Origin of the sequence: Aporhodopirellula aestuarii (genome assembly GCF_023701485.1) — a bacterium.
Taxonomy (GTDB): domain Bacteria; phylum Planctomycetota; class Planctomycetia; order Pirellulales; family Pirellulaceae; genus Rhodopirellula; species Rhodopirellula aestuarii.
The window spans coordinates 1-42,526 of sequence record NZ_JAMQBK010000041.1 but is presented as its reverse complement, the minus strand read 5'-3'; the positions used below and the strand labels follow the sequence as shown (position 1 = coordinate 42,526).

Below are 42,526 nucleotides of genomic sequence, written 5' to 3'. Positions count from 1 at the left end.
GGACCGAGGCTTTACGAGTTCCGGCATTCATTTGCTCAGTCGTGCCGGAACTGCGTCGCTTAGGCTCCTTGGTCCGGCCTACGCCGACCCCATCACGATCAGCGGAATTGTCGTTATACCGGATCACTTCTATGCACCTGCTTAGATCGTAATGAGTTGCCATCCGACAGAAGAAACACGATGCGATGCACAGCTACTCTGGTACTCCCATATCTTTTGCTTGGCGGCGTTTTATATGCCGCCACATTCCTGGCCCTCGTTCCGCACTCGCCTACGAACGCTCTGCATGACGTGGTGTTGCACGACTTCTCTCGATACGCTCGAAATTTGAACGCGGTGGCGTTGGGGTTTCCGCTGCTTGGCATGGTGTTGGTTCATTGGGTACCGCAAACAGCCGCACAACGAATGACTGGGATCGCAGTTGGCGCAATACTGCTGTTTTCTCAATGTTTCGCTGGTAGCAGCGGATTTCATCTGATCTCCGCTGGCCAAATCATCGCGACATTGGGCTACGCATGCATCTCGATCTACGCTGCCATTGCTTCTCGGTTCGTGCTCAAGCTTGGCATCCAATTGGACGCTGAAACGACTGTTGAAGCAAATTCGGTAAAGCTCGGCTTTTGGGAGTACGTGACGGCTGTTTGTTTCGTTGTCGCGATGGCGATACTACTGGTTTGGATGGCCGCCTTTTCGGCAGGCGACTACTCCAGCCCATCGCTATTCCGTGTTCTCGGACCGATTTTAACCATCTTGGGCATCCTGTTCGCTTGCCATGCGTTTGCTTTGTCGCAGCACCAACGCATGCCAACAAGAATGCTTTTACTCTCGGCCGGCCTTTTCGTTTTGCTGATCGCGAACGTGACGATTGCGCCCGGGTTCTTGGGGCGATTGTCCTATCCTTATTTTATTGGGAAAGCGTTTGGGCCACTTCCCATCCAAGTTTTCACGCTGCTATCCTTTTTTGGATTGCTGCGTCGTAACTCGTTTTCGTATCATCGATTGATAACGCAACCCCCGATCGCGATACCGCAGAAGGATAGTGCGATGAAACCTCGCGGTTCAACGAATCCGTATGAACCTACATCCTCATCGCTTACGGATTAGTTGATCAACATTCCACAGTGAACGCTGAAAGCATTGAACGCGTGCAGCGAGGTACGAGCGGAGCAGGTATTCAGGGCCTCGGGTCACGAAGAAGGCCTTGGTTCGACAACGTCGGCTCTGAGTCAACTGATCTGCCGGTGATTCGTGCAGACGATGCAGAACTCGGCATGGTGTCAGATGGCTGCGTACTGACAATTCCGGTGTGCCCATTTGGCCACGTTCGTCTTCAGTGTTGCGACATATTGGCGCATGTCGGATGCATTGCTTGGTGTCTCTGCGCATCGATCGTAATTCGTTCGTCGAGCGGCATGGATACTTTCGGGGCGCTTGGCGTGGGGGTATGCTCAGGTATGCCGTAAGCAACCGTTTTTTATCATGGAGCTGAATCATGCAGTGCCCACGCGATGGATCAACGTTAGTCAGTACGAAGTACGAGGGCGAGATCGTCGTCGATCAATGTCCGTCGTGTGGCGGAGTTTGGCTCGACGCCGGTGAGTTGCAAGCGTTGCAGCAATTGGCCGAGCGTGATCACAAGACTTACCTGCGACGTATCGACATCATCGCGCGGGCGTACGAGTTTGCCCGCCAAGAGACTCGCCCCGAAATCACTTGTCCGAAATGCGGCGGACGACTTGAAGCGGGAGAGTACGTTTATTGCTCTCAGATCATGATCGACCGCTGCGTCGACTGCGCGGGCGTTTGGCTCGACAAAGGCGAACTCGCGGCCCTCGAACAGTTCTTTGAAGAGGCGGCGTTGCAGGAGCAGGAAGAGAAAGGTTTGAATCTGCGGCACAGCTTCTTTGCGAGTTTATTTCACCGCGAGTAAGGCAACGAGTCTTCACGCGAAACAAAAAAAGCCGCCCGCTTGAAATCCAAACGGGCGGCCTTTGTTTGTGGATGGTTGTGCGATCGCATCAACGATCACACGGATCGGTCGTTGAACTCTGTGATTGAATCAGATCTCGCGTGCGAACATCGGGTTCCACTGAACCCGGTGGCCGATTTGGCGGTAGCTCGCGTTCGAAGACGAACGGGAATTCCAGCGAGTTTGTTTGTCATCGAGTTCCGGTGTCTCAACGGGGTATCCGTCACGCGGATCGGGCAGCGTTTGTGGGCTGCCGTTTCCATCGAACAATTCTTCGAGTTCGCTCGTGCCACCGTTCGACGAGTTCGGGCTGTCGCTTGACTCTCTTTCGGGGGCATCAATCTCAATCCCGCCCAATCGCGATTGGGGTTCGTATTCATCGTTTTGGGCAGGCGGCTTGAGAACCGATTCACCGTCATCAATGCTTTGTCGATTGCTGCTAACCGAATCGCTCGGCTGGGTCACGATCGATGAGGAGCTTGGGTACTCGGTTGTCGGGTAGGACGTCGACTCGATGATTGGTGAGAATGACGAGTAGCCCGTGCCGATCGCGGGGCTGAATGGGTCAACGTACGACAATGGCAGACGCTGCACGACTTGTCGCGGAACCATTCGCTGGACCGTGTACGGTTCGTATTTCGGCACGGTAACCGGACGCAAAACTTTGCGACGGACTTCTTCTTGTTCGTAGTATTTGACCGTGACGGGTTCTTTGCGTGTTTCATAAATCACGCGTGTGGATTGCACGGGAACCTTGCGAACGCGTTCTTCGGAGACCCAGCGTGTTTGTTCCACGGGGACTTTGCGGGTCAATGTTTCGGTGACCGGACGCTGTACCGTGTAAGGGATTTTGCGAACGGTGGTTTCGGGAACCATGCGGGTGCGTTGGACGGGCACGTTTTGAGTGACCACTTCCGATTGCATCCGTTGCACCTGAACGGGCACGTTTTGCGTGATGACTTCTGATTGCATCCGCGTGACCTGCACCGGGCGTTGGACTTGGTGCGTTTCGGGCACGTACGAGGTTTGAGCGACCTGTTGGTTGATGTAGTTCGGTCGGTAAACCATTTGAGTTTGGGCGACCGGTGGGGTCACGGTTTGAGCGATCGCGGGTGCTCCACGGCGGTAGGCGAGGATGCCCAACGGTCCGGGCACGTAGTAGGCGTTCGGATTCCAAACCAAGGCATTTTGAACCGCGCCGGGGGTGACCGTCGTTTGTGGGACGTACCCGCCGGCGTCGATGGTCTGTTGTTGCATCGTCGTTACGGGGCGGTACGACGTCACGGTTTGCGACTGGTACTGTGTTTCGGTGACCGGACGTTGGACCGTGTACTGTTGCTGGTACATTTGCGTTTCGGTAACCGGACGCTGCACCGTGTACTGTTGTTGGTAGACCTGCGTTTCGGTCACGGGTCGGTAGGTAGTGACCTTTTCTTCCCGTTCAGCGGTCTCGTTGACGTACCGAGTTTGCGTAACGGTTTCGTCGCGATAGGAGGTTTCAGTTACCGGGCGATAGATCGTGTAGCGTTCTTCGCGGTAGCTTGTTTCGGTGACCGGTTTGGCGACTTTGTAAGTGCGTTCTTCGGTTCGCGTCCGGAGTACGGGACGGTAGGAGGTGACCTCTTCTTCGACCATTTGGGTCTCATAGGTCACGCGCATGCGTTCGACGATCTCGGGCTGCATCACCGTTTCGCATTCGAGGCGATAGGCCGGTTGGAAGCAGCACGCGTCTTGGGCGGAACCGGTTTGCGCGTCAGCCAATCCGAACGAGATGGCGACAGCCGCGAGTGTGGAATGGGCGAAGATGGAACCGAGCAAATTTTTTCGCGTGGTATTCATGACAGTCAGTTTCATGGTGTTCCTTGTTGAACCATCGTGGACAGTAACAATCGGACTGGCAGGTCAATCTTTTCCCCGGCAGGCGGCAACTAAGCCGCCCGCACGATTATTAGCTCACGACGAAGCGGAGGGAAATCCCCGAAGGCCGTGAGTGGGAAGAAAATCGTTGTGCTGAGAACGAAAATGTCCACGCTGTACAAGCCTAGGCAAGACTTAAGACAATTGTGGAAAAAACCTTGGAAAAACACCACTTTTGCACGACCCTCGACGGGACATTTTCGCTAAATCGCCTTGCCCGCAGACTCATCGCCACAGGTGTTGCATTTTGGCAACACGGCCTTGTTTACCAGGCCATCGCAGACCGCCTCGGTGAGAGTGTTCGCGAGCGGACCCGTTGGGTGTGAACCGACGGGGCCGACGACCGTCAACGGAATAATCAGAATAATCTGTCCCTGACTGGGCTTCACGTGCGAACCCGATCTGTCTTGCAATCGTCTTGACCGTTGACGATAATGTCGTCACCGGGTCGCGATACGCGTCGCGACAAAACTTTAGCACGTAGCCTCATCCGTTCTGGTTGGCACCTGGATGAGTGTCGCGTCAAACAATGTTTTCTAAAGGAGGTGATCAAGTGGATTATTGCTGTACTAGCCAACGGGGTGGAAACCCTTGACGAAAGTCGGCGGGCTGACGCTTGGGTCGGCCACCCCACTCGCGATCACACTCACTTTTTGAGCTTGTCTCAGTAAATGAGCACAACGCGAGCTTTGCCCACTTGCTGAGATGGTTACCTTGGTCTCAGTAAGTGGGTTTTTTCATGCGCACGTGGCAAAAGCGAGGCGGCTGCGGCGCCCCCGAGGTTCTTCGACCGGGCCGAGGGTGACAGACGGATCGTGAGAGACGCGAAGAAAATGCGGATCAAAACCCGACCAAAAGGGGCCAAACCACAGCCACGGTGACGACCCGATGCCGCTCTGATACGCTCTTGTCCGCATTCGTCGAGCGTTTTTCGGACTCCGCTGCCTCCGAACGCCTTTCCAGTTCGGTGGTGGCCTGCCTGCCGTTTCTCCCTCCGCCCTCACACTTCGCTGCCCGCACTCATGCTTTTTGCCATCGGACAACTCCTCGCTGGTTCTTTGTTGTTGCTCTTTGGCGGCGAGTGGGTCGTTCGCGGTGCCTCCCGTCTCGCCATTTTGGCGAAACTCAGCCCGCTGTTTGTCGGCCTCACTGTCGTGTCGCTGGGAACCAGCGCACCGGAAATGGCTGTCAGTGTGGCGACAGCGATGCAGGGAAAGGCCGACATCACTATCGGCAATGTCGTCGGCAGCAACCTGTTCAACATGCTGATGATCGTGGGGATGAGTGCGATCGTGTCGGCGCTGATCGTCGATAGGCAGATCACGTCCTTCGACGTGCCCGTGATGATCGCTTCTTGTATCGCGATGGGGGCGGTGGGTTACAACGGTAACATCAGCCGCTTGGATGGGATTTTGTTGTTGGTGGGAATGGTGGCTTACTTTGCGATCTCGTTCCAGTTGGGAAAGAGACAGGCACCGGACGAGATCGAGGAGTTTGTGGATGAAGTCGCCGGCGTGCCGTTGGAGGCACCGTCGTTGGCCCGCAAGCTCGGAGCCGTGTTGTTGCAGCTTTTGGTTTTGACGGTCGGCATCGGGGCTTTGATTCTTGGTTGTGATTGGTTCGTTGATGGATCGGTCACGTTTGCCCGTCGATTCGGTTTGTCCGAAGCCGTGATTGGGCTGACGATTGTCTCGGTCGGCACTTCGCTGCCTGAGCTCGTGACGTCCGTCGCCGCGACGCTCAAGGGGGAACGTGGGATTGCGATCGGGAATGCCGTCGGAAGCACGATCCTGAATATCCTTGCGGTGCTCGGCGTGTCGGCGGTCGTTTCTCCGGTCGGTATCAATGTGCTGCAATCGATCGAATTCGTTGACATCCCGATCATGATTGGCGCCGCGGTGCTCAGTTGGGTGTTCCTCCGTTCGCACCGAACCGTTTCACGAACCGAAGGCATCATGATGGTGCTGTTGTATTGCGGTTATGTCGTTTACCTGTTGATCGTCAACGGCGCACTGATCTCGAGCGGGTCACTGCTATCCGGCGGTGCGGCGGGATGAGTGATCTCGGTCGCGAATCTCCGTTGCAAAGCGACGGTGCTCCAAGACGAGAACGACTGCGACACTCCCGGCGAGAATTGATCGAAATGATTTTCGGTCCCGCTGCTCTGGCTGCTTTCGTCGCATCGGGCGTCGGGTGCGATCAACTCGATCGGATGTTTTCGAAGCCGCTGCCGCCTCTCGGCGATTTGTTGTCGCCGAATCATTCGCTCGGTCATCGGCTACGAGAATCACCCGCCACGCGTGCGACTCCAGGCACACCGTCAGAGCATTGTCGGTGTGTGATCGTTGGTGGCGGCGTCGCGGGACTCTCGGCCGCGCGGCACCTGATCCAACGAGGCATCAATGACTTCATCGTTCTTGAGTTGGAAACGTTTCCCGGTGGAACCTCGCGGAGCGGTGAGTACGAAGGCCATCGTTTTCCTTGGGGGGCCCATTATTTACCGGTTCCGTTGCCCGAGAATCGGCCGCTCGTCGAGTTTCTGGTCGAATGTGGCGTGCTCGAACCGACCGGCGGCGATTCGTTTGTCGCTTCCGAAGGTGACCTCTGTCGCGATCCCGAAGAACGCGTTTTCGCGTCCGGGCAGTGGTACGAAGGGCTGTATCCCGCGGCGGTTGCGACGCAAGCCGACCTCCAGGCTCTCGATCGGTTCCGCTCGGAGATGACGCGTCTAGCGAGCTTGCGTGGGAGCGACGGTCGGAGATTGTTTGCCATCCCGAGCGGTGAAAGTTCATCCGACGCATCGGCACGGGAACTGGATCAGATCTCGATGGCGGATTGGCTGCGGCAGAATAAATTTGACTCGCAACCGCTGAGGTGGTTGATCGAATATGCGTGCCGCGATGATTATGGATTGCGAGCCGATCAAACGAGTGCTTGGGCAGGGCTGTTTTACTTTGTCGCCCGCATCGCCGACGCCAGCGGGGAATCGCAGCCCGTGATGACATGGCCGGAGGGCAACGGTTTCTTGGTCGATCAGCTTTGTAAACCGTTGGGCGAACGTCTGCGTCTCGGCAATGCGGTGATGCGGATCTCGCTGGCCGGTCCGACGGCGGATCACACGGGATTGTTGCTCGACGTGATCGATTCCAAAACCGATGCAAGTACGACCATTCAAGCCGATCACGTGATCGTTGCGGTCCCACAATTCATCGCGAAAAGAATATTGGCTCCGGAGTTAATCGAACGGCGAGCGATGGAGAGCGGGCCGAACACGGACGTTTTCTCGTATGGATCGTGGTTGGTCGCCAACGTGCATGTGAGCGATCGGCCGGCGGAGACGGGATTCCCGATGAGTTGGGACAACGTGATCATGTCGTCGGGGTCGCTCGGCTATGTCAATTCGTTGCATCAAACCGGCCGCGATCATGGGCCGACGGTGTTGACGTGGTATCAGGCCTTGCCCGACGACCTTCCTGCGGAAATCCGTGCAAAACTATTAAAGCTCGGTTGGGCGGAAGCCGCCGAGACCGTCATCGCCGATTTGGAGCTGGCCCACCCCGACATCCGCGGCCTGATCACACGGCTCGACGTGATGGTTTGGGGACACGCGATGCCTCAGCCGCGGGTCGGCACTATCTTTCATTCTGCCCGTGGAGCAGCGGCGAAACCGATCGGCAACGTGCATTTCGCTTGCACCGATCTCAGTGGCATGGCGTTGTTCGAAGAAGCGTTCGCTCATGGTCGACGTGCCGCGATGGAGGTCGCCGGAATTAGCGACGAAGGGCGAGGGGCGATTTCGCCCGAAAGGTCGGACGACGTTAACCCGTAACACCAGCGTGGTCTTGGCAAACTAGGGGGACTCCGGTGGGTTGGAAAGGAGTTCTCTCTGTCGCGAGTCATCTTGAGGCCAACCGCTGGGATGCCGAAGTTGATATTGAGCGGCTGGCGGCACGGAGCGATCACGATGTGACTCACACGCATCTCTCGTGTTTGAGGGTGGGAGGCTTTTGGCGGAAGGCTCTCGCGACGGCTTCGAAACTGCTCAATATGAACAAGCCTAGTCGCGAGGTGGTGACGCGAAAAAGTGCTGCAAAACACGTGACAGTTCGGCCACTTACCGTGCTCGACAGTCACACCCGGCGATATATCTGTGCACTTCAAAAGTGTCACTCATGAGTCTCCAGGTGAACGCCGAGAATCATCACGGAAGCATCTCGAAACGACGTGCAAACTTCAGGAAGAGAATTGAAAAGGTCAAGGATGAGACGCCGATTTCGGGTTGATCACAGGCGATCGGAACGCTCCCTGTTCGTAGTTCCGTACTACGCGCTGGTGTTGAGTTGTGGCTTGATCGTCAACGGTGGCGGTTACGTCAACGCTCAATCGATGCCGCAAAGACAACGCACCACAACGGGAAACGCTGTTGCACCGAGTGAAACTCCCGCGTCGGTTTCAGCAACTGCCACCGCCTCAATGCCGCCGGCCAGCGGTCCTGAGTTGATGGCGGTTTTGACGAACGAGATTACCTCGGGGCTGCGTCAGCGGAACCTCGATCGCAACTTTGTTCAATTCCAAAACTACACCGGTTACCAACTCAACCTTTCGACCGGTACGCGGCACGTTAATGAAGTCACGGGGAATTGCCGGCTGTCTTGGTTCGACTACTTGCTTCGCAACCCGCTCAATGCACCCGCCGAGTCAGAGGCGTTTACACGTTATCTATACGAGTCGGTAAGGATGCCGGCCGGTGGCCTTGATCGAACGCTGGCGATCGCGCGTTCGAAAATGGACGTTTCGGTGAAGAAGAGTCTTCCCGTCAAACCACAAGCTGCATCCGATGACCCGCTCGCTTTTGTGAGCGAAGTGCTCGAGCGTGTCCAGCGGAGTCACGCCGAGGCGCTCGCGCCGCTCACGGCCGCGGAACTTAGCAACCTCGATCGCAACATCTATCCGTTGCTCGTGTCGCAGAACGATGTCGGTTACACGCTCGCCAACCGCGGTGCCGGACGACGCATCTGTGACATGCTCGAAAAGATCGATCGGGGCGCGATCCATGACGCCGCCGAGACGATGGTGGTGCTCTCTGAACCGGCGTTCGGAGAACGATTAAAACAAATACCGGAGCAGGGGAACGTTCGTGTTCCTGGCGTGTCCGGTACCGTGCTGCAGAAACTGGTCACCCCAGCGGGCACCATCGTGGTTGGTGGTCGTGGTCCCAATATGTATGACCTCGATGCCATGTCTGATGTTCAGGTCGTCATCGATCTCGGCGGCAACGACGTTTATCGTGAAGGCACCGTATCGCTGGACCGACCCGTGTTGATCACGCTCGACCTCGACGGCAACGACCAATACGTCGGCAGTAAACCGGGCATCCAGGGCGGCGCGATTCTGGGCATCGCGATGCTGGTCGACTTCGCTGGTGACGACCGTTACCACGGGAAAGACATGGCTCAGGCATCCTGCATCGGCGGCGCCGGGATCCTGATTGATCATGCGGGGAACGATCGCTACACCGGTTTTCGTCGTGTTCAAGGCCAAGCGTTCGCGGGGATCGGATTGCTCGTCGATCGTGACGGAGACGATCAGTATCATGGTGCGATGTGGACACAGGGGATGGGATGTCCGCTCGGATTCGGAATGCTTGCGGACTTGCGAGGCAATGATCACTACTACACCGGCGGGTATTTCATCTGCTCCTATGCCGATGACGAAGACAACCCGACACCGGGCTACGAAGGCTGGGGCCAGGGTGTCGGTGCGGGATTGAGGTCGGTCGCCAGTGGCGGGATCGGGGTGATGCTCGAAGGTGACGGGGATGATGTCTATGAATTCGATTATCTGTCGCACGGCGGCGGGTATTGGCTCGGACTCGGTTTCGCACGCGACTTTGGCGGTAACGATCAACGACTCGGGGCGACCGTCAAGAGTTTCACCGGTGGACCCCGTGGCGAACCTTCGTTCCAGCGATTCGGGATGGGGTTCGGATGTCACTACGCCGCCGGCTTCTGTTTCGACGACGAGGGTGACGATACCTACAACGGAACGATCATGGGCATCGGCCATGCCTGGGACGCATCGATCGGTTTGCTAGGCGACTTCGGCGGGAACGATCAATACCGTTCCAATGGTAAAACGACGCAAGGCAACGGATCACAAGCGGGGCTAGGCATCTTGTTCGATTACGGCGGCGACGATCGGTACCGCAACTACAGCCAAGGCTACGCGTCGAGTTCGATCAGTTATCACGAGACGCCTCATTGTGGCGGCAACTTCAGTTTCCTAATCGATCACGGCGGAACCGATGGCTACGGAAGTCGGGTGCGGAACAACAGTGTGAGTCAACGCGGCAGTAGCGGTGGTTTCCTCATCGATCGTTTCAGTCCAGTGGCACCGCCCAAGACTGCAACGACGACGAAGACCCGCACACCAAGCCGTACGGCGACAACGAACAGTCAACCAAGCCGTTCGTCACGACGCTAGCCATCACGAGCCGACAGATGTTATCGAGAAAGGATTCTTTAATCATGCTACGCCCGTGGATGGTTTCAATGTTGTCGCGACTGTTTGTGTGTCTGCTTGGATTCGTGCTGATGGCTGAAACCACCGTGGCGAGTCCGCGCACCGGTTTCTTTGGTGCCATCCTCGGTGAAAACGACGAGGAGGATAAACCCAAGCCGCCGGTGCCACCGATCGGAAAAACGATCCAGCCTTTAGTCGTGGTGCGGCCGCTACCCAAACCGATCGCCGCTCCGAGCGTTCCACCGCTGGTCGAGGTGGACGTGACCACCGATGCTGAGTCGGACGTGGCGGACGATGAGGGAGTTGAAGAAGTTACCACGCAAGAGGAAATCGCTGACGAACCCCAGTCGGGAGATGATCAGGGTGCAGAGGAAGTCGTTGAGGACGAAGCTTCGGCGGAGACCCTTTCGTTTAACGCCCCGGTCATTGATTCGGACCCGACCGATGACTTCGATGTGAGCGAGCTATCCATCGATCAACTGTCGATGAAAATGCTCCCGGACGAAGAAGACTTCGGCGACGAGGGCGTTGACACCTTGACGTTAGAGGGGCCGGATACCGACCTAGCAGCAAATGACGAGCCCGCGAGCATGGAGCCCATCAGCGACGAGTCCGCTGAGGAAGGTCAGGCAAACGAAGCTGAGACATATGAGAACGGCGACGACAGCGAACTTGCTGAAATCGACGACGACTCCATTGCTGACATCGCCGACGCACCCGAGAGGGAGGCGGCCACAGTGGATGTGCAAGGAGAGGCTGTGCCTGAGAAGCAGTGGAGTCGAGAGATGCTGGACCTGCGAAATGCGATCCGCGCGACCTATGCGGTCTATGAACAACCACTCAGCACGCAAGTGATTCCGCCCGGGGGCGTCATCGACGCGTGCATGGCGTTCGGCAGCAAGGCTGAATTGTTGGTGAACTCACGTAGCCGTCAACGAGTCAACGCGATTGGAGCGTTGTGTTGGAACTATCCCTGTGCGGGAAAGACGCTTCTCGTCGCAAACGATGGAAACGTGATGCCGAGAATCGGACACGGTTACCAGTCGAAGCGTGGGGAATTGTTAGCTGCGTTGGCGTTGTCGGCGGTCAGTACCGAAAACGAAATTCGGATCGGTGAAGCTGTCGGTACGGTTGCCGATTTGGTGGAATGGGAACAGACAAGCGTTCGCACGGGAGCGGATCTTTCGCTGACCTTGATCGGTTTGTCGACTTATCTCGGCGCCGATGCCAGTTGGACCAACGCCGCAGGTGAAGAATGGTCGTTGGACCGAATCGCTGGTGAAGAACTCAGCCGAAAGGTCGCCGTGACTGATAGGGCTGCGGTCGATCGTTTAATGGGGCTAACCCGTTACGTCGTCTGGGCGAGGAAGCATGATGTGCCGCGAACGGGACGGCATCTTCAAGTCGAACGATATATCGCACGGTTTCATGATCATGCGCTCCAGTTGCAGGGACGTGATGGTTCATGGGGACCATTGTACTTTGGGTATCGAGGCGGTTCGGTGGATCCCACCAGTCTCACCCATCAACTCCGCGGAACCCCCGAACAAGAGTCGCTGTATTGCACCGGAAACATCCTGCTCTGGCTAACGATGTCGCTTTCACCAGACCAGTTGCAAAGTCCTGAGTTGGTGCGTGCTGTGATTCGTGTTAACAACGGTTTGGCCAGCCAGCGTCAGCGCGCAAACTTGAGCACGTTCAGTCCCTATGAACTCACGCTGACGATGCGAGCGTTGCGAGCGATTGCCGAGTACGATCGACGCGTCTTTGTAGCGGATGAGCTGAGCACGCTTGCACTGAAATAGACCGGCGTTGATGCAAGCTCACCATGCGAAGCGTGGTTTTGAAGTGGCAGCGTTGACGTTTATTGGCTGTTTGCGTCCTCTGGTCGGGACATCGATTTAATTACTGCAGGATTTCAAAAGTAGCGGAACAGCGCGAGCCGTCCGGTAACTCGGGACCGGACGGCCTGCGGGCTGTTGTTTTTGTGAGCCGACGGCGCTAGCCGCGGGCCTAACGGCTACGACGCGCGCATTGGAGGCCCGCAGCTAGCGCTGTCGGCTCACTCATTTTTGCGAAACGCCTAAAACAACAGCCCGCCTGCGCCGTTCCGCTAAAAAAAGCACTAAAACAATCGACGTCCCCTCCAGAGCACCGCGACACAAAGCAGCGATTCGCCGAAGGTCCTGGCGACATGCGTGATCACACCCAACCCTGCAAAGATGCGTCGAGTGCGGGGGTTTGGGTGGGAATCGGCCGCGTTTGCTGAGCGATTCCCGCATGAAGCGGCTAGAAATCCGCGTCTTTTGGGCGGGTTCCCAGACGAAATCGGTTGTCTGCGGCTGCCGTGAGGCCCCTCTTGTGGGCGGGGTGTGTTCTCGTTTATGCGAATTTTGAGCCCCTGAAGCGTCTTAGTGTGAAGTTGATCGCTATAAAAGCGTAAAAATTTCGATATTGCAGATTGTTAACACTTGCCAATCTGTTCAGGTGGCTTTAAGATTGAGCTTACAAGTTATCGGTGGATGCCCACACGGCTGGGCTAATTGATATGTCTCTGAAACTCGTCGCTCTTCTTAATTTTAGGATTCGTAAAATGAAACGTTCGATTCGTCGCGGCTTTACGCTCGTAGAGCTGTTAGTGGTCATCGCGATCATCGGTGTGTTGGTGGGGTTGCTTCTTCCCGCCGTTCAAGCTGCACGTGAGGCCGCCCGCCGCATGAGTTGCAGTAACAACTTCAAGCAAATCGGCTTGGCCCTTCACAACTATCACAGTGCTTACAATCAGCTTCCACGTCACGGTAGCGGTACCGATGACCATGCCGCCTACGGGACCGGCGGAGACTGGTGGAGCCAATCACAAGACGCCACGATGGGCAAGTTGTCCGCTTTGGGTGGCCTGCTTCCGTTCATCGAGCAGCAAGCAATTTGGGAGCAACTCGCCAACCCAAGCATTCAGAACGCAGACGGTACCACACGTCCAACGACTGATCCGTGGCCAGCCATGGGCCCAAGCCCCAATTACTGGGTCAACAACGGTGGCTACGTGCCATGGGTTACCGAAGTCCCAGGTTTCCGCTGCCCGAGCGATCCAGGTAAAGGACTCCCAGCTGCAGGCCGTACGAACTATGCCGTCTGCTTCGGCGATTCAGGCAACTACATGTATCGTGGATACCGTCCACTGCCCAACGGTCGCCACTTGGACAAGCTCACCAGCAGCGAAGCTGAAGAGATCCGGAGTTCAGCACGTGGGGTCTTCATCAATCACTACTCGACGCGTTTTCGTGACATCCTTGATGGTCTGTCGAACACCATCGCGATGGGTGAAATCGCAACGGACTTGGGCGACAAAGACAAGCGAACCATTTCTCAAACGTCCTCAAAGTTTTGGGGTGGTCAGAATATCTCGAATCCTTCGATCTGTGCTGATACAGCCGGTTTGATCGACGCACAACGTCCGCAATTCTGGGCGTCGGCTACCACCGTCTCAACTTCGACCAACGGTCGTGGTTACCACTGGTTTGACCAGTTGACCCCTTACACCGTCATGAACACCATCCTGCCACCCAACCGTGAACTGTGCGGCTTCTCGCACGACTTCTGGTTGACGGTTGCACCGCCATCGAGCCGCCACCAAGGCGGGGTACATGTCTTGATGTCAGACGGTGCGGTTAAGTTCATCACCGACTCCATCGAAGCAGGCGACTCACGAAGCCGAGCACCGGATAATAACTATCGTCCTGGTGACAAGAGTTCTTACGGATTATGGGGTGCTCTGGGAAGCCGTGCTGCCAAGGAAACGATTGACCAAGAGTTTTAGGCGAGCCCCGTAGAGGGTCAGTCGCCAACGCGATAGTGAATTGGTTTCTGACCCTTTGTGACGCGTCCTAACGCAAGTGTTTTGGCCAGGCTGTTGTCTTAGCGTAGAAAGCAGCCTGGCTTTCTTTTGTCGAAGCGGTGACGCGGATGTTTCTCGATTGCATCGCTTCGAAATCTCACAAATTTCCAATGACCTTCTTCTGTTAATCGTAAGTCCCATGAAGTTGATTAAGTTGTTCTTTTTAATGTCCTGTTTGTGTCTTGCTACCGGTTGTGGCGATCCCGCTCCGGAGAACATGCTCGAAGGTGCCGATGAAGCCAAATTGGCCGAGATTCGCGCCGAGCTTGAAGCTCAGCAGGAAGCCAGAGCATCGTCGACCGATCGTCCGCAATCACCGTAGCGTGATTCGCAGCATCGTTGCCATGATGCTCTGTTGGCAGCAGATCACGCGTGAAAAACGCGGGATCGGAGTGTAAACGGGACGCCCACACGAGGCGTCCCCGGCGGTAGTTTGCCCTGGTTTCCGGGCCAGACATTCGCCAGACGGGCAGTTATTGACGAACCAAGAGGTAAGTCTCGCCTGCGACCGTGTCGAACTCAAGGCAACCGTCTTTGATCGGTTTGCTAACAACCGGTTTACCGTTGGTGGTGATGGTGACCTGCGTTCTCGGATTGATCCGACAGCTTTGACCTTTCTTCGATAGAAGTTCGACGCGCGTGATCTCGCCTTGATCCCATTGGAAATCCAGTTCAAACGCACCTCTGGCGCACGCGCCGTTGAATCGTCCCTCGCTCCATTTCTCCGGCAGCGCGGGCAGTAGGTCAATGCAGTCCTCATGCGATTGCATCAACATTTCGGTGATCCCGGCGGCGACACCGAACGTGCCATCGACCTGCAAAGGCGTGTTGCATTTTGCAAATAGCTGGGGGTACGCTTGGTCCTTGATATACCCTTTGAAGATTTTGAGCGCCCGATCACCATCGTAGAGTCTCGCCCAAAGATTCATTTTCCAACCGCGCGAAAATCCGGTTCCTTCATCGCCCCGCTGTTCCAGCACCGCTTTGCAGCCGTCGATCAACTCCGGAGTTCGTTTTGCTGAGATGACGTTGCCCGGGTAGAGCCCGTACATGTGGGAGAAGTGCCGGTGCTTTTCTTCCAGTTGCTCGTAGTCTTCAGCCCATTCCTGCAAACTGCCATCTTTTCCGATTTGCGGAGGCATGATGCGGGCACGGGCGGCGAGAACGGTTTGCGCATAGTCCTGATCACGGCCGAGAACTTCGCTCGCTTTGGCGTAATAGCCAAATAGATCCGTGATGATCTGCAAGTCCATGCTGGCGCCGTAGCAGATCGTTGTGAAGTAATACATTCCGGTGACTTCGTCGTAGAAGTATTCATAGCCCGGGCCTTTAGGTGGATTCTCGGGAGAATTCGAAGGATTGGTGACCAGCCATTTCCCGTCGGGGTGCTCGACCAAAAAATCCATAAAGAAATCCACTGACCCTTTGAGCACCGGATAGATTTCATCCAAGTAATCCTGGTCGAGGGTGTAAAGGTAGTGCTCCCATAAATGGGTCGTCAGCCAGGCACCGCCCACGGTGAAGGTGCCCCAGGTGGGACCATCCATCGGAGCGGCCACTCGCCAGAGGTCGGTGTTCTGGTGAAAGACCCAGCCGTCGGCACCGTAATGTTCGCGAGCAACTTGGCCGCCTTGGTCGGTTAATTCCTTCACCATCGTGATCAGAGGTTCGGCGCACTCCGACAGGTTGCCTGATTCCACCGGCCAGTAATTCATTTCGGTGTTGATATTGGTCGTGTATTTGGAATCCCAGCTTGGGTTCTGACTCTCATTCCAAATGCCCTGCAAATTGGCCGCTTCCGTTCCGGAACGTGACGAGGAGATCAAGAGATAGCGGCCGAAGTGGTAGGCGAGGGCAGCCAAGCTGGGATCGTCCGCTGTTTCGTAAGCCGCCATCCGCTTATCAGTCGGCAAGAACGAGTTGGCCGTTTGAGGCAATGTCAGTTCGACGCGTTGATACAGCGATTGGTAGTCGCGGATGGCTGTGTTGAAGATAACTGCAAAGGTTTTGTCGTGGATACCGCCAAGGTAGTCATTCACTCGGGCGACCTGATCACCGCTGACGTCTTGATAGTCAACGAAATTGGTTGCTGCGGCAAAGTAGAGCGTGACCGCATCGGCCCCCTCCACAAAAAGCTCAGCCCCTTCGACCTTCACCGAACCACCCTCAGGAACCGCCTTGAGTTGGGCACGATACCGCAGTTTGCCTTCAATCCCGAGGTAATCGGCTGACTTGCCGTTGACCATCAATCCATCGTTACCGATCCCATCCATCCGGAAATAGTCGGTCGCATAATTGGAATGGGACGCGTTGCGGACGCCACGCAGTTGTGCCCGAAATGAAACCTGTCCCGGTTGATCCGCCGTCAACCTCACCGCAACGACCTGATCGGGAGCCGACGACAAAACATCACGACGGAATGTCACTCCATGAGCTTTGTATTGCACGCTCGTGGTAGCAGTCTCGAGATCCAGCCATCGTTTGTAGTCGGTTACTTCCTCTTCGTCTTCGAAGAAGATGTGCAGGTTGGCCAGGGACTGATATTTCATCTGCTCAATCGGGTATCCCATCATGTGACGGCCAAACAGCTTATGAGCTTCTAATGGTTTGCCGCTGAAAAGCAGTTGTTGGATTTCCGGCAAGAATTCAGCTCCACCCTTGACGACTGAAGAGTAGGGCCCGCCGGTCCAATAGGTTTCTTCATTGAGTTGAATCCGCTCTTCAGAGTGTTTGCCAAACACCATCGCACCCAACCGTCCGTTCCCAACTGGTAGAGCCTCTTCCCATGCGTTGGCGGGCTGTTGGTACCAGAGCACCGAATCGGTTTTGAATGACTGGGCGTCAATAAGTTCGGAGGTGGAGGCATGTTGTGAATGGGCGGGTGGGCTAAACATGGAAATGCAAACCAGAAGAAGGATGTGTCTCATGTTCATTCTTTCAAAGCGTTTGATCTTAGCGGCAAAAAGGATAGTCTTCGTCTTTGCATCACTGCTCCCTGTTTTCAACGCGTCAAATTGCGGAAAGGGACCGGAGGCAGATAAGCATGTCAACTGACGAGCTGGCGAAGCGGAATCCTGGGATTGGTTAACGGTGATGGTTGAACGTCGGATATGTCCCGCGATTTTGCCAGAGATGTCCAGTGTGGACTACTGGCGAAACAACCGAAGCGGAAGGAACCAATGCGGCACATCGACGCGTGAACCCCCGAGGGGGTTGGGTCGCAGAAGAACGTTTTTGGATGGCCAGCGGTTGTGTTCGGAAGTTGGTGTTTTGGCGGACGCGCCGGGTGAATTATGCACGTTTGTTGCCGAGCGAATTCAGGTCATGTTGGATAGTTGCGTCTGTGTCGGTGAAGTTTCCTCTAACCCGCATTGAGCGTTAACACGAATGTCATAACGCTCTGCTAGAGTCTGGCTCGAATTCAAATTCGATTCACGGTCGCCCTGTTCTGTTTCGGACAAACGGTTCGCGAAGGAACGATTTTGACACGAAGTGGTCGGCCGGTTTTCTCTACTTCGAGATCAAGGAAGTTGACATGCAGCGGTCCGCCCCGACGCCGGTCCGGACTCTCTTAGTGAGCGATGTGCATTTGGGATGCAAGCATTCGCGAGCCGAAGAGTTTCTAGCGTTTCTTCGTGGCTTCCAACCCGAATCGATCTATCTGGTTGGCGACTTCATCGACAGTTGGAAGATCAACGCCGGTTGGCATTGGACGCCGGCGTGTGACGACGTCATCATGCACTTGATCGAGCTAGCGAAAAACGGAACGAAAGTCCATTACGTGTCAGGCAACCACGACGCCTTCCTGCGAAACCCCGCGTTTCAATCGGGGTGTTTGACTCCCGTTCCCCGCTTTGAAGTCGCGAATGAATTTGTCATGGAAACGGTTGATGGGTGGCGGTTTTTGATTACGCACGGCGACATGTTCGATTGTGTCGAAACCAACGCCCAATGGTTGTCTAAGGGATGTTCGGTGTTCTACGACGCCTGTTTGAGTTTCAATCGATGGTGGCATAACGCTTGGATGGCTCAAGACCGCAATCCTTATGGCGGTTGCGCTGTATTGAAAGATCGGATCAAACGATGGATTCGTTTTGTCAGTGGGTTTGAAACCAAGATCATGATGCACGCCCGGCAGAGTGATTGCGATGGCGTGATTTGTGGGCACATCCACACGCCGGATATCGTCTCGGGTGATGCGATGTGGTACTGCAATACAGGCGATTGGGTCGAGAACTGTACCGGATTGATCGAACGTCACGACGGGCAAATGCAATTGGTCCGCCGTTATGACGATGACCTGTTTCTGCGTTTGCCGCGGCGGCGGTCGACGCGGCCTGAAACCGTTGACTCGGTGCGTGATCCGGTTCCTGCAGTCATCAATAATTCCGAGGAATGGGTGGTCACCGCCGCCCCCGGTGAATACGCGGCCTAATGTTTGCCAGGACATGGCTGCAGATCATTCAGCGTGGCCGATTGGGAGGCAATGTTTCTCTCCGCTGCCGAGCGATAGGTATGTGGAATCCAGGATCTTCCGCACTTTCACATGGCGAGCTTCGTTGGAACATGAGTTGCTAGAGACGCCGTTTGGCTCTTTGCACCCCAACGGAGAACACGATGCCGATCCAGATGAAACTTAGCGATGACGTGACAGTCGGTCGACAGCCGAGTGAGAGTGAAATTCAATCCATGGCTGCGGATGGTTTTCAGTCGATCATCAATTTTCGAACCGCGGGAGAAGACGAACAGGACTTGTCACCGGATGCGGAAGGTGAGCAAGTGAAATCTCTCGACATGGAATACTTGCATATTCCCGTTTCACTGGACTCGTTAGATGCTTCCCAGGTGGATGCGTTTCGAGAACAGTACAAAGCGTTGCCGAAGCCTGCTTTTGCGCACTGCAAGAGTGGGAAACGGGCGGGGGCCATGTTGATGATGCACACGGCAGTGGAAAATGGCATGTCGGGTGATCAGGCCCTCAAACAAGCAAGTGAAATGGGTTTTGAGTGCGACGTCCCTGAACTGCAGAACTTCGTCAGGGACTATGTAAATAGTCGTTCGAATCGGACGACATGAGTTGCTCGGCATGACCGCGTGTTCGGTTGTTGTCCGCCCGTGGAAAGATACATGCGTCAAGCGGATGGAAACTCGCGTCAATCGTTGCATTGATCGTTTTCCAACGAAAATGGCTGGGCGATGTCAAACCTGCGCCGATCAAATCGGGACCCACTCAGGGGTGGTTTTCGCGATCAGCAAGGGCCTGAGTCGAGCGGGGGCGTTGGTGGGACAATCGGCACGTGTGCCTTCATCGAACGGACTCGCAGTTTGTACAGCTATGGCATGCCCAATGTGTGCAGATTCATGCCCGGTAGGTGTCAGATCGTGCCGTTGTCGAACCATTTTTTCAACGCGACACCGCATCACCAGAAGGTTGACTAAAGTGGCTCCCAACTTGCGAAGTGGATGGAGTGGAGACACGTAGTCAGCGAGTTTTTATCCGCCATATTCGTGAGGGCCCCGCACATCGCCGTATCTGGACCCGCCGAATTGATGGAAATGAAATTGCCGTACTTCCGCTCTGCACGTTGTCTCCTGCTCGTGCTTGCTCTTTGGAGTGCATCAGCGCTTGCCGAGGCTCAGGACGTGAAACGCCCACAGCCTCCGAGGGTTATTCAGCAAACGTTAACCCCGCACTGGACCAGTGAGGATTCGTTTTGGTTTCGTCGGCAAAACGCGGACGGATCGAACACCGATGTTCGCGTCGATGCGAAGTCGGGAGAGATGACCGAAATCGAACGTGGCAAGACAGGCGAAGCCCGCGAGGCGTCACTGACTGGCGGGCGCACGCCACGCTCAGTCAAATCTTCTGAAACGAACACCGAGATCACGTTCGTTAATCAAACCCAAAAACAATTGCAGTTGTTCTGGGTGGATAGCGGAGGCAAGCGAGTCAAGTACGAATCGATCGCGGCAGGTGAATCGCTCGTGCGTACCACTTACGCGGGACATGTTTGGGAAGTTGTCGACGGCGACAAAACGAAGTACGGCTATGTCGTCGCCGACGTCGATCCGATGCGTTTGGAGGTGAAAAAGCCCGCTCGCGTGACCGAGACGAATTCGAATCGTTCACGCCGAAAACGAGGTGACTCTCGAAAGGACGAAGATTGGGCTGAAGGCGTTGCGTCGCCTGCTGATTCGAAACGGATCGTACGTCTCGACGGCGACCGTCTGCAACTTCGGCGAGAGTCCGAAGTCGAAAACGCAGATGAAAACGACGACGAATCGTCCGCGTGGCAAACGCTGATCGACGATGCGACGTTGGCTGAAAAGCTCGCCGAGGAACCGGTCAGTTCCCCCGTCGAACCGAAACTGGAATCACCGCAGTGGTCACCCGACGGCGAGGTGTTGCTCGTGGAGGCGGTATTCCCTCATGAAACCAAACCGGTCCATCTGATCGAATCGTCCCCGAAATCGGGCGGACGAGCCGAACTCACGTCGCGGCCGTATCTGTTGCCTGGCGACGATGTCGACCAAGTCTGCTACTTGGCGTTTAACGCCCAAACGGGCGAGGAGATCGAATTGAACTTGCCGCTGTTGTCGGCAAGGTTTTGGCAGTTTCGTTGGGCGGGGCCCCACCGGGCGTTGCTCGCCGTGACGCAGCGGGGCCACCAACGATTTCGCCTCTTCGACATCGACGTGTTGGCTGGCACGGTCACCACCGTCATCGACGAGCAGTCCGACACGTTCATTTGGACAACGCACAAAGCCGATCTGCCTCGTTGGACTTATCTGGAGGAATCCAACGAGGTGATTTGGGTCAGCGAAAAGGACGGCTATCAACATTTGTACTTGGTGGATTTGGCAGGCGACAAGCCGATCTCACCGATCACCAAGGGGGATTTCGTCGTGCGAGCGATCGAGAACATTGATCGCGAAAATCGCCTCATCGATATCATCGTCAGCGGCGTGTACCCGGACCAAGATCCCTACCTAAAACATTACGCGCGAGTCGACTTCAGCGGTGAAAATTTCACGTTACTCACCGAAGGCAATGGAAATCACACCGCAACGTTTTCGCCGGACCGATCCAGGTTCGTGGTCACTCATTCGCGGGTCAACTCGTTGCCGGTCCATGAGCTTCGTTCGGCCGATGGCGAACTGATTCAAACGTTGGTCAACGCGGAGATCGCGCCGGCCAGCGCGGAATTGAATTTACCGACGGTGTTTTCCGCGAAAGGTCGCGATGGCGAAACCGATATCTGGGGATTGGCCTGTTTCCCGGAAGACTATGATCCAAACGGGGACAAGAAATATCCTGTCATCGAGTATATCTACGCGGGGCCTCACGATTCACACGTGCCAAAGTCGTTCCGTTCCGCCCCTTGGTTTCATGAATATTTGGATGCCGGTTTTATTGTTGTCCAGATCGATGGGATGGGCACAGCGAACCGCTCAAAAGCTTTCCATGACGTTTGCTGGCACAACCTCAAGGATGCCGGATTTCCAGACCGAATCGCTTGGATGCGGGCACTCGCCAAAGAGCATCCTGCGATGGACCTCGATCGTGTGGGCATCTTTGGGACTTCCGCAGGAGGTCAGAACACAGGTTCTGCGTTGTTGTTCCATGGAGACTTTTATGACGCGGGGGTCGCGGCGTGTGGTTGCCACGACAACCGGATGGACAAAGCCTCGTGGAACGAACAATGGATGGGGTATCCCGTCGGTGACCACTATGCGGCGAACAGCAATATCGAGCACGCCGGTAACCTGCAGGGCGATCTGTTTTTGATCGTGGGTGAATTGGATTCCAACGTGCCACCGGAGTCGACGCTGCGATTTGCTGATGCCTTGATCAAAGCGGACAAAGACTTCGACCTGTTGGTCATTCCCGGGATGGGACATAGCGATGGCGGCGTGTATGGCAAGCGCCGCACGCTCGACTTTTTCATCGAAAAGCTGCGTCCGGGTGATGCCGACGACGACCGTGGGACTGAATCGATCCCGCCGTCCACGATTGAGTTGGGTAGCATCCAGACTCACGCGGCCTGGGAAGACATTCGCAACCACTACACCACCGATCTTGAGACTCTCAAGCGACGATTGCCCATTCGCATCGCGAGCGAGCGTTTGACGCAAACCGCTGCGTTCTTGGATGCGTGGAAGAGTCAGGTGAATGCCGCGTTGAACGTGGACGGTGACGACCAATTAGGTGACGCCGATCGAGTGACCGCTCAGGAGATCGTTGCCACGATCAAAGAGGAAGAGTCGGAATTGAAATCCAGCGTGATCGTATCGGTACAACTCGTTGAGTTGGCTCCGTTTGCCTCAGCGTTGATTGAGCTGACTGATTATTCCCGCCGGGTCAACAAACTCGACGCCGAAGCGATGGCGACGGAAGTGGAGAATCTCAGTGAGATGATTCAAGAATGCCTTGCAGGCGAAGACGCGGAAGCCAAAACGGTTTCGGTGAGCCAACCGGTCCTCGACGCCGTAGGTGACTTGGTCGGAGCGTACCAATCGTGGCAGCAGTTCTACGAGGGCTATCATCCTGAATTCAATTGGTGGGTTCTCGATCTCGCGAATCAAACCGGTGAACAACTTCAGCGATGGCGCAAGCGGCTGAGGCCGGATGCAGAGCTGACCAAGCAGCATGCTGAGCAGGTTTCGAACCGAGAGCTCGGATCGCCTGAGCCGGCATCTGAATTCGTGTTTGGTGAGGCGTACCCGCCGATCGCGGCATGGTCCCGGCGGGAAGCCAATTGGATGCCTGGCATCGTTGATCGGTTCACCCGGAAAAATGGTGGTCGCAAAACGAAAACGGACGCATTACCTCAGTGGAAAGAGGCACTGAACGAGCTAACGCTCGGTGGAAAACTGTTTGGCGAATGGTCGGTCGACGATCAGGTCGACTGGCATGTTTTGATGGCGGAAGTCGAGACCCGCATCGCTCGGAAGGAAATCGAACAATCGGGAGAACAACTTGCTCCTGCCACCTCCTCGGTCGAGAAAGACCTCTCCGGCACGCCGGTAGGCCGCAAACGCATCGAATTGGAATTGCGTCGGGAGTTCATCGATCACACGCCGGAGGAGTTGATCGAGTTGGCCGAACGCGAGTATGCGATCGTCCGATCCGAGATGGTCCGCGTGGCTCAGGACATGGGGCTGGGCGATGACTGGAGAGCCGCTGTGGAACGGATGAAGAACCATCACGTCGCGCCGGGACAGCAGCCAGCGTTGATCGGTACGATGGCGGACGAGTCGGTCGAGTGGCTACGCAAACGTGATTGGATCACGGTTCCACCGTTTGCCGAGTACTGTTGGCGGATGGTCATGATGACGCCTGAACGTCAAAAGGTGAATCCATTTTTCACCGGTGGCGAAGTCATCAGTGTTTCATATCCGACGGCGAGCATGACGCCGAGTGACAAGCGGCAAAGTTTGCGAGGCAACAACATCGGTTTTGCCCGCGCGACGGTGCATCACGAGCTGATCCCCGGCCACCATCTCCAGATGTTCATGACCGACCGCTATCAATCGCATCGGAAGAAAATAGGTACGCCGTTTTGGTTGGAGGGACTCGCGGTTTACTGGGAATTGAAACTCTATGATGACGGTTTCGCTCGCACCCCCGAAGAACGGATGGGGATGCTCGTTTGGCGTGCCCATCGGTGTGCCCGCATCATCTTCTCCCTCAATTTTCACCTCGGTCGGTTCTCACCCGATCAGTGCGTCGATTTTTTGGTCGATAACGTTGGATTCGAACGACGCAATGCGACGGCAGAGGTTCGCCGCAGTATCGGGTCGAGTTATCCGCCGCTGTACCAAGCCGCTTACATGCTCGGCGCGTTGCAGATCCGTCAACTGCATCGAGAAATGGTACTGTCCGGTGAGATGACCGAACGCGAATTTCATGACGCGATCATGGAAGCGGGCATGATGCCGATCGCGATGCTGCGGCAGGTCCTGAAAAACGAACCGTTGCAACGTGACGACCCGCCTCGTTGGCGTTTCAATTGACCGGATAAGTCGCGGTCGTGATCGAAAGTGCGAGGAAGAGTTCGGCGAAAGATAAGCCGGTGCCGAACTCTTCCTCGCGTGCCCTTAGATTTCGCGAGAGAGGCGGGGTTTCCGTGAGGCGAAAGGGCTCTCGCAGTACCTAAGGCTTCCGACTAGGTGTTGACCGGTTCGGTTGTTTGCAGTTCGACGGTCTTTCCCGTTCGGAAAGATTCATCCGCCGCAGCCACGATTTTCATCGAGTTGACCGCATCTTGGAGATGATCCGTCAGGTCGTTGTTTTGTTGGATCGCGTCCAAGAAGAACTGTTGTTCTCGCAAGCACAGTCCATCGTGATCGGGCTCGTCTTCGAGGTGAACCCACTCATCGGCGCGGGCAAATTTGCCTTCGGCGTTGAGCGTGCTGTGGTGTACCCGGATCGATTCGGTCTTGGTGTGAGCATCCACGTTATCGCTTTGCCCGGTCGACGAGGCGTTCTCGGCCACGATCGATGCGGAGCCTTTGGGGCCAACCACATCTTTGACGAAGAACGCGGTTTCACTCATCATCGGGCCCCAGCCGGCTTCGTACCAGCCGACCGAACCGTCTTCAAAGGTGACCTGCAGTTGTCCGTAGTTGACCATGCCGGCGGGCAACTCGTCGGTTAATCGAGCACCGATTCCAGAAACTCGAATGGGACGCGACTTCGTCATTTGGCACATCACGTCAACGTAGTGGACACCACAATCGACGATGGGGGAAACCGTGGACATCAGACGCTTGTGCGTTTCCCACGCCGCTCCCGACGACGATTGGTTGAGGTTCATTCGCATCACCAACGGCTTCCCCAACGTGTGAGCCAGTTCGATAAAGCGGTTCCAACTCGGATGGTGTCGCAAGATGTAACCGACGACCACTTTGCGATTCGTTTGCATCGCTTTGGCGACAATTTCTTCCGCCGCTTCCACGGAGTCGGCGAGTGGCTTTTCGACGAACACGTGACAACCCGCGTCTAAGGCGGTCGTGACGAAGCGGGCATGCGTGTCGGGCCAAGTCGAAACGCACACCGCATCGGGGTGGGTTTCCTGCAGCGCCGTGTCGAAGTCTTGGAAGGTCGGATAGCTTTGGCCCAACTCTTCGTTCAGTTTTTCGCCAGATTCTTTGGATCGCGTGCAGATGCCGACAATCTCGAAACCTTCAAGGGCTTGGTACGCCAACGCGTGGGAACGCCCCATGTTTCCGGCGCCAACGCAGAGAATGCGGACGGGTGCAGATGATTGATCGTTCGCAGTCATTGGGTGGGGGCTCCAGAGCGAGTCCGAGACAGGCATGCCGCGGCATCGTGGTCGAGTAGATATTGTAGGTTTCGGTGGTTTTGCAGAAGCGTGGCCGGAATCGCAGTCGTCATTCGACCTTCGATGGCCTTTTGCACGATGCTCGCTTTATGTTGTCCAAAGGCGAGTAAACGGATTCTTTTGGCTTGTAAAATCGTCTCCACTCCCATTGTGATTGCCAGTAGCGGCACGTTGTCGAGACCGCCAAAATCCGCGGCCGCATCGATGCGGGTCAGAGAGTCTAGTTTAACGAGGCGAGTGGAAGAGTCCCGCGTGGCACCCGGTTCATTAAATCCGATATGGCCGGTGCGTCCAATGCCCAGCAGTTGAAGATCAATCCCGCCATTTTTTAAGATCAGTTCTTCGTAGTCGCGGCAATAGCCGGGGACGGACTCCAGCTCAATGTTGCCTTTGGGGATATGGATGTTGCTACGGAAAATGTCGATGTGGTTGAAGAAGTGTTCGTTCATGAACCGGACATAGCTTTGGGCGGCTTCCGGTTTGATGGGATAGTACTCGTCTAGGTTGAAGGTGATCACATTGTGAAAAGAAAGTCCGTCTTCTCGGTGCATTCTCACCAATTCGCGGTAGACGCGGATGGGGGTGGAACCGGTGGCGAGTCCGAGAACGCATTTCCTGTGTTCTGACGCACGCAAACGAATCAGAGAGGCGATTTCTCGTGCGACTCGTTTGCAGGCGTCCGTCGAGGTTTCGAACCTCAGTATCGACAAACCGGAGTTCGAAATCATCGCATTGTCAGTCGGAGCAGGACTTTCTAGGGTACTTCTCATTAATGGATCGCTTGCAAAGAGGGTGGCGGAGAGTTTGCTTGCCGGTTGGCTGAAAACAGCTCGGACAAAAGATCGTTCGTCGGATGACCATGGCCACGGTGTTGAACGAACGCTTCTTCAGCATGCACGCCGATGTCGCCGCCACGACAATAGTTGTGTTCGCGCATCGCAGTCAGGTATTCATCAATCCCGTTGTGTGATCTCAGCCATTCCAGTTGACTGGCATGGCATGCCAACATCTCGGTCTTCAGGTCGAGTTGGTCGGTGATGTCGACATAGGTCGACGGGGATGTGGGGTGGCCCATCCGGTCGTGTCCGTTGATGGCATCGCAGTAGTACAGGTACGGCACCTGCGATCCGGCGAGCAGCTGTTTTTTCGACGCGTTGGGAGCGGCGTACACGAAGCTCGACGCGCGACCGAGTTGACCCGAAATCTCATGGTCGGCGTGGTAGTCGGACAGCGGCATCGTGATCACCAAACTCGGCGCGATCTCGCGAAACAGGTCAATCGACTTCTGCAGAGACTGAAGGTCATAGACCACCCGGCCATCCGGTTCGTTGAGGGTGTGGTACGTTGCTCCGATCAACTCGGCCGCGTGGGTTCCTTCTGCGGTGCGCGTCCGGGCTGTTTCTTCGGGACCGGCATCCATGGATCCACAATCTCCCGCGGTAACCGTGGCGATGTGGATCTCCCAACCGAATTCCTGCAGCCGAATGAGCGTTCCGGCGCATGTGATCTCGGCGTCGTCTGGGTGAGCCATGAACGCGAGGGCAACTTTTCGGCTGGGGATGGATTCGTGGTTGGACATCGTGGGGACGACTTTCAAATCGTGGGGACGATTTTTAAAAAGAGAATGCGTTACGTCAGGAACCATTCTGCAGGAATTGCTGCTCATTTCTCCACGCACCTTGCCATTTTGTGGTACTCTATTGGCGCATTTGGTGGCGGGAGATCCAGACTATGCGCATGTTTTCACCGATTGATGCCATTTGCGCGCGGTGGAAATTGGAGGCGCGGAGGTTCCTGAGCCGGGCGTTGGTGCAACCCAATCTCGGTTCGCTCGAGAAGAGCGATCCGAACCCATTGAACACCTTCCTATTGCGAGTCGAATGAAAGCCTCTTACGAAAAATTGGTTCCCGAGGACGGGCAATCCTTTCGGTGTTTTGATCGATCGACATTGAAATCACCTGTGAAGTGGCACCGCCATCCCGAAATTGAGTTGACCTACCTTCCTGCCGGCGCGGGATCTCGGGTGGTCGGCGACCACATCGGCAGCTACAGCGATCACGATTTGGTGTTGCTCGGCTCGGAGCTGCCGCATACCTGGGCGTCGGATGACTACCGGGGACAGACCTATGATCTGCACTCAGCGATCGTGCTGCAGTTCCATCCCGAATTCTTGGGTCAGGACTTCTTTCGACTCAACGAGATGGTCGATATTCACGCGTTGTTGCAACGGGCCAGTCGCGGATTGTGGTTTCCGGTTGACGTGGCAAAGCGGATTGGCGAGCAGATGACGGAATTGGTGGATCTGCGTGGTGCGCGTCGCTTGGTTTCTTTGTTGAGCATTTTGGATGAACTGACTTATTGTGACGAATCCGTGCCGCTGGCGTCGCGGCTTTATCGGACGACCAACAACCATGAAGTCGAAACGAGGATTCAAGTCATCTGTGATCACATCACTCATCATCTGACGGACCCGGAATTATCGCATCGTGAATTGGCGACGCTCGCGGATATGAACGCGTCTGCCTTTAGCCGGTTCTTTAAGCAGTCAACAGGACGCACTGTATCGGCTTACATCAACGAACTTCGAATCGGGTTTGCGTGCCGGTTGCTGACCGACACCGACGATTCGATCCTGTCGATCAGTCAACAATCGGGTTATCAGAATTTGTCGAACTTCAACCGTCGGTTTCTGCAACACCGAAAGATGACCCCGCGAGACTATCGCAATCGATTCCGCATCGCGGTGTAAAAAGCGTTCGGCTCATTGCAGTTGTCTGTCTCGATGTCGGACAGTGGCAACGAAGTGGCTCAATCTTAATTTTGAGCGTGCTGAAGAGTGCGATGACCGAGGAGGCCGAGTTGGGAGCAACCGTCCGGCCGAAGTCCAATCGGCTTGCCCGGGATGGCGTCAAAATTTGACGGTGAATTGGGATTCCACTATCCTCGGGCCACCCCACTTCTATGTTGAATGAATCCACATGCAGCCATTATCTTACTCACCTGGCCGGACGGCTGGAGCCCTCGTCGCGATTGTGGCCGGGATTCTGTTCGCGGGAGCACTCTGCGGCCAAGACGCGAAGGTTCCGATTCCACCGGAAGAGGATCGCGTACGCGTCGGCAAGTTGGTGCAAGACATCTACCGAGATGAGTATCGGGCGGCAAAAACGACGCTGCAGCAATCCGAAATTGCACAGAAAATCTTGTCCGCGGGCAGTGAGACCACCGACGACGCGGCGGGCCGATACGTCATGCTGCGACTCGCTCGAGACATCGCGATTCGAGCGGGTGACGCCGACACGGCGACCGAAGCGGTGGATGCGTTGGTGACGTCGTTTCACATCGACGAGTTTCCCCTGCGGGCACAAACGTTGATCGCGGTGACCGGACGTTTGTCGTCGACTCATTACGGGGCGACGAAAGACGCCCTGTTAGAACTCGCCGACATCGCGATCGAGATGGATGACTATGATGCGGCCCAGCAGATCGTTGCCGCAGCCAGTGCTGACGCCAAGCGGGCACGGGATTGGGACAGCAGCAGCAAGGTCGATAAGCTCGCCAATCGGATCGCTGCGATGCAGGCGAAATTCAGAGGCATCGCCGATGAGCTGAAACAATTCCAAGAGGATGCGACCAAACTATCGCCGGAAGCGGCCCTCACGGTGGGCAAGTTTTACGCGTTTTCTAAAAATGAATGGCAGGTTGCCCTGGGACTGTTGGTTGCCGGTAACGACAAGCAGATCGCGGATGCCGCTCGCGCGGAGCGAACACTTCAAAATCAAATTGCCAAGCAGAAAAAGATGGATGACGCGACGTATGAGGCTTGCCTCGACGTCGCGGATCTGTGGTGGCGGTGCGCTGAATCACTCAAAGATTCGGAACAGATCGCCGCGACGCTGCACGCGGGATACTACTACCAGCTCGCACTTCCAGGCATTAAGGGGCTGCAAAACGCGAAAGCCGAATCGCGGATTCGCGATGCAAGGGCTGTCGGAGAAATTGTCTCGCCACTGAAATCAGACGACGATTCGGTAAGGCATACCGATGCCCAGACCGATTTCGAAGTGGTGCCGATGGCGAATCCGCGTGGCACCGTCAATTTGCCGGCCACGTTCGACGACTATGCGATGGGTGGGAACGGACGCTACATCATCTTTCTGCTCGGTTCGATGAAAAAGCTTGCGTTCTTTGATATCGGAAAACGCGATGTGACGCAGTACGTGACGATTGACGACTCCGATGTACGTATCGCGGGTGGCAGCAAGTACTTTTACGTCGCACTTCGCCGCGATAACGTCATTCAACGTTGGAACTACGAAGAGTTCACGAAGGAAGCGACTGCGAAACTCCCGTTCGTGCAACCGGTCGATGTGATCGCGACCGGACATGCCGTTAACGGACCCGTGTTCGCCGGCGCAAAAGATGGTCCAGGGATGTTGTTGAATCCGCAGACGATGCAACCGATCTCCTACATGGTCCGTGATGAAGAGTACCAAAGAGGAGGCGACATTCCCGGTGCAGGACCCGACACCCGCGTCCGCGTGAGTGCCAACGGTCGAGCGTTTAGTTTTTGGGGAACACGCAATTCGCCTGGTGGATTTCGTACGTTGTATTTGGGCGACCGATTCGGCTCGATGTACTATGACCACAAGACGATGGGCTATATCCAGCCGAACCCGGCTGGCGATTTGATGTACACGGCGCTGGGGATCTTCACCACTCAAACGAAAGCGTTCGCTCACAACAACGAACTGGGCGCGAAGAGCTTTTTCGTACCCGCGATCAGTGGCGATTACTGCATCAGCATTCCGCGGGACGACGACAAGGTGCGAAAGAACGTCAAACAAACACAGGTCCACCTGCACGTTGCCGGTAGCACGACGCCTTTGCTGACGTTGCAAGACATTCAGATTCGGCCGGGAGCCTATGGTGATTTCCATGGCCGAGAACTGATGACACTCGATCGTCGTCTGATTTTCGCACCGAAGGCCAATCTGATCGTGACGCTGCCCGATTCAAACAAGTCACTCGAACTGCACCAAGTCGATCTGGAGAAGGAGTTCGACGCGTCTGATGTCAGCTATCTTTACGTTGCGTCTCGACCGCCGACGACATTGAACGCTGGCAATCTCTACCGTTACCAAATCGATGTGCGGTCACGGGCCGGTGACCTGTCGTACGAATTGGCGTCAGGGCCGCAGGGGATGAAGGTTTCGACCAAGGGGCTGATCACCTGGAAATCGTCGCGACGTGTCACTGGATCTCACGACGTATTGGTGACGATCAAAGATGGCGACGGGCAAGAATGCACTCACGCCTTTAAGGTCACAACCGAGTAGTGTGATCCTTTGACCGGTCCGTCGCGAGACGTTTGTTGAGTAGAAGTCGTCTTAGATTGTCGGATTCGAAGCCGACGATTCGGTGTCGGTCCGATCGCGGGGCTGGTCATTCGGATTTATCCGCTCGGCCTGTTGATGGCGGGCGAGTTCGGAAGAGTCTTGCTTGCGAAAGATCTTGCCGATAACGCGACCATGCAGTTTGCAATAGCCAGGGTCGACATAGACGAGGTCATCGTGCAACGCCTCATGTAATTGTGGCAAGCAATAAAACGGGATGCTCGGATAGGCGTGGTGTTCGGAGTGATACGGCAGATTCCACATGAAGAACCGCATCAGCCGATTCGAAATGACCGTGCGGGTGCGGTTGAGAATATTACCCGTCATTTCGCAGCCGGTGTGTTCGCTGGCGAGATACAACGCCAGGAAGGAATGAGCGACGAACAACGAAACCAGTAGGTAGCCCAGTCGCGGCATCCAGTTGACGGCGAGAACAGCACTGCCGACGTACAGCAATAAGACGAGACGTGATTCCCAGACGATTTTTCGACGTGCTCGCGGGCGTACGTGCGGAGCCAATTTTGACCACACCGAATCAGGAACGCCTGCGGCCGGAACGAGGATCATCAGTAATCGCATCACCAACAAGAGCAATCCGGAAGCGAGTGCAAAGTACTCATGCATGCGAACCGGCCAATTGGCAAACGACTCGCCACCGAGAGCGATCTCGGGATCGCGGTTGGGGTCGTGCGTGTGGCGATGATGTTCGAAGTGGAACTCTCGATAGGAGGCCGGCGTCCAGAGCAGGGCAAAACCCGACAGCCATGCGACGGCTTGATTCGCTTTGCGAGAGCGAAATGCGGTCAGATGCGTGCATTCGTGCAGCGGGGCGAACAGCGTCGCTTGGACCAACCCGAGGATCACCGCGGTGAAAACAAAGAACCACGTGTTTTCGAAACGTGCGAACAACAGCACACTGAGCAAAGCGGCGATCAATGAAAACTGCACCGTCAGGCGAACGTAAGCCGGCACGTCGGTTCGTTCCTGCAACCGCTTGAGTGTCTCCCGTGACACGCATTGTCGATCGTCAAAAGATGTCGTTTTCATGATGGAGCGGTGTCAACATTTCGATCAGTAGCGTTTGCGTCCCACAATTGAATTGCGAAAAGATGTTAGGGAACAGCGGGTAATTCGGTTTGGCAGGGTGGTCATGTTCGCCGCGGCCAACAACCAGTTTAGGAAACGCCTGTGCAATAGTAGGTCATGATTTTGAGCGCCCAGACAATTTTGTGCGGTTTCAGCGTTTTTGAACAAACCCGGACCGTGTGTGATGTTGTGTCGTGAGAGTAGAATCTGGCGAGTTGTGGGCGCGTGCTGGTTCGTTATTTGCCTCTGGCTTAGTGTTTTGTGAACTTGAAAGGTGAAGGCGATCAACGAGGAATTTCCTGATCAAGAAGCTGTGAAAAGCAAACGGGCCAAACGCTGGCGATTGGTTTTGTTGTTCGGTGCGGTTGCTGCGATCGTGGCGGGGTTTGGAGGATGGTTGGCGGTTTACTATGTCGGCGCTACGGCGTTGTCGCATGTACCGCTCGAACCGGGCAACGTTGCAGTTCCGACCCTGCGCACGCTGCAGTGGCGTGATCGTTCCGAGACGACCGATCAACTCACTGAATACTGGGCGAAGCGACCGCTGAAGTCGTGGCAGACCGAAGGCAAAATCAACGCTGCACGTGCGCTGTTGGGGCGTTTCCTGCTCCAGAGAGACTTGGATGCCGCCAACGCATATCTGTTGAGTGTCGAACCTTGGGGGGCGGCGGGATCGACATGGTTTCGCCATCCTGAGGGCGACTACGATTTTACGATGGCGGGGCTGACGCCGATCCTGTTTCTCTTTGGGGATCAGCCCGACGTGCTCTATCCGGATACTCGCGAGCATCTGTTGGACGTGCTATTGCCTCTCGAAGGAGGCGAGCCATTGGTGATGGTGCCGCGCACGTTTGGACTGATTCGAGATACCGAAAACCATCTTCTGATGACGGAGGGTTCACGGTATTTGAAGAACCGTTGGATGGCACTGCACGGCAGCACGCGTCCGGAGCATGACAACGTTGCCAACTCGTTGGAGGCATGGTTGTTGAAATTGCTCGATGACTTGCGGTCCGCGGGCGTCTATGAATTCAACTCGATTCCCTATGAAGGTTACACGCTGACGGCGCTGCTGAACTTGGAAGCGTTTGGCTCAGATGCGGTACGAGAATCCGCACGCGATTTGCTCGATCAGTTGAACTGGAATTACGCTTTGGGGAGCTTGCGGTTTCGTCGCTTTCCGCCTTTTCGTCGTCAGCTTGAGCATGCCGACGATGCCGGGCTGAGTAGTGATCGGCATACCGCGTTGATCAAGACGTGGATCAGTTTGTTGCCCGACGGTCCTACTGATTTGAAGATCACCGAGAATCAACACATCGGGATTTGGGGTTGTTGGGCTCCGTATCGATTTCCGGATCAGACGGCGCGCTGGATCATCGAAAAGCCCACAAGCTACTACGTTCAAATCGGGCATGGTCCATCGGGTTCACCGGAAATCTATTCGGGCGGACCCGGGTATTTGTTGACTGCGGGCGGGGTGCATCGTGGAGCCCGTTCGATGTTGGTGGCACGACCGATCACTCTGATTCTTGACGATAAAGCAAAGAACTTGTCTCAGGTGCTGCACCTTTCCGGGCCAGGAACGGACTTTCGCCAGTGGAATTGCACGGGCGTTTGGCGTGACTTTGCCGTCGCCGCCGGGCCTGTCTCAATCCCCAAAGGTTGGAAGCCGGATGCGGCGAGTGAGACGTGGCAGGTGTATCAACGTGGCGAGAGCCTCTGTGTTGCCGTGCATTCGACGAACCAAGTTGGCATCGTCTGTTTGGTGCACGGCGGGGATCCCCAGGCGGCGCTCACGGCCATCGAAACCGCCAATCCCGATGTCGATCGATTGAAAAAGTCGTTTCGACATCCCGGCGGGAATCGGATCGATTACGACACCGGCGCTCCGCAAAGCCGCTGGGTCATTGAACGAGTTGACGGTGAGGCGGTGGACCGTCGGTTCGATTCCTGGCCCCGTCTTCGCGGTGACGTGCCCAGCCAATCCAATGCCGCCCTTCCCAAAGGTCAGGGCGGCTGATTTCTCGGCGGGACGGCGGAGTCGCCCGGCGGTTGGGACGGTTGGCAGAACCTGCTTTCGATCCTGCAAAGCGAAGGCGAGAATCAAAAACTTTCGATGCTGCGGCCGCACGGTGACCCCGATGGGATTCCCCGGTACGCGGTCATTCTGGGCTATCCCGTCTTGGGATCTGGTATTGGTGTGCCGATCAAACGATCGTGCAGCGGGTACTCGGTGCCAAAGATGAGCAACACGCGCGGCAGGGACCGATCTTTGCTTGCGTGTTGAAAATATTGCCCGTGTTCCTCTTTGTATTACCGGGGTTGTTGGCATACGCGCTCTACACCGACGGTCGACTTGATCTTTCAATGATCATCGTCGATGGGGAGGTTCAATCCAAAGGTGTGTATGCAAGCATGATCACCGAATTGTTGCCGCTAGGAATGCGGGGTGTTCCTGTGGCAGCGGTGATGGCGGCGTTGATGAGTACGGCGTCGGGGGCGTTGAATTCGATTTCAACGCTCGTCAGCTATGACTTGGTCAAGCGATTCCATCCCAATGTCAGCGACGAGACCCTCGTCAGGTCAGGCCGAATCGCGGCCGCCATCGCCTTGATGCTCGCCGTCGGACTGGTTCCGGAACTGAATATGTCTGAGAGCATCTACAACTCAATGGCAAGCATCATCTCGCACGGGGCTCCACCGATCACGGCGGTCTTGGTGCTGAGAATCTTTTGGCGAGGTTCTTCTGGTGCCATCCTCGTTTTCAATTGGAAGATGTGGTCTCTGCAAACCGTTTTGACGAATGACTTCCCGGTTTGTGAAGCGTCGTTTTGGTGCTGCGGAATCAGGTGGAAGCGGCGCGTGGATCGGTTTGGCGGATGATTTCGCTGATGCCGGTTTGATTGAATCCCTTGTAGCCTTGGTTGCGTTCGAGTATCTCGAGGTGCGAACCGATACTGCCGTTGGAGCGAAACTTGTCGGCTTGCGACACGGTGATGTTTCCGTCGGCAACGGCGCGTTCGATTCGCGTACTGTCGACCGTCCAACGTTCCCCTTCAGTAAACGCTTGTTTCAAGTATTCAAAGTCGGTGAAGGGCGTCATGGTCTCGATGCCTTCACCGGCGAGTTGCTCTCGCGCGGCATCGAAATCAAATTGGCATTCCAGGTGATGCATCCCCGCCTGCAAGAATGCTTCGCCGTGCAGTTTGCACCACAGTCCCACCGTTCCGAGTTGCTGTTGTGGTGAGAGGCCATCGTGAGCAAAGTCGCCCGTAACCTCCTCGGGTGTGAGGTCGACATCGGCAAAGATAATCACGCCGGTGGCGGATTGTTCCAAGACTTGGGCTCCCCAACCCGCCTCGGCTCCACCATAGAAACGTTCGCGACACACAAATCCCAACGATTCCAAGAAACGGATCAGTGACACAAAATATTCTCGGCTGCTGCGATAGGTGTGATGGTCATGATTGGCCCAACCGAGCCCGAGTCGATCTTGCCTTTGTTTTTGCACACGTGCCGCACGATTGCGACTTTGCCAATACCGACGCTCAGCGGCAAAAAACAAATCGCATGTTCGATCCACACCAAGAGCCTCGATGGACTCGGCGACGAGTCGGCCGGCATGTTCAAACCCCTCCAACGCATCGTCAAAACAGCGTCGCCGCCGGCCGAACGCTTCTTGGTGTTTGAGCACGGATAGGACTTCGTTTGCCGAAACGGCGGGCGCTTCGAATCCTTGATTCCCATGACGCTCGATCACCCACAGCTCACTCAAGGGATGACTCGCTACTTTGGCGAGTCGCACCGCTGCCAACGGATCGCCTTCAATCATCGAGTTGATCTGGTGAGCGATCAAAAAGTCGCAGACGGATTCAACTTTGATGGCCAAGTGATTGATGGTTTTTGTACCCAACCGAATTGCCGGGAACAGACCACCGGTATGTTGCCAGCAAGATTCACCCCCGATAGTTTCGGAAGTAAAGCCTGCGTCGACAAGACGCTGGACCAGTTGCGTGTCGTCGGCAATGCCAATGTTATCCACCCAGTCCAAGAAACGAGTCCCCGTCTCGGCAAGCATTCGGGCAGCCAATTCGGTTGCAAAAGGCATGTTACTGGAGACTCGATCCACTAACTCCGCGACGAGTTGTGCCGCGGTTGCTTCTGTCTGCCAATGGAAGTCGCTGATGTCGGAACGCTTCATGGGATCTATCTCGTTTCCTTGGCCCGGCGATGACTTAACACAACGCAATGACCCGTTTGCGTGCCTTCACGTCGATGTTCCGGTATAATCCGGTGAACAACGTTCGAGAATCAAGCGAGCCATATGACGCTTGCCACCGGCGAACGACACTGGCGTCTTTCAAAGAAATGCCGATGGCGATCGTCGTTCGGATCGCAGTCAAATCCAGACATCGATTTCACGAACGTTCTCATTGAATTATATCCTGCACGTGGATTGCGGGCCAATCGAAACGGGAGCGAATCACATGCATCGGGTGTTGTTACTCGGCGCCGGGAAGATCGGCCGAATGATCGCTCAGCTACTATCAAGCTGTGGTGATTACGAAGTCACGATTGGAGATGCAAGCTCTACGGCACTCGAACGATTTGCTGGCAACCCATCGCTACACACGATGCAGATCGACGCGAGCAATGAAAATGAACTGCGTGCCGCGATGCTCGACCAACACAGCGTTATTTCAGCGTTAAGCTTCCATTTTAATCCCGTTGTCGCAAAGGTCGCTGTCGAGTCAGGCGTCAACTACTTTGATCTCACTGAGGATGTCGAAACCACCCGGCACGTTCAGCGGCTCTCGGAGGAGGTGCAGGCAGATCGAATCGTGATGCCCCAATGTGGGCTAGCACCCGGATTCATTTCGATCGTCGCCAATCAATTGACAAAACAATTCGAGACGGTCGACACCGTACATATGCGAGTGGGTGCGTTGCCGCAGTTTCCGTCCAACGCACTGAAATACAATTTGACTTGGTCGACCGACGGGTTGGTCAATGAGTACTGCAATCCTTGTGAAGCGATCCATGGAACACGGCGAGTGGAAGTCTTGCCTTTGGAGGGACTCGAACACTTCTCCCTCGATGGCGTGCGGTACGAAGCTTTCAATACATCGGGGGGACTCGGCACGTTGTGCGATACACTCGAGGGCCGCGTGAGAGAATTGAATTACAAAACGATTCGTTATATCGGTCATCGCGATCTCGCAGCGTTTCTGATAAACGAACTGCAACTCGGTCACCACCGAGAGACTTTGAAGCAGATTTTGGAACGGGCGATTCCGGTCACCTTTCAAGATGTGGTGGTCATCTTCTGCACCGTGACAGGACAACGAAACCAACAATTGGTGCAGATCAGCGACGCACGAAAGATCTATTCGGAGACGATTAACGATGAAGCCTGGAGTGCAATTCAGCTCACGACCGCATCGAGCGTTTGTGCGGCATTGGATCTTATGGTCGAAGGCAAACTGCCCCGGCAAGGCTTTGTGCGACAAGAACAAATCGACTTGGAAGATTTCAATAAGAATCGGTTTGGCAAACGCTTCGTGACGGATGCCGCAACCCGTTACAGCAAACCGCATACGCATGATAAGGGCAGCGAATGACGCGAGCCTCTCTGATTCAAGCTTTTTATAGACGGTTGTTTCGGCGGTGGACATGAACCGGTATGCGCCGTGGAACGGAACTTCAAATGGGAATTGAATTCAATCTGGCTTCTCTGGGAGGAAGAGACGATGTCAACAATCACACAAACACTCTCGCGACTCGGTGCCACTGAACCGGCAGTGGGCGTGATGACGGGAACGGATTGGCGGGTGGGTCACGGGGAACTTTGCGAGGTGATGTCCCCCATCGATGGCTCGCATTTGGCGTCGATTGCGACGGCGACCGAGGCGGATGTGGAATCGACGGTTGCGGCGGCTCAGGAGGCGTTCCTCATTTGGCGAAGTGTGCCGGCACCGCAGCGCGGTGAGTTTGTACGGAAGATTGGCGAGCGTCTGCGTATGCACAAGTCTGACTTGGCGACGCTAGTGACCTGGGAGGCGGGAAAGATCACACAGGAAGCACTGGGGGAGGTGCAAGAAATGATCGACATTTGTGACTTTGCGGTCGGGCAAAGTCGTCAATTGTATGGTTTGACGATCGCCAGCGAACGTCCGCTCCATCGTCTCGCCGAGCAATATCATCCGCTGGGAGCCATCGGCGTGATCTCCGCGTTCAACTTTCCTGTTGCCGTTTGGGCTTGGAACGCGATGCTGGCGTTTGTCTGTGGTGACCCGGTGATTTGGAAGCCGTCGGAGAAGACTCCGCTTTGTGCGATTGGTTGCCAAGCCATCATCCGTCAGGTACTGGAAGATTCACCTGATGTGCCCAACGCGATTTCGAGCGTTTTGGTCGGTCGGGCTGAAGTTGGACAAGCGATCGCATCCTCGAGCGGTCTACCGCTTGTTTCGGCAACGGGTTCTGTCCCGATGGGGCGTGCGGTGGGAAAAACCGTTGCCGCGCGGCTAGGACGGTCCTTGTTGGAGTTGGGTGGCAACAACGCGATGATCCTCGCGCCATCGGCCGATTTAGAATTAGCACTGCGAGGGATCGTATTCGCGGCGGTGGGTACCTGCGGACAACGCTGCACGACCCTGAGACGTTTGATCGTGCATCAGGAAATCGCGGAGGCATGCCTCGATCGATTAAAGAAGATCTACGCAAATCTGGTGATCGGGCATCCCGAGCAGGATGGGGTTTTGGTTGGACCGCTGATCGACGGTCGAGCATGGGAGGCGATGCAGTCGGCGCTTGCGGCGGCACAGGCTCAGGGCGGACGGGTGACCGGCGGGGAAAAGCTTAATACAGGAGTACCGGAGGGAGGGTACTACGTGCGTCCGGCTATTGTCGAAATCAGTGCCGATGCGGCAATCGTTCACGAGGAAACGTTCGCACCGATTTTGTACGTGATGCGCTACAACTCTTTAGCCGAGGCGATCACAATCCATAACAACGTCCCGCAGGGATTGGCATCGTCGATCTTCACCAATGACGTGTGTGAGGCGGAATGGTTCTGCTCGGCCTCCGGCAGCGACTGTGGAATTGTGAACGTCAATATTGGAACGAGCGGGGCGGAAATCGGTGGCGCCTTTGGCGGCGAGAAAGAGACAGGGGGCGGCCGTGAGTCGGGGTCCGACGCATGGAAAAACTACATGCGACGGACCACCAACACGGTGAACTATTCACACGAGCTGCCACTCGCTCAAGGGATTCAGTTTGACGTGTGACCGGCGAATGCGATTACGGGTTCTTGATCGCATCCACCGTAGCTGAACTCGCCAGAGTTCAGGCGTTTGCGGTTTGTCAAAATGTTCCGGCCTGCTTTCGGGGGGCCCCGCAGTCTGGCGACTTTGGCTACGGGTTTTGGGAACTGGCGGGACTAGCCGGTTGTTCCTAGGCCCGAGGCGACCGCGTTGACGCTCAACAGGAGGCTGGGCAGCAATTGGTCGGCCTGTTGTTGCTCGCCCATTCTGCGGTAGCTTCGCCAGCGTCGTAAAAGCGAGATCTGTTGGCGATGCAGAAGCCGGAGGCCTTCGCCGCGGAGTTGGATCATCCGCTGCACGTTGGGACGTTGCGTCGCCAGCGTGCCGCCGTAGACCTCTTCGACCATCGCGGTGGCGAGTTTCCATTCCGTCTCGATTCGCTCGACAAATCGACTACGTAGTTTCTCGTTCTCGACCAAGTCGCTGTACTCTTTCATCACCTCCATATCGACCGCCGAAACGCTGGTGGCGACGTTGCTGATCAAATAGTGCAGCGGTGCCCAATCACGGAGCGAGGTGATGATGTTCTTGAACGTTTCGGGTTGTTCGGACTTGAGCCGCGAAAGGGCAGTACCGACTCCGTACCATCCCGACAGATAACAACGTGCTTGTCCCCAACTGAAGACCCACGGGATCGCACGCAGGTCGTCGAGCGTCTGTTGTCCGGTGCGGCGGGACGGACGCGAGCCGATGCGACTTTGCTCAATCGCGTCGATCGGGGTGGCGCTGCGAAAGAATTCAACAAATCCGTCGGTGTGCAGCAGGTCGGTGTACGCGTTTCTGGCCCAGGACGCGAGTTCCATCAACGTCGGTTCGAGTGGATGCGGGCCATCGTTTTCGCGTGAATCCATCAACGTTTTGCGGGTGGCGCCGGCCAAGAACAACTCCAGGTTGTAGATCGCGGTCGGTTCATGTGCGTACTTTTGCGCGATCGTTTCGCCTTGCTCGGTCAGCCGAATGTCGCCCGCCAGGGTGCCATCAGGCAGACTCTTGATAAACCGGTGTGTCGGTCCGGCCCCGCGACTGATCGTGCCACCGCGACCGTGGAAAAAGCGGACGCGAACGCCGTGTCGGAGGCCGGTTTGGGTGAGTCGTCGCTGCGCGTGCCGGAGTCCAACGAGGCTCGCCAGAATCCCGCCGTCTTTATTACTGTCGCTGTAACCGATCATGACTTGGCCGACTTTTTGGTCGTCGGGCGAGATCGGATCGGAGTTGTGTTTGGAGTCTTTCGTCGCGGACGTAAGATCCTGTGAGGCACTGCGGCGACGGGCGATCGCGGTCATGCTTCGCTGCGTGATCGGATGACTCAGGAAGGCTTCGTAGATTCCGGGGGATCGTTCGAGGTCATCGATCGTTTCAAAAAGTGGTACTACGGGGAGTGGGCAGATCGGTCCTTCGTCGGTGGGTTGCAACAGGCCGACTTCGCGGGCGAGCAGGTAGACCGCCAGCAAGTCCGATGTGTTGCGTGTCATGCTGACGATCAACGCGCCGAGCCCATCGATGCCGTAGGCTTGCGAATGTTCTTTGACAACCCGCAGAGCACCCAGAACCGCTTCGGCTTCCGCGCCGGCGGCGAAGTCGGGATGGACCATCGGCCGCGAACTGGCGAGTTCGTTTTGCAGGAACTCAATCCGCTTGGCTTCGTCCCATCGCGAGAAGTTCGTGTCCTGGAAGCCCGCCGCCTGCAAGAGCTGTTCGATCGCGATATCGTGCTTGCTGCTGTTTTGACGGATATCCAGGACGGCGAGGTGAAAGCCGAACGTTTGGGTGATTCGCATCAAAGGGGCAACCGCATGCGACGCGGTGTCGGCCATGTCGACGGTCACGAGACTGCGGTGCAATAACCGCAAATCGGCGAGCAACTCGTCGGCATGTTGGTACAGCCAAGATGGTTTTTCGGCGTTGGGATTGGGCGTGGATTCCGTGGTTGGGAGCCGTGCGATCATCAGATTGATGAATTGACGCCACGGCTCGTTCGGGTTGCGGGCGAGGGCACGCCGCCCGGTCGCACCCAGCGTTTCAGCGAGGCTGGCGATGTGGCAGAGGAATTGGTTTGACGGTGGCAACCAGTACGCCGACAGGCTGACCAATCGCGCGAGTTCGACGAGTTCGGAACGCAGCAGCCCGATCGCTTCGGTGCGGAGTTGCGAGAGCGTTTCGGCGGTGACTTGCGGAGTCACCAGCGGATGGCCGTCGCGGTCGCCGCCGACCCAAGTCCCAAACGTCATGCGGGGCAACGCCAGCGGATCGGCGATCGCGGCGGGATCCAAACCGACGTCTTTCCAGGCTTGACGGAGTCGCAAGTCGAGCGGCCGCAGGGCGCGGGGGAAGACGTGCTTGAGGTAGTCCATCAAGTTGCGACGCTCGGATTGCAGGTCCGGTTTGTCCAAATAAATTTCACCGGTTCGCCACAAAATATTGAGAACCGCCTCAATCGCGTTGTCGTTTTCGTCGCGTTTCCAGGGCGGCAAGTCTTCGTTGTGCCGGAGTTGGAAGCGATCAAATAGGCGGCGATGATGGGCCAAGACCGTGGCTCGTTTCGCTTCGGTCGGGTGTGCCGTGAGTACCAGTTCGACACGAATTGAAGGCAGTTGTTGAGCGATCTGGGTGGAAGTCCACCCCTCATCAATGAGCTGATGTAAGCTGTCGCCCCATAAAGCGGGCAAGGGGTCTTCAGGAGTGTCGTTTTCAATGCGATCACGGAAGCGGGCCGCGGAACTTTGTTCGGCCATGCTCAAAAGTTGAAATGCGATCGAATACGCTTGCGTCAACTGCACGCTATCGGTCGGCGCAGCCTGATCGGAGAACGTTTTTCCTGGAATTGGCAGCAGATCCGCGAGTTCACCGTCGCCGCCACGGCGGAGAACTGTTGCAAGCGAATCGAGTAACCACTGCCAATCCCGATCAAGTTGTCCGACGTCAAGTGCGAGAACACTGGAAGAAACCATGGCGGGAGCTTTCGAGGTGGAGGATCAGATGAAGTTCACACGTATCGTATTGACTTGTCCGATTTTTTTCACCGGGGTGTCTGAGTGTCTGAGTGTCTGAGTGTCTGAGTGTGGGAGTGTGGGAG

The 42,526-nt window shown here is 55.9% G+C and carries 25 protein-coding genes; 17 read left to right on the top strand and 8 right to left on the bottom strand.

What is annotated here, in order from left to right; translation table 11 throughout:
• Positions 1 to 180 precede the first annotated feature (180 nt).
• Together NB063_RS16145 and NB063_RS16140 are read left to right on the top strand one after the other, a co-directional pair.
• Positions 181 to 1,104 (top strand): hypothetical protein, encoded by a 924-nt coding sequence (locus tag NB063_RS16145; protein WP_250929775.1) that lies wholly within the window; start codon positions 181 to 183, stop codon positions 1,102 to 1,104.
• A gap of 388 nt (positions 1,105 to 1,492) precedes the next feature.
• Positions 1,493 to 1,930, top strand: coding sequence for a TFIIB-type zinc ribbon-containing protein (locus NB063_RS16140; RefSeq protein WP_250929774.1), 438 nt, complete (start codon positions 1,493 to 1,495; stop codon positions 1,928 to 1,930).
• Positions 1,931 to 2,059: 129 nt separating this feature from the next.
• Here the strand turns inward: NB063_RS16140 and NB063_RS16135 are convergent, their stop codons facing one another.
• Entirely contained in the window at positions 2,060 to 3,808 is a 1,749-nt protein-coding gene (locus tag NB063_RS16135) for a hypothetical protein (RefSeq protein ID WP_250929773.1), read from the bottom strand.
• Between the two features lie 1,100 nt (positions 3,809 to 4,908).
• On the opposite strand from NB063_RS16135, the gene NB063_RS16130 reads away from it, so the two are divergent.
• From NB063_RS16130 to NB063_RS16105, 6 genes are all read left to right on the top strand, one after another.
• Positions 4,909 to 5,943: a calcium/sodium antiporter gene (locus tag NB063_RS16130; RefSeq protein WP_250929772.1), complete on the top strand. Its 1,035-nt coding sequence runs from the start codon at positions 4,909 to 4,911 to the stop codon at positions 5,941 to 5,943.
• The gene (locus NB063_RS16125; RefSeq protein ID WP_250929771.1) at positions 5,940 to 7,715 is read left to right on the top strand and encodes a flavin monoamine oxidase family protein; all 1,776 of its coding nucleotides are present in this window, start codon (positions 5,940 to 5,942) and stop codon (positions 7,713 to 7,715) included. Before NB063_RS16130 ends, NB063_RS16125 begins: the two co-directional genes overlap by 4 nt.
• A gap of 431 nt (positions 7,716 to 8,146) precedes the next feature.
• Entirely contained in the window at positions 8,147 to 10,369 is a 2,223-nt protein-coding gene (locus tag NB063_RS16120) for a hypothetical protein (RefSeq protein WP_250929770.1), read from the top strand.
• 110 nt (positions 10,370 to 10,479) lie between these two features.
• Positions 10,480 to 12,213, top strand: a complete 1,734-nt coding sequence (locus NB063_RS16115) for a hypothetical protein (protein ID WP_250929769.1) — start codon at positions 10,480 to 10,482, stop codon at positions 12,211 to 12,213.
• 788 nt (positions 12,214 to 13,001) lie between these two features.
• Positions 13,002 to 14,225 carry a DUF1559 domain-containing protein gene (locus NB063_RS16110; RefSeq protein ID WP_250929768.1) on the top strand — a complete coding sequence of 408 codons (1,224 nt, stop codon included), beginning with the start codon at positions 13,002 to 13,004 and terminating at the stop codon, positions 14,223 to 14,225.
• A 217-nt stretch (positions 14,226 to 14,442) separates the two neighbouring features.
• Positions 14,443 to 14,625: a hypothetical protein gene (locus tag NB063_RS16105; protein ID WP_250929767.1), complete on the top strand. Its 183-nt coding sequence runs from the start codon at positions 14,443 to 14,445 to the stop codon at positions 14,623 to 14,625.
• 151 nt (positions 14,626 to 14,776) lie between these two features.
• Here NB063_RS16105 and NB063_RS16100 read toward each other — a convergent pair whose 3' ends face one another.
• Entirely contained in the window at positions 14,777 to 17,230 is a 2,454-nt protein-coding gene (locus tag NB063_RS16100) for a glycoside hydrolase family 95 protein (protein ID WP_250929766.1), read from the bottom strand.
• A 608-nt stretch (positions 17,231 to 17,838) separates the two neighbouring features.
• Here NB063_RS16100 and NB063_RS16095 point away from each other — a divergent pair.
• The 3 genes from NB063_RS16095 to NB063_RS16085 all read left to right on the top strand — a co-directional run bounded on the left by NB063_RS16095 (position 17,839) and on the right by NB063_RS16085 (position 24,320).
• Positions 17,839 to 18,738, top strand: a complete 900-nt coding sequence (locus tag NB063_RS16095) for a UDP-2,3-diacylglucosamine diphosphatase (protein WP_250929765.1) — start codon at positions 17,839 to 17,841, stop codon at positions 18,736 to 18,738.
• A 182-nt stretch (positions 18,739 to 18,920) separates the two neighbouring features.
• Complete coding sequence (locus NB063_RS16090; RefSeq protein ID WP_250929764.1) at positions 18,921 to 19,379, top strand: beta-lactamase hydrolase domain-containing protein; 459 nt, start codon at positions 18,921 to 18,923, stop codon at positions 19,377 to 19,379.
• Between the two features lie 567 nt (positions 19,380 to 19,946).
• The gene (locus NB063_RS16085) at positions 19,947 to 24,320 is read left to right on the top strand and encodes a DUF885 family protein (protein ID WP_250929763.1); all 4,374 of its coding nucleotides are present in this window, start codon (positions 19,947 to 19,949) and stop codon (positions 24,318 to 24,320) included.
• 152 nt (positions 24,321 to 24,472) lie between these two features.
• Here NB063_RS16085 and NB063_RS16080 read toward each other — a convergent pair whose 3' ends face one another.
• From NB063_RS16080 to NB063_RS16070, 3 genes are read right to left on the bottom strand one after another with little or no spacing between them, the layout of a single operon-like run.
• Positions 24,473 to 25,591, bottom strand: coding sequence for a Gfo/Idh/MocA family protein (locus NB063_RS16080; RefSeq protein ID WP_250929762.1), 1,119 nt, complete (start codon positions 25,589 to 25,591; stop codon positions 24,473 to 24,475).
• The gene (gene nagB, locus NB063_RS16075; RefSeq protein ID WP_250929761.1) at positions 25,588 to 26,421 is read right to left on the bottom strand and encodes a glucosamine-6-phosphate deaminase; all 834 of its coding nucleotides are present in this window, start codon (positions 26,419 to 26,421) and stop codon (positions 25,588 to 25,590) included. Before nagB ends, NB063_RS16080 begins: the two co-directional genes overlap by 4 nt.
• Positions 26,421 to 27,230 carry a PIG-L deacetylase family protein gene (locus tag NB063_RS16070; protein WP_250929760.1) on the bottom strand — a complete coding sequence of 270 codons (810 nt, stop codon included), beginning with the start codon at positions 27,228 to 27,230 and terminating at the stop codon, positions 26,421 to 26,423. Before NB063_RS16070 ends, nagB begins: the two co-directional genes overlap by 1 nt.
• A gap of 301 nt (positions 27,231 to 27,531) precedes the next feature.
• On the opposite strand from NB063_RS16070, the gene NB063_RS16065 reads away from it, so the two are divergent.
• Together NB063_RS16065 and NB063_RS16060 are read left to right on the top strand one after the other, a co-directional pair.
• The gene (locus NB063_RS16065) at positions 27,532 to 28,401 is read left to right on the top strand and encodes a helix-turn-helix domain-containing protein (protein WP_250929759.1); all 870 of its coding nucleotides are present in this window, start codon (positions 27,532 to 27,534) and stop codon (positions 28,399 to 28,401) included.
• A 229-nt stretch (positions 28,402 to 28,630) separates the two neighbouring features.
• Complete coding sequence (locus NB063_RS16060; protein ID WP_250929758.1) at positions 28,631 to 30,988, top strand: putative Ig domain-containing protein; 2,358 nt, start codon at positions 28,631 to 28,633, stop codon at positions 30,986 to 30,988.
• A 51-nt stretch (positions 30,989 to 31,039) separates the two neighbouring features.
• On the opposite strand, the gene NB063_RS16055 is transcribed toward NB063_RS16060, so the two are convergent.
• A complete protein-coding gene (locus NB063_RS16055; RefSeq protein ID WP_250929757.1) occupies positions 31,040 to 32,092 on the bottom strand; it encodes a fatty acid desaturase in 1,053 nt (350 codons plus the stop codon).
• Positions 32,093 to 32,405: 313 nt separating this feature from the next.
• On the opposite strand from NB063_RS16055, the gene NB063_RS16050 reads away from it, so the two are divergent.
• Complete coding sequence (locus NB063_RS16050; RefSeq protein WP_250929756.1) at positions 32,406 to 34,151, top strand: hypothetical protein; 1,746 nt, start codon at positions 32,406 to 32,408, stop codon at positions 34,149 to 34,151.
• Between the two features lie 197 nt (positions 34,152 to 34,348).
• Positions 34,349 to 35,014: a sodium:solute symporter family transporter gene (locus NB063_RS16045; RefSeq protein WP_250929755.1), complete on the top strand. Its 666-nt coding sequence runs from the start codon at positions 34,349 to 34,351 to the stop codon at positions 35,012 to 35,014.
• On the opposite strand, the gene NB063_RS16040 is transcribed toward NB063_RS16045, so the two are convergent.
• Positions 34,977 to 36,332, bottom strand: coding sequence for a hypothetical protein (locus tag NB063_RS16040; RefSeq protein ID WP_250929754.1), 1,356 nt, complete (start codon positions 36,330 to 36,332; stop codon positions 34,977 to 34,979). The genes NB063_RS16045 and NB063_RS16040 overlap by 38 nt on opposite strands.
• 232 nt (positions 36,333 to 36,564) lie before the next feature.
• Between NB063_RS16040 and NB063_RS16035 the strand changes: the two genes are divergently transcribed.
• On the top strand, positions 36,565 to 37,752 hold the full coding sequence (locus NB063_RS16035) for a saccharopine dehydrogenase family protein (protein ID WP_250929753.1): 1,188 nt from the start codon (positions 36,565 to 36,567) through the stop codon (positions 37,750 to 37,752).
• A 129-nt stretch (positions 37,753 to 37,881) separates the two neighbouring features.
• A complete protein-coding gene (gene amaB, locus NB063_RS16030; protein WP_250929752.1) occupies positions 37,882 to 39,417 on the top strand; it encodes an L-piperidine-6-carboxylate dehydrogenase in 1,536 nt (511 codons plus the stop codon).
• A gap of 152 nt (positions 39,418 to 39,569) precedes the next feature.
• Here the strand turns inward: amaB and NB063_RS16025 are convergent, their stop codons facing one another.
• Positions 39,570 to 42,401 (bottom strand): phosphoenolpyruvate carboxylase, encoded by a 2,832-nt coding sequence (locus tag NB063_RS16025; protein WP_250929751.1) that lies wholly within the window; start codon positions 42,399 to 42,401, stop codon positions 39,570 to 39,572.
• Positions 42,402 to 42,526 lie beyond the last annotated feature (125 nt).

Excerpts from the sequence above, each read along its gene's own strand:
- NB063_RS16060 (WP_250929758.1), top strand. The coding sequence starts at position 28,631 with ATGCAGCCATTATCTTACTCACCTGGCCGGACGGCTGGAGCCCTCGTC.
- NB063_RS16095 (WP_250929765.1), top strand. The coding sequence starts at position 17,839 with ATGCAGCGGTCCGCCCCGACGCCGGTCCGGACTCTCTTAGTGAGCGAT.
- NB063_RS16130 (WP_250929772.1), top strand. The coding sequence starts at position 4,909 with ATGCTTTTTGCCATCGGACAACTCCTCGCTGGTTCTTTGTTGTTGCTC.
- NB063_RS16135 (WP_250929773.1), bottom strand. The coding sequence starts at position 3,808 with ATGAATACCACGCGAAAAAATTTGCTCGGTTCCATCTTCGCCCATTCC.
- NB063_RS16070 (WP_250929760.1), bottom strand. The coding sequence starts at position 27,230 with ATGTCCAACCACGAATCCATCCCCAGCCGAAAAGTTGCCCTCGCGTTC.
- NB063_RS16055 (WP_250929757.1), bottom strand. The coding sequence starts at position 32,092 with ATGAAAACGACATCTTTTGACGATCGACAATGCGTGTCACGGGAGACA.
- NB063_RS16025 (WP_250929751.1), bottom strand. The coding sequence starts at position 42,401 with ATGGTTTCTTCCAGTGTTCTCGCACTTGACGTCGGACAACTTGATCGG.
- NB063_RS16100 (WP_250929766.1), bottom strand. The coding sequence starts at position 17,230 with ATGAGACACATCCTTCTTCTGGTTTGCATTTCCATGTTTAGCCCACCC.
- nagB (WP_250929761.1), bottom strand. The coding sequence starts at position 26,421 with ATGAGAAGTACCCTAGAAAGTCCTGCTCCGACTGACAATGCGATGATT.
- NB063_RS16090 (WP_250929764.1), top strand. The coding sequence starts at position 18,921 with ATGCCGATCCAGATGAAACTTAGCGATGACGTGACAGTCGGTCGACAG.
- NB063_RS16040 (WP_250929754.1), bottom strand. The coding sequence starts at position 36,332 with ATGAAGCGTTCCGACATCAGCGACTTCCATTGGCAGACAGAAGCAACC.
- NB063_RS16115 (WP_250929769.1), top strand. The coding sequence starts at position 10,480 with ATGGCTGAAACCACCGTGGCGAGTCCGCGCACCGGTTTCTTTGGTGCC.
- NB063_RS16110 (WP_250929768.1), top strand. The coding sequence starts at position 13,002 with ATGAAACGTTCGATTCGTCGCGGCTTTACGCTCGTAGAGCTGTTAGTG.
- amaB (WP_250929752.1), top strand. The coding sequence starts at position 37,882 with ATGTCAACAATCACACAAACACTCTCGCGACTCGGTGCCACTGAACCG.
- NB063_RS16125 (WP_250929771.1), top strand. The coding sequence starts at position 5,940 with ATGAGTGATCTCGGTCGCGAATCTCCGTTGCAAAGCGACGGTGCTCCA.
- NB063_RS16145 (WP_250929775.1), top strand. The coding sequence starts at position 181 with ATGCGATGCACAGCTACTCTGGTACTCCCATATCTTTTGCTTGGCGGC.
- NB063_RS16065 (WP_250929759.1), top strand. The coding sequence starts at position 27,532 with ATGAAAGCCTCTTACGAAAAATTGGTTCCCGAGGACGGGCAATCCTTT.
- NB063_RS16120 (WP_250929770.1), top strand. The coding sequence starts at position 8,147 with ATGAGACGCCGATTTCGGGTTGATCACAGGCGATCGGAACGCTCCCTG.
- NB063_RS16140 (WP_250929774.1), top strand. The coding sequence starts at position 1,493 with ATGCAGTGCCCACGCGATGGATCAACGTTAGTCAGTACGAAGTACGAG.
- NB063_RS16080 (WP_250929762.1), bottom strand. The coding sequence starts at position 25,591 with ATGACTGCGAACGATCAATCATCTGCACCCGTCCGCATTCTCTGCGTT.
- NB063_RS16105 (WP_250929767.1), top strand. The coding sequence starts at position 14,443 with ATGAAGTTGATTAAGTTGTTCTTTTTAATGTCCTGTTTGTGTCTTGCT.